Source organism: Chryseobacterium defluvii (genome assembly GCF_003634775.1).
Lineage (GTDB): Bacteria > Bacteroidota > Bacteroidia > Flavobacteriales > Weeksellaceae > Chryseobacterium > Chryseobacterium defluvii.
Map to the genome: position 1 here is coordinate 1 of NZ_RBXB01000001.1, position 57,671 is coordinate 57,671.

The 57,671-nt window shown below is 36.6% G+C and carries 50 protein-coding genes (1 of these 50 running past the window's edge); 16 read left to right on the forward strand and 34 right to left on the reverse strand.

Features of this window, described 5'->3' with window-relative positions; all coding sequences use genetic code 11:
* Positions 1-272 precede the first annotated feature (272 nt).
* From BCF58_RS00005 to BCF58_RS00055, 11 genes are all read right to left on the reverse strand, one after another.
* Positions 273-800: a hypothetical protein gene (locus tag BCF58_RS00005; RefSeq protein ID WP_185144814.1), complete on the reverse strand. Its 528-nt coding sequence runs from the start codon at positions 798-800 to the stop codon at positions 273-275.
* A gap of 9 nt (positions 801-809) precedes the next feature.
* The gene (locus BCF58_RS00010; protein WP_121459765.1) at positions 810-1,346 is read right to left on the reverse strand and encodes a hypothetical protein; all 537 of its coding nucleotides are present in this window, start codon (positions 1,344-1,346) and stop codon (positions 810-812) included.
* A gap of 1 nt (position 1,347) precedes the next feature.
* The gene (locus BCF58_RS00015; RefSeq protein ID WP_121459766.1) at positions 1,348-4,098 is read right to left on the reverse strand and encodes a COG1361 family protein; all 2,751 of its coding nucleotides are present in this window, start codon (positions 4,096-4,098) and stop codon (positions 1,348-1,350) included.
* Positions 4,091-4,888: a hypothetical protein gene (locus tag BCF58_RS00020; RefSeq protein ID WP_121460996.1), complete on the reverse strand. Its 798-nt coding sequence runs from the start codon at positions 4,886-4,888 to the stop codon at positions 4,091-4,093. The genes BCF58_RS00015 and BCF58_RS00020 overlap by 8 nt, the downstream gene beginning before the upstream one ends.
* Before the next feature lie 103 nt (positions 4,889-4,991).
* Positions 4,992-5,567, reverse strand: coding sequence for a hypothetical protein (locus tag BCF58_RS00025; RefSeq protein WP_121459767.1), 576 nt, complete (start codon positions 5,565-5,567; stop codon positions 4,992-4,994).
* A 260-nt stretch (positions 5,568-5,827) separates the two neighbouring features.
* Positions 5,828-7,420, reverse strand: a complete 1,593-nt coding sequence (locus BCF58_RS00030) for a BamA/TamA family outer membrane protein (RefSeq protein ID WP_228434694.1) — start codon at positions 7,418-7,420, stop codon at positions 5,828-5,830.
* 31 nt (positions 7,421-7,451) lie between these two features.
* Complete coding sequence (locus BCF58_RS00035; RefSeq protein ID WP_262696979.1) at positions 7,452-8,252, reverse strand: SDR family oxidoreductase; 801 nt, start codon at positions 8,250-8,252, stop codon at positions 7,452-7,454.
* Between the two features lie 2 nt (positions 8,253-8,254).
* Positions 8,255-9,481, reverse strand: coding sequence for a 3-phosphoshikimate 1-carboxyvinyltransferase (locus BCF58_RS00040; RefSeq protein WP_121459770.1), 1,227 nt, complete (start codon positions 9,479-9,481; stop codon positions 8,255-8,257).
* A 16-nt stretch (positions 9,482-9,497) separates the two neighbouring features.
* The gene (locus BCF58_RS00045; RefSeq protein WP_121459771.1) at positions 9,498-10,721 is read right to left on the reverse strand and encodes a WG repeat-containing protein; all 1,224 of its coding nucleotides are present in this window, start codon (positions 10,719-10,721) and stop codon (positions 9,498-9,500) included.
* Positions 10,721-11,047 (reverse strand): nucleotide pyrophosphohydrolase, encoded by a 327-nt coding sequence (locus tag BCF58_RS00050; protein WP_121459772.1) that lies wholly within the window; start codon positions 11,045-11,047, stop codon positions 10,721-10,723. The genes BCF58_RS00045 and BCF58_RS00050 overlap by 1 nt, the downstream gene beginning before the upstream one ends.
* Complete coding sequence (locus BCF58_RS00055) at positions 11,047-12,450, reverse strand: hypothetical protein (protein ID WP_121459773.1); 1,404 nt, start codon at positions 12,448-12,450, stop codon at positions 11,047-11,049. The genes BCF58_RS00050 and BCF58_RS00055 overlap by 1 nt, the downstream gene beginning before the upstream one ends.
* Before the next feature lie 186 nt (positions 12,451-12,636).
* Between BCF58_RS00055 and BCF58_RS00060 the strand changes: the two genes are divergently transcribed.
* The 7 genes from BCF58_RS00060 to guaB all read left to right on the forward strand — a co-directional run bounded on the left by BCF58_RS00060 (position 12,637) and on the right by guaB (position 18,987).
* Positions 12,637-12,888, forward strand: a complete 252-nt coding sequence (locus BCF58_RS00060) for a type B 50S ribosomal protein L31 (RefSeq protein WP_121459774.1) — start codon at positions 12,637-12,639, stop codon at positions 12,886-12,888.
* Positions 12,889-13,101: 213 nt separating this feature from the next.
* Positions 13,102-14,262, forward strand: coding sequence for a GlmU family protein (locus tag BCF58_RS00065; protein ID WP_121459775.1), 1,161 nt, complete (start codon positions 13,102-13,104; stop codon positions 14,260-14,262).
* 146 nt (positions 14,263-14,408) lie between these two features.
* Positions 14,409-14,870 (forward strand): RNA polymerase sigma factor, encoded by a 462-nt coding sequence (locus tag BCF58_RS00070; protein ID WP_228434747.1) that lies wholly within the window; start codon positions 14,409-14,411, stop codon positions 14,868-14,870.
* Positions 14,845-15,507, forward strand: coding sequence for a hypothetical protein (locus tag BCF58_RS00075; RefSeq protein WP_121459777.1), 663 nt, complete (start codon positions 14,845-14,847; stop codon positions 15,505-15,507). Before BCF58_RS00070 ends, BCF58_RS00075 begins: the two co-directional genes overlap by 26 nt.
* A gap of 57 nt (positions 15,508-15,564) precedes the next feature.
* Positions 15,565-16,845, forward strand: a complete 1,281-nt coding sequence (locus tag BCF58_RS00080) for a DUF4252 domain-containing protein (RefSeq protein WP_121459778.1) — start codon at positions 15,565-15,567, stop codon at positions 16,843-16,845.
* 12 nt (positions 16,846-16,857) lie between these two features.
* On the forward strand, positions 16,858-17,355 hold the full coding sequence (locus BCF58_RS00085; protein WP_121459779.1) for a DUF4252 domain-containing protein: 498 nt from the start codon (positions 16,858-16,860) through the stop codon (positions 17,353-17,355).
* 171 nt (positions 17,356-17,526) lie between these two features.
* A complete protein-coding gene (gene guaB / locus BCF58_RS00090) occupies positions 17,527-18,987 on the forward strand; it encodes an IMP dehydrogenase (protein ID WP_121459780.1) in 1,461 nt (486 codons plus the stop codon).
* A gap of 50 nt (positions 18,988-19,037) precedes the next feature.
* Here guaB and BCF58_RS00095 read toward each other — a convergent pair whose 3' ends face one another.
* The 4 genes from BCF58_RS00095 to BCF58_RS00110 all read right to left on the reverse strand — a co-directional run bounded on the left by BCF58_RS00095 (position 19,038) and on the right by BCF58_RS00110 (position 21,771).
* Complete coding sequence (locus BCF58_RS00095; protein ID WP_121459781.1) at positions 19,038-19,235, reverse strand: KTSC domain-containing protein; 198 nt, start codon at positions 19,233-19,235, stop codon at positions 19,038-19,040.
* A 77-nt stretch (positions 19,236-19,312) separates the two neighbouring features.
* The gene (locus BCF58_RS00100; protein WP_121459782.1) at positions 19,313-20,002 is read right to left on the reverse strand and encodes a T9SS type A sorting domain-containing protein; all 690 of its coding nucleotides are present in this window, start codon (positions 20,000-20,002) and stop codon (positions 19,313-19,315) included.
* Positions 20,003-20,008: 6 nt separating this feature from the next.
* On the reverse strand, positions 20,009-20,599 hold the full coding sequence (locus tag BCF58_RS00105; RefSeq protein ID WP_121459783.1) for a phage tail protein: 591 nt from the start codon (positions 20,597-20,599) through the stop codon (positions 20,009-20,011).
* Positions 20,600-20,700: 101 nt separating this feature from the next.
* Positions 20,701-21,771 (reverse strand): DUF4407 domain-containing protein, encoded by a 1,071-nt coding sequence (locus BCF58_RS00110; protein WP_121459784.1) that lies wholly within the window; start codon positions 21,769-21,771, stop codon positions 20,701-20,703.
* A gap of 228 nt (positions 21,772-21,999) precedes the next feature.
* Between BCF58_RS00110 and BCF58_RS00115 the strand changes: the two genes are divergently transcribed.
* Both BCF58_RS00115 and BCF58_RS00120 read left to right on the forward strand, forming a co-directional pair.
* Positions 22,000-23,889 (forward strand): zinc-dependent metalloprotease, encoded by a 1,890-nt coding sequence (locus BCF58_RS00115; protein WP_121459785.1) that lies wholly within the window; start codon positions 22,000-22,002, stop codon positions 23,887-23,889.
* Between the two features lie 140 nt (positions 23,890-24,029).
* Positions 24,030-24,440 (forward strand): hypothetical protein, encoded by a 411-nt coding sequence (locus BCF58_RS00120; RefSeq protein WP_121459786.1) that lies wholly within the window; start codon positions 24,030-24,032, stop codon positions 24,438-24,440.
* A gap of 22 nt (positions 24,441-24,462) precedes the next feature.
* Here BCF58_RS00120 and ruvC read toward each other — a convergent pair whose 3' ends face one another.
* On the reverse strand, positions 24,463-25,017 hold the full coding sequence (ruvC, locus tag BCF58_RS00125) for a crossover junction endodeoxyribonuclease RuvC (RefSeq protein ID WP_121459787.1): 555 nt from the start codon (positions 25,015-25,017) through the stop codon (positions 24,463-24,465).
* A gap of 101 nt (positions 25,018-25,118) precedes the next feature.
* Here ruvC and BCF58_RS00130 point away from each other — a divergent pair, with 101 nt between their 5' ends.
* Both BCF58_RS00130 and BCF58_RS00135 read left to right on the forward strand, forming a co-directional pair.
* Positions 25,119-25,607: a hypothetical protein gene (locus tag BCF58_RS00130; RefSeq protein ID WP_121459788.1), complete on the forward strand. Its 489-nt coding sequence runs from the start codon at positions 25,119-25,121 to the stop codon at positions 25,605-25,607.
* Between the two features lie 2 nt (positions 25,608-25,609).
* Positions 25,610-26,971: a T9SS type A sorting domain-containing protein gene (locus tag BCF58_RS00135; RefSeq protein WP_121459789.1), complete on the forward strand. Its 1,362-nt coding sequence runs from the start codon at positions 25,610-25,612 to the stop codon at positions 26,969-26,971.
* Between the two features lie 57 nt (positions 26,972-27,028).
* Here BCF58_RS00135 and BCF58_RS00140 read toward each other — a convergent pair whose 3' ends face one another.
* The 6 genes from BCF58_RS00140 to BCF58_RS00165 form a co-directional block, all read right to left on the reverse strand.
* Positions 27,029-27,556, reverse strand: coding sequence for a 2'-5' RNA ligase family protein (locus tag BCF58_RS00140; protein ID WP_121459790.1), 528 nt, complete (start codon positions 27,554-27,556; stop codon positions 27,029-27,031).
* A 9-nt stretch (positions 27,557-27,565) separates the two neighbouring features.
* Positions 27,566-28,717, reverse strand: coding sequence for a serine hydrolase domain-containing protein (locus BCF58_RS00145; RefSeq protein WP_228434695.1), 1,152 nt, complete (start codon positions 28,715-28,717; stop codon positions 27,566-27,568).
* Between the two features lie 162 nt (positions 28,718-28,879).
* Entirely contained in the window at positions 28,880-29,755 is an 876-nt protein-coding gene (locus BCF58_RS00150; RefSeq protein ID WP_121459791.1) for a C1 family peptidase, read from the reverse strand.
* A gap of 298 nt (positions 29,756-30,053) precedes the next feature.
* Positions 30,054-30,764: a Dph6-related ATP pyrophosphatase gene (locus tag BCF58_RS00155; protein ID WP_121459792.1), complete on the reverse strand. Its 711-nt coding sequence runs from the start codon at positions 30,762-30,764 to the stop codon at positions 30,054-30,056.
* A gap of 60 nt (positions 30,765-30,824) precedes the next feature.
* Entirely contained in the window at positions 30,825-31,691 is an 867-nt protein-coding gene (locus tag BCF58_RS00160) for a hypothetical protein (RefSeq protein WP_121459793.1), read from the reverse strand.
* A gap of 91 nt (positions 31,692-31,782) precedes the next feature.
* Positions 31,783-35,130 (reverse strand): methylmalonyl-CoA mutase family protein, encoded by a 3,348-nt coding sequence (locus tag BCF58_RS00165; RefSeq protein ID WP_121459794.1) that lies wholly within the window; start codon positions 35,128-35,130, stop codon positions 31,783-31,785.
* A gap of 184 nt (positions 35,131-35,314) precedes the next feature.
* Between BCF58_RS00165 and BCF58_RS00170 the strand changes: the two genes are divergently transcribed.
* Positions 35,315-35,647: a hypothetical protein gene (locus BCF58_RS00170; protein ID WP_121459795.1), complete on the forward strand. Its 333-nt coding sequence runs from the start codon at positions 35,315-35,317 to the stop codon at positions 35,645-35,647.
* On the opposite strand, the gene BCF58_RS00175 is transcribed toward BCF58_RS00170, so the two are convergent.
* Complete coding sequence (locus BCF58_RS00175; RefSeq protein ID WP_121459796.1) at positions 35,644-36,750, reverse strand: DUF3667 domain-containing protein; 1,107 nt, start codon at positions 36,748-36,750, stop codon at positions 35,644-35,646. The two genes, BCF58_RS00170 and BCF58_RS00175, sit on opposite strands and share 4 nt — an antisense overlap.
* Before the next feature lie 324 nt (positions 36,751-37,074).
* Here BCF58_RS00175 and rplM point away from each other — a divergent pair, with 324 nt between their 5' ends.
* The 3 genes from rplM to rpsB all read left to right on the forward strand — a co-directional run bounded on the left by rplM (position 37,075) and on the right by rpsB (position 38,887).
* Complete coding sequence (gene rplM / locus BCF58_RS00180) at positions 37,075-37,530, forward strand: 50S ribosomal protein L13 (protein WP_121459797.1); 456 nt, start codon at positions 37,075-37,077, stop codon at positions 37,528-37,530.
* Positions 37,531-37,535: 5 nt separating this feature from the next.
* Positions 37,536-37,922 (forward strand): 30S ribosomal protein S9, encoded by a 387-nt coding sequence (gene rpsI / locus BCF58_RS00185; RefSeq protein ID WP_121459798.1) that lies wholly within the window; start codon positions 37,536-37,538, stop codon positions 37,920-37,922.
* Positions 37,923-38,125: 203 nt separating this feature from the next.
* Positions 38,126-38,887, forward strand: coding sequence for a 30S ribosomal protein S2 (rpsB, locus tag BCF58_RS00190; RefSeq protein WP_121459799.1), 762 nt, complete (start codon positions 38,126-38,128; stop codon positions 38,885-38,887).
* 99 nt (positions 38,888-38,986) lie between these two features.
* On the opposite strand, the gene BCF58_RS00195 is transcribed toward rpsB, so the two are convergent.
* The 10 genes from BCF58_RS00195 to tsf all read right to left on the reverse strand — a co-directional run bounded on the left by BCF58_RS00195 (position 38,987) and on the right by tsf (position 56,757).
* Positions 38,987-39,445, reverse strand: a complete 459-nt coding sequence (locus tag BCF58_RS00195; protein WP_121460998.1) for a DUF6759 domain-containing protein — start codon at positions 39,443-39,445, stop codon at positions 38,987-38,989.
* A gap of 33 nt (positions 39,446-39,478) precedes the next feature.
* Positions 39,479-40,129 (reverse strand): DUF6759 domain-containing protein, encoded by a 651-nt coding sequence (locus BCF58_RS00200; protein ID WP_121459800.1) that lies wholly within the window; start codon positions 40,127-40,129, stop codon positions 39,479-39,481.
* Positions 40,130-40,306: 177 nt separating this feature from the next.
* The gene (gene trmB, locus BCF58_RS00205; RefSeq protein ID WP_121459801.1) at positions 40,307-40,984 is read right to left on the reverse strand and encodes a tRNA (guanosine(46)-N7)-methyltransferase TrmB; all 678 of its coding nucleotides are present in this window, start codon (positions 40,982-40,984) and stop codon (positions 40,307-40,309) included.
* A gap of 77 nt (positions 40,985-41,061) precedes the next feature.
* Positions 41,062-41,841, reverse strand: a complete 780-nt coding sequence (locus tag BCF58_RS00210; protein WP_121459802.1) for a DUF6759 domain-containing protein — start codon at positions 41,839-41,841, stop codon at positions 41,062-41,064.
* Between the two features lie 202 nt (positions 41,842-42,043).
* On the reverse strand, positions 42,044-42,835 hold the full coding sequence (locus BCF58_RS00215; protein ID WP_121459803.1) for a hypothetical protein: 792 nt from the start codon (positions 42,833-42,835) through the stop codon (positions 42,044-42,046).
* 133 nt (positions 42,836-42,968) lie between these two features.
* Positions 42,969-46,376 carry a T9SS type B sorting domain-containing protein gene (locus tag BCF58_RS00220; protein WP_121459804.1) on the reverse strand — a complete coding sequence of 1,136 codons (3,408 nt, stop codon included), beginning with the start codon at positions 46,374-46,376 and terminating at the stop codon, positions 42,969-42,971.
* Between the two features lie 113 nt (positions 46,377-46,489).
* A complete protein-coding gene (locus BCF58_RS00225; protein ID WP_121459805.1) occupies positions 46,490-49,303 on the reverse strand; it encodes a T9SS type B sorting domain-containing protein in 2,814 nt (937 codons plus the stop codon).
* Between the two features lie 131 nt (positions 49,304-49,434).
* The gene (locus tag BCF58_RS00230) at positions 49,435-52,269 is read right to left on the reverse strand and encodes a T9SS type B sorting domain-containing protein (protein ID WP_121459806.1); all 2,835 of its coding nucleotides are present in this window, start codon (positions 52,267-52,269) and stop codon (positions 49,435-49,437) included.
* Between the two features lie 78 nt (positions 52,270-52,347).
* Positions 52,348-55,695 carry a T9SS type B sorting domain-containing protein gene (locus tag BCF58_RS00235; protein ID WP_121459807.1) on the reverse strand — a complete coding sequence of 1,116 codons (3,348 nt, stop codon included), beginning with the start codon at positions 55,693-55,695 and terminating at the stop codon, positions 52,348-52,350.
* 234 nt (positions 55,696-55,929) lie between these two features.
* Positions 55,930-56,757 (reverse strand): translation elongation factor Ts, encoded by an 828-nt coding sequence (tsf, locus tag BCF58_RS00240; protein ID WP_121459808.1) that lies wholly within the window; start codon positions 56,755-56,757, stop codon positions 55,930-55,932.
* A gap of 145 nt (positions 56,758-56,902) precedes the next feature.
* Here tsf and BCF58_RS00245 point away from each other — a divergent pair, with 145 nt between their 5' ends.
* Positions 56,903-57,604 (forward strand): DUF6759 domain-containing protein, encoded by a 702-nt coding sequence (locus tag BCF58_RS00245; RefSeq protein ID WP_121459809.1) that lies wholly within the window; start codon positions 56,903-56,905, stop codon positions 57,602-57,604.
* 57 nt (positions 57,605-57,661) lie between these two features.
* Here BCF58_RS00245 and BCF58_RS00250 read toward each other — a convergent pair whose 3' ends face one another.
* A protein-coding gene (locus tag BCF58_RS00250) for an acetyl-CoA carboxylase carboxyltransferase subunit alpha (RefSeq protein WP_121459810.1) crosses the window boundary here: on the reverse strand, positions 57,662-57,671 show its 3' end. Its footprint extends 947 nt past the window's final position; only the last 10 of its 957 coding nucleotides appear in the window; its start codon lies beyond the right edge, outside the window; the stop codon is at positions 57,662-57,664.

The following is a 57,671-nucleotide window of genomic DNA, read 5'->3' on the forward strand; positions in this document are numbered from 1 at the left end:
ATGGTACTGCGAAAGCGGGAGAGTAGGTCGCCGCCAGTTTTTATTTTTAAACCTCATACAGTAATGTGTGAGGTTTTTTTGTTTTATATCCATATGACTATGACTATGACTATACGTATAGGCACATGTGGTATCAGTGTATATTATACATAATACATAATACATTATACATTATACATTATACATATAGTACACCCTATGTATCATCTGCCCTCTACCCACCCGTCGGAAAGAGGTGATTAATCAGATTACCTCCATAGCCCGACAACTACTCAAAGGGCACTGATGGTAAAGACCATTCTGCTTTGATAGCTACTGGCTGGAATCGTAACGGAAACACCGCTTAATTGTAACTGGATGGGAATATTACTATAGGAAGCAAGTGCTAAAACCGCCTGAATTCTGAATAATTCAATATCAGTTTGGGTAACTGTCTGATAAGTAGTTCCACCACTTATGCTGCAGAGAGCACAAAGAGTTGTTCCGTTTCCGGTTCTTCTTACAGACAGTATAAGTGAATTATGCCATGTAGGGTTCGCCTCATAATGTACTGATACCTTTCCACTTCCTAATAGCAAAGGGACACTTGCTGTAAGAAGTATTTGATTGGTTGAACTTTCATATGTCCCCCCATAGTTGCTTCCAGCTTCAGTAATGGAAGGTACACTTACTGACCAATTACTGCCACTTACAGTTAATGTTTGGCTATTTATAAGATGGGCAGCCGTCATTAACAAAGCAATGCATAGACATTTCCTCAGGAATATATTTTTTCTTTGAAAACAAGTATTCAATTTCATTTCTCAATTTTATTCTGTGATAGTATAGGTGATAGCAACAGATGAATTATTAACAGCGGATAAATTAGAATAGTTATTAGGTGCAATTGTTATGGTAAGTCTGTGACCATTATTGGTTCCGGTCCCCGTATAAGCCCCCCCAATTCCATTGATAATGGTTACCGGAGTTGTGGTAATTGTCAGCTGACCTGTAGGTGTCCCCAATGTACCGCCACCGGCCCCGGAAGCAGTGGCTGCTTGTATTTTGATGTCTACGCCCGGAATTGTTTGGTTAATGGATGCCGTTATTTGTCTGCTAAGCCCTCCGGGGGCAATGGCTGAAGTATAATTGATCCATTTGGATGTATTACCTGTCGGATTTACGATTGCTCTTCCTGCTTCGGTAGGGGCAGTAAAGTTCAGTGTGATAGTTCCAGCCGGCTCAACATCTAATAGCGTCACAACAGGTAGTGTCACAGAAACATTTCTATTTCCTGTAGTTTGAGAAAAGAGGGTGTTTGCGAAAAGTGAGCAGATAATAAATGATATATGGCAAATCGTTTTCATTTTAATTTTTTATTTCATTATAGCCTACTTTTATGGGTTCCTGTTGATATTTAATTTCTGTTTGCTGTTTTATTACATTAATGGTTATGTTTTTAGTTTCTGAAGGTTTTAAAATAACCTGAAAAGTATCTATGGGTATCTTATAGCGCTTGTCTAGTCCGTTTCTGTATATTTTTACCATCCAATTTCCCGGCCGCAGATAGGTGAAGTCAAAATTCTCTCCTATCATACATAGTTTCCGATAGGTTTGTTTTCCGTTAGAAACTTCTATAATAATATTGTCTTTTTTTCTTTTATCATTTTTTAAGGGAAATTGAGCAAAACGGGTCTGATTATCTATAAGCTCTTTAAGGCGGACACTTCCTTGAATATGAGCCGCCGTTGTTAAACCAAAATTAAAGATGTTCTCTTTCTTCATAAGACTTACCGCAGCTGGGAGTGGAATATCCGGAATGTCATTAATTTCTGTAGTTGATCTGTCTATTTCAAGAAAATATTCGCCGGGAGCAATATTTTTAAATATAAAATTACCATCCTTGTCGGTAACGGACAGATGATTACCAAGAATTAATCTGATACCATCGGTACGTTTAACACCAAGATTATTTATATTTCCTGATAATGTAGTATACTCCGCGATTTTTTTTACCGGAACATTGAAACGCAATGTATACCGTAAAGAGAATATAAAATCTTTATTACCAAGTTCACCACGTTGTAAGGTATAACGTCCGGATACATCAAATTCGTGACCAGGAAGAAGCTGTTGATGGAAAAGAACTTCAAAGAGATTACGATCATTAAAATACTCTTCTGGAAGATAATTGTTCTGATAAAACAGGCTGAAGTAAGTTTTTTCAGAAAATCTGCTTATCAACCGGGCTCCATAATAAATCTGCTTCTGGTTTTGCATCAGATAACGGGATGTGATGGCATAGCTCCCATATAGATTAAAAGAGGTTTTAAATTTTTCAAAGCTGATATTGGCTGTATGAAAACTTGATTTTCCTGTAAAACCGGTAAGATGGTTTTCCGTTGTGCCAAACTGGCTTTGAAGATTAAGCTGAAATATTCCTATTTGCTGATCAAGGCTTATTTTAAAAAATGATTCATCATAATCAAATTGTTTCGGCTCCAGGCGATCTTCATATTTTTGATACCCATTGTAAAACATAAGAACTCCCTTTGTCATATACCTGTAACTGATGCCGTATTGAAAGAACTTTCTATAGGGGGCTGCCAACAATAAAGCATCTCTTTGGAAATTCCTCGCATCTTCTATATAATGAGCCAGGATATTTATCTTTTTAGACAGTTTATACTGCAGATTCCCATTCAAAGTATTGGTATTCGTGAAATAGCCGGTAAACTGCGGACTTGCTCTCATATACATTATATTTCCGGTAAATTTTTTGTAATTTCCCTGAGCTTGTATCATAAAGGCATTTCCCTCAGTATGATTCGTTTTGCTATAGGCCAGCTCTCCTGAAATATCAAAGTTCTTATTCAATTGAAATTTTCCCGTCAAATAAGGAAGGTGTACCCGAGAATCCAATGCAATATTATTAAAACTAAAGTTGCTTCCATCCTGTCTGGGAATTTTATGTAAATATCCTGCTGTAATTTCAGATTCTTTACCCACTTTCAGCCGGGAATACACATTAAATTCATCTTTGATATCACGGAAAAATCTTGGATGATTGTAAAACCCACCTATGGTGATTCTTTTTAAATCAAAACGTATTTCCGCTCCCCGTCCATATCGTGCGAATTCAGTTAAGAACGATGAAGAATAGGTTTTGTCTCCCAAATGAATAAAAAAATTATTTCGTTTGTAATTGATAAAATATTCTTCATACTGTGTAAAAGAATTGAACTCAACAGGATTGGGTGTTACTGCCCGAAATTCAAGGAGGTCTTTGTTTTGTTCATTCAAACTTCCTTTACCATATAGCTCTCCCTGGAAACCATCATCATAGGCCCCCCTGTTTCGCATGCCGATAAATGACAAAGTTGCAGCAACCGGAAGACGATGAAATATATCCTCTTCAACAGGCTTTACCGGAATAATCTTGACGCTTGCATAGACTGTTTGAGGCTCTTTAAAAGTATCGGAGGAATAAGCCGTAAGATCAAGATTTTGAAATTCATTTTTTCCCAGATCGGGGTTGGTAGTTTTACGAATAGTAATAATTTTTGCCTCATCTGCAGAAAGACTGATTGTTGAACCTTCACTAATGGTGGCATTTTTACTTTCCAAAGTAATTTGTTGTGTACTATTTCCACTATTTTTTAGCAGAAAACTGGCCGTGATGGTTTCTCCTGCTTTTATGAATTCGGGGGAATCCAGGAGTGTGAATGAGAGTTTTTTACTTCCCAATACAGTTATTTCGGAAGACTGGGTAAAAATATTGTCACTGTTTTTTTCAGAAATATGTAATGTGATGATATATTTTCCTTGTGGTGCTTTTGCTGCAATACGCAGAGGAACTATATAAACACTGCTTTCACCGCCAGAAACTGTAAGTTCATTTTTAGATGATATCGGAATAATATGAAGATTTGAAGTTTCTACACGAATGTTATATATTTTTTGTTCCGCAGAAATGTTTTGTATTGTAAAAGAAATAGAAGTAGATGTTCCCGGCAGCAGACTATCTTTTTTGTTGACAAAATCATGAGTTTGTTTCTGAGCAAAAATAAGTGCCGGGAAAAGAAGAATAAGATATAATAAAACCCAATTTTTAATCATTTTTTACTTCTAATTCCACATTGAGGGCGAAAGCATTTTCGTCTTCATCTGTTGCAATGATGGCGGCATTGTATTTGTCCTGAGGCAGTTTGCTGATATCTATATAAAACAACTTGGATGTTGAAGGCAATAAACCCATGGCCTGGCTTAAAAAAACTCCGGCTTTTTGTCCATTTTTACGGTTATATACCTCAACGGTTGCTGTTGGCTTGCAATAGAGATCTCCTCTGTTTGAAATGGCAATTTTTAAGATATGCTTGCCATCCTCTTTATCAATTTTTACACTTTCAAATGCAAGGTCAGGTTTGGCTCTTTCCGAATCATAATCCGTAATGACCTGAATGGCATACCTGACAATCGAGGTAATATTGATTCCCTCTTTGTTATTCGGTTGAATATCTTCTACCGGTTCAATAATAATAACACTCCAGTAGCTGCCGGCCTGATCAATTTGATCCGGAACCGTAATTTCATAGTAGAGTTCAGCCTTTTCTTTAGCTTTTAAAGTAAGCAGATTGGTATTGAGCTTTATCCAATCAGCATTGGTCTTTTTGTTGGTATGTGGAGTCGTGTAGTTGATTGAACCATCCGCTTTATAACTGAAATCCTGCAAATAGACTTTTATATTCTGGGGTGTATTGTCAGTATTTTCCATACTGATCTTCCCTTTATAAGCCTTTCCGCCTTCTACTTTATAATGGTGTGTAAGACCATTAAGAATTACAATACTTGCATGTAAGAAACCAATTTGTGACAACAGAACAACAAAAAACAAAAAACGCTTTATCATCATTATAAAATTTACTATTAAAAATAAGGCAACAGAAAACTCGGAAGAAATTGATCATTCAGCTTCTTCCTGTGTTTAATATGAAAACTCTACTATTTTAAAGCTAGTTATCAGAAATTGTATACGTTACTGTAGCAACTGCAGTAGTAGTTGCTTCCAGGTCCGCATATGAAGCTACTGAACCGGAACCACTTCCCGGGGCTAGTGTATAAGTAAGATTATGCCCGTTATTAACACCATCTCCGGTATAAGCACTTCCAATGCCTGAAACTATGGTTTGATCTGCAGCACTTAAAATTAATTGAGCTGATGGGGTTCCCAATGTTCCTGCACCGGAGCCGGAAGCCGCCGCCGCAGTTACTTTGATATCTACACCCGGGATCAAGGCATTCAACTTTACAGAAACGGTACGGGTAGCATCTGCAACAGATTTTATCGAAGAATAGTTAAGCCAAAGAGTATTGTTAGTTCCGGTAAGTGTAATAGGCAAACCTGCTTCAGTAGGTGCGGTGAATCCCATAGTGATATTTTTACTTGCCGCAGGTTCTATATCTACCAATGCAACTTCAGGAATAGTTATTCCAATTGTATGATTATCTGTATTGGTGTCCTGAGCATTCATATGAATAGAGAAGGCTAAGGCAATTAGAGATAAAAAAGAAAGCTTGTGTTTTTTCATGGTATTTAAAGTTTAATAAAGTGAAAATAATAATAATTGCAGAATTATGAAATAAAAATCAATAGTTTTTTTATATTGTTTATTGATTTTCAATAGTTTATTATATATATTAAATAATTACTTATAAATTCATTTTGTTAAAAAATATTTAAAATAATATTATTTTGCTTTGTGGCAGGATAATGATTAAACCTTTTCTATAAAAAAATAAAAACCCTACATATTTTTATGTAAGGTTTTTTATGCTTTTTTAGGATAAATCAGAATCTACTTAAAATTCCCCAATGGATTTTAATATCATTAAATTTAAAAGGGTTTCCGAATTCATTACCATTTGAAAGCTGGAAGCTCATAAGCCCGAGGGGAATAAAGAAATTGAAGCCGAGGCCTACGCTATAAAGCTTGGGCTTTACATTCAGAGATTTATTGTTGAGCTGTCCATATTGCCCGAAAACGTCAAAGAAGGCCTGATTTCCGATCAGGTACCGGTATTCTAAGCTTCCGTAATAATAGAAATCTGCGGCCAGGGAGTTCTCATTGAAACCCCGCATAGAATTCCATCCCCCGAAACGGTATAATTCGTTGGCGGAAAATTCAATTTTAGAGTCCATCATGGCGCCTTCCGCTTTTATATTGAGAAAGTGGTTGCCATTGATGTTATAATTATGTTCTCCAAAAAAGTAAAACTGGTTTTGTGGGGCTTTAATATGATCTTTGCTATAAGTGGTCATAAGATAATCGTAGCCCCCATTGATTTTCGTTTTATAGAGGAAAAGGTCAATATCGCTGGGTTCTATCATTTCAAACCAGATCCCGATCCCTTGCTTATTATAGTCTTTACCCTGTACATATAAGGTATCGATAATGCTTGAACTTTCAAAAGTGCCCCGAAGGCCGATTTTATTTCGGGTATTGAGATGGTAATAAAGAGCAGGTAGCGCCTTCACATTCGCGAAAGTGGAATCCTGCCTGAAGATATTCACCTTCATATTCAATCCTACATTGGATTTAAAAAGATAAGGAATATCCGTTGCCAAATCAAAAGTCTGCCCTTTATCAGGGTTTCTCTGCCAATATAAATTAATGGTTTCAAACCCGTTGAACATATTCCTGAAATTGACGTTCAGGGTACCGTTTAAAGTAAACTTATCCGTTTTATCATTCCCAAAACCAATAACCCCGTCAAAAGTATTGGTCTTTTTTTTCTCCATGAAAAGATAGATCCGGGTAGAATCTTTTGTAAATAAGGTTTGCGGCGGACGTTCTAACGTAACGAAGGGATGGCTTTGGAAACTCTTATTGATGGCGATAAGATTCCTGTCATCATACGTTTTGCCTTTGAAATCCTTTTCAAGGTTTTTAACGAATCTTTTCGGAACCCTTTCATAGCCTTTTACTACGAAGCCGTCAATAGTCCTTTTATCATTTTTATTGATATCAAGCTCCACTACGGGATACCCGTTTTTCTGACCCTTATATTTGGATTTTATACGGCTGAAAGAATATCCCTCATCAATATATTTTTTATTGATGCTCTTTTTGGTGGAATCTAAATTTTTGGTGAAAAATTCTTTCTGGGCCTTTGTTTTTTGAACAATGGAATCGGACAGGTCTACATACGTTTCATTGAAATTTTTGCCTTTATCATAAATAATTTCCGTACTGTCTCCTTTTATTTTTATTTCCTTAAGCTCCGTGAAAAAATAATTGTTTTGGGCCAATGAATCCAGGAATTTTACGGCAGAGGCAGAATCCTTAACTTTTTTCTTGACGTTCGTTTGTGAATCTATAAGCCAATACTGTTTCTTCTGTGCCTGAATAAAAACACAGAACAATACAAAAAATATTTTCAAAAACAGCTTCAAACTCTTTTAAAAACTAAAACTAGTCCAGTTTATTATATTTCTTCATTAGATTTTCATAAGTTCCCTGAGGAAGGATCCATTTTAACGGAACTCCTATTTTCTGCCCGAATTTACCAAAATAATAATGAGCTTTCCATTTATTTTTACTCAAGAGGGATTCAATGTATCCGGCCACTTCCAAAGGTTCTGTTCCATCACCTACATGAGCATTCATTAAAGAATACACTTTTTCAAAGACACTTCGGTAAGGCTCAGACACTTTTGTTCTCACCCTGTTCTCTGCAATATTGGTTTTAATGTCACCTAAATGAAGAGAGCAAACATCAATATTCCAGGGATAAACTTCATATCTCATAGCTTCAGTTACTTTGTCCAAAGCTGATTTGGAAGCAGAATAGAATCCACGGAAAGGTAATCCCATTTCGCTTCCGATACTGGAAATATTAATGATCTTTCCGAACCGATTTTCACGCATTTTGGGTAAAACAGCGCTCATCATCTGAACGGCACCTACCAGATTCAGATTGAATAATTTCAGAATATCTTCTTTTGTAGAATCCTCCACGGCACCTACCATTCCCATTCCTGCATTATTAATCAATATATCAATTCGTGTTTCAGTTTTTAAAACTTCCGCAATAGCATTTTGTACCGCTGAATGATCCGTAATATCAGTAGGAATGGATTTGAAATATTGATTTTCCATCATTTTCCTGCTTAATCCATATACTTTATGGCCTTTCTTTCCGAAATATTCAGCTAAAACGAAGCCGATTCCGGAGGATGTTCCTGTGATAATAATAACCTGAGCGTTGTTCATAATTAGTTTTTTACTAAAATAGTTTGAAGATCTTCCCAAAACACCGGATAGGATTTTTCCACAACATATTCATCTTCAATATTGAGCTCTTTTATAAGACAGAACGGGGCAAAACTCATTGCCATTCTATGATCCTGATATGTTTTAATGGAAATATTTTCTTCGGCTTCTCCGAAACTTACAGATTGAATAGTTGACTCTGTAATTTCTGTTTCAGCACCTATTTTTTTCAATTCATTATATAAGGCGAGTAGCCTGTCAGTTTCCTTTACCCTTAATGTTCCCAATCCGGAAATTTCAAATGGAATCTGAAGTGCGGAAGCGGTTACGCAAAGAGTTTGTGCAATGTCCGGGCAATTATTCATATCCAGAACGATCTTTGCCGGAAATGAAAAATTCGGATCAGGCTGTAATGTTATTTTGTGATCATCTGCTGAGAAAATGGTTTTGATTCCAAAAAAATCTTCATAAATTCTTGCAATGGCAGAATCTCCCTGAGTAGATTCCTGATAAAAACTTTTCAGATGAATGGTTTGTCTTCCTAAGGCACAAAACGAATAAAAATAGGAAGCGGAACTCCAGTCACTTTCTACTTCATAACTCACATCCGCAGGTTCATCATGGGTTTCAAAAGGAGCTACTTTAATCGTATTTCCGTTAAAACTATTTTTAATGCCCAATCTGGTTAAAATATCCAGTGTCATTTCGATGTATGATCTTGAAGTGATTTCACCTACCAGATTAATTTCCAGGCCGTTTTCCAGTTTGCCTGCAATAAGCAACAAAGAAGTTATGAACTGACTTGAAATATTCGCAGGAACATTCACCTTACTTTTTGTGATTTTTTTTCCGGTAATTTTTAGGGGAGGAAACCCCTCGTTTTCCAGGTATTCTATATCCGCACCTAAATCCTTTAAAGCATTTACAAGATCCTTAACAGGTCTTTCCTTCATTCTTCCTGAACCGGTAAGAATGGTGGTTTTAGCATCAAAAATGGAAAAATAAGAGGTAAGGAAACGCATAGCCGTACCCGCATGGTGAATATCCACCGTTTCTGAACTTTCAGAAAGCGCCTTTCTTAATAATTGGGTATCCTGGGAATTGGACAGATTGCCCATTTTTATACTATTGAACAAACTTTCCAAAATCAACAAACGATTCGAAATACTTTTCGAACCGCTGATCTGTATGGTTTTGTTGTCTGCTAATTGTGATTTTTCTAGCTTCATTTTTATATTAACTTCATTATTTATAATACATTACTCCATCTTGGTTGGCATAGCAGAACAGGTTTCCGTCCTTATCATACAACTCTACAAGATGAAAGCCGTCTTTTCCGTAATTTCTTTTTACAAGAACAGGAATCATGGGATAATCCCCTTTAAATGGGGTAAGCTTATTATCCGGTCCTGTTTCCAGAATTTTATATATTCCTCCTTTTTTTACTACAAATACATCACAGTTTCCACAGGTAGAGTGAGAGGTCATGATCTCATCATATTCTGCCGGAATGATCCATTGTTTTTTTCGGGTATCCATATATCCTATCTTTCCGTTTTCCTTAATAAGAGCAAAATACTCTGTTAATAATTTTTTTGAATTTACTGAAAGGACGGGAATATTATAAGGCTGTGTGTATTTTTTTGAATTTGAAATATCTTTCATTTCTGCAATAACATGATCTGCAATCTTCACAGGGGGTTGTTTTATACCTTCCATATCATAGGTAGGCATTACGTCATAACTTCCTGATGAAGAACGAGATTGAGAAGAATAAGGGTCTAGGGACTGAATATTTTCCGTAGTCTGCTTAGCCAGCTTCCCGTTTTCAAAATTCAAAATCAACCTCTTTCCGCTGAGATCCGTCTCATAATAATCTATGGAAAAAACTGCCGGAAATTTTTCATAGTGGGTTTTAACTTCATCCGCCCCTTCAAAAAAAGTTTTAGAAACTTTTAATGTTTTAGTATTCAGTAAATACAATGAATTCTTTGCTTTCTGATCATTGGCCAGAACGAGAATTTCATTGGTAAGGGGCTTTTTTTCGTCTTCAATAAAATTAACGTATCTGAAAGACTGTTCAAAAACTTTTTGGCCACTCAAAGAATATACGTCTGTAGAGCTATAACTTGGAGATCCGTTAGACATATAATATTGCTGCAGATCTTTTATCCTGGTTGCAATGATAAACCCGCTGTCCATACCGAAATAATTGTAATCAGTGTCTTGTAATACGGGTTTGTTTTTAACTATATAAGTTGTTTTAAAAACGTTGCCACTCAATTGTTTTGTTGCCGTGAATTCACCGGGGTACATCAGCACATCAATGATATCATAATTTGCGGGAATGATTATCTTTCCGGATTCATCAGAGATCCCATACTTATTTCCTGTTCTGTAAGGAACAGTTATCTGGCAAAAATATAATATACAGGTAAAAAAGAATATAAATGTGAGCTGTTTTTTCATTATCTCAACTTCTCGTTGTTCTGGTGACGATCTTTGTCACGGTCAGTTTTCACTTTCATTTTTCTGTCAAATGCTTCCTGCAGATTTACTCCGGTCTGATTGGCTAAACATAAAGTAACAAATAATACATCTGCAAGTTCTTCTCCTAAATCTTTATTCTTGTCACTTTCTTTTTCACTTTGCTCTCCATATCTCCGTGCAATAATTCTGGCCACTTCGCCTACTTCCTCCGTAAGCATGGCCATATTGGTAAGCTCATTAAAATACCGGACTCCAATGGTTTTGATCCATTCGTCTACCTGCTGTTGCAAATTCGTAATTTCCATTATTGATAAGCTCCAAGGGTAGGATTAGACGTTCTGGATACGTTGACGATATCAAAAGGAACCGTTCCGGCAACGGTAACATTTCCTTTATTTCTAGCAGGTGAAGTTGCTTTTACTCTTAAATTCAGGTGGGCTGTAAAATAATTAACAAATTGCGGGTCTTCATTTTTAAAACTCTGAACCACATCTGTATGATCAAACTGGAATCCTGCATCAGAAGTATTTGAATATTTCAGCAAACAGTTTTGGATGAGAAAATTAAATAGCTGGTTAGGGGTTTGTTCAAAATTCACGGCATTATCCCTGTCGGAATAGAAAATACTGTTTCTCATATTAAGATGAAGGGCTCCCAATTCAGTTTGCCCCGATTCATTTTTCCATTCATTGGTGGCAAAAAGGCTCAGTCTGTTTAAAGAACTCATTATTTCAGAATAATTCGCAATCGTAGAGTGGGTATAGCTATGATTACCGCCTTTAAAAATACCTATACAGGATTCTCCGCAGTTATTCATCACAAGATTATTGGCATTCACGGTAGAGTTTACGGCATAAATACCAAATTCATAGAAAGTATGAATAAATGAGTTGGTAATAGTAGCGTTGGTTTGCTTCATTTCAAGCCCTCTCGTTCCTCCAAAAAGCCTTGCATAATTCATATTCAGTGTCGAGTTGGCTTCCATTGTAATAGAATTCCAGTTTTTAGGAATCGTATCATACTTAGGGTCGTTTCTGTCACCACGGATAACAACTTCATCATTCAGGGCTCCATTAATATTCAGGGTGGCTCCGGATGATACTTTCATTCCACTGTTTTTATGGAAATAAACTTTAGTACCCGGCTGTATATCTAAAGTGACATTAGGATTAATAGTCAGATTTCCGTAAATGATTTTGGCCTTATTATTGGTCCAGGTGGTATGATTGCTGATAACATTAGGATTAGTCGGAGTTTCTATGAAAAATTCAGCATCCTGTACCACAGAAAATAAAGTTACATGCTGTTGTCCGGCAGGGCTAGAGAATATGATTTTATCTTCTGCAATAGCTTCAGGTCCTGAAGCTTCCGGAGCGATTTCAACGAAAATATAAAGACTGTCTTTTTTTCTTAGCGGAACATTCTGGAAATCATACCCCGGTTTTCCGTCCACATTGATTCTGTAAAGAGATGTTGCTCCCTTTTCGAGACTGATTCTCGGGATTAAAATATCCTTATCTTCATTATTATATACTTTCACCGCATACGTTTCAGAACGGATCTGATGATACACCGTGTCGCAGAATACAGTATCCTTTGAAAAGCTTAATGACTGAGAAGGAGGGTCAAATGTAATATCATCCTTATTACATGATAGCGTTACAAGAAGCATCCAAAAGGAAAAAGCCAGTAATAATTTGAATTTCATCGAAATTAAAGTTTAAACAGATTTCAAATGTAACGAAAATACTTTAAATTTCTTATCAATTAAAAATTATTGACTTATCGATTTGGAAATTAGAAAAAATGTTGTATTTTTGCAGCCTAAAATTAGCAGAGAAATATCCATTACTATTTCGAAAGCAAAAACTTTAATTTTTTTAAAAATTGTATTATGAAAAACGGAATTCACCCAGAAAATTATAGACTTGTTGTTTTCAAAGATATGAGTAACGACGAGGTGTTTCTTTGCAAATCTACTGCAGAAACTAAAGATACTATCGTATACGAAGGACAAGAGTACCCTCTAATCAAAATGGAAATCTCTTCAACGTCTCACCCTTTCTATACTGGAAAAGTGAAGTTGGTAGACACTGCAGGTAGAGTAGATAAGTTCATGAACAAATACAAAAAATTCGCTAAGTAATTTTTTGCTACTACAACATATAAAGTCTTTCGGTTTCCGGAAGACTTTTTTTATTCTTTTAATGGAGAAATTATAAGGCAGGGTCAGAAATTAGTTTTACTATTTGTATTTTTGCTTAGATAGAAATTAGAAGCCAGAAGTTTGTATAAAAAATATAAAGACTTCCATCTTCTAGCTTCTGACCTCTAACCTCTAACTTCTTATACAATTACAATGCAGATCGTATTTTCAGATGCACAATATTGGGAAGATTTTCTTCCCCTTACTTTTACCCGTCCCGTTGCAGAAATGCGATGCGGAATCCTTACTTTTTCAGAAAGATGGCAGAAAATATTAGGTGAAACGGAAATTTCTTATTTCACCGAAAATTATCTGCAGGAAAAATTCAGAAGTCCTGAAGAAAAGGAAGGACTTTTTTTAGTGCCTAATTTTATCCCGACTGAAAATGTAATTCAGCAGATCAGGGAACTCAGACAAGGAGAGGCATTGGTCTACGAAGATGAGCTCATTGCCGCCCATATCAATATGAAAGGATTTTCCTTAAGCCAGATTGAAAAAATGACAGATATTAAGGAAGAGCTGGTATTTTTTAAAACTCCAAAAGATTTATTTACCTATAACCATAAGGCAATCGATTTTGACTTTGAGTTGCTTACCCGGGGAAGAATATCTCAGGAACTTTCCTCTACCAATGGATTTATTGGAGATAAAAAGGATTTGTTTATAGAAGAAGGAGCTTATGTAGAATTCTCCACACTCAATACAAAGACCGGAAAAATTTATATCGGTAAAAATGCAGAAGTGATGGAAGGCTGTCATCTCCGTGGCCCGATTACACTGGGAGAAAATTCCAAATTCAATTTAGGAGCTAAAATTTACGGAGCTACAACAATCGGTCCTCAATGTAAAGTCGGGGGTGAGGTCAACAATATTATTATTTTCGGCTATTCAAGCAAAGGACATGACGGGTTTATTGGAAACTCTGTGATTGGTGAATGGTGTAATTTCGGAGCAGACACCAATTCCTCGAACATGAAAAACAATTACGGAAACGTAAGATTCTGGAATTACAGAACGAAAGCATTTCAAGATACGGGATTGCAATTTGCAGGTTTAATTATGGGCGATCATTCTAAGACAGCTATTAATACCCAATTGAATACAGGAACTGTTGTGGGGGTAGCTTCTAATATTTTTAAAGAAGGCTTTCCTCCGAATCTTGTGGAGAATTTTTCTTGGGGCGGATTTAAAGATGATGAAAGGTTTAAGCTGGATAAAGCCTACGAAGTAGCAGAAAGAGCTATGGCAAGAAGAAATGTGGCTTTAACGGATGAAGATAAAGCGATCTTAAAACATATTTTTGATACGTATTAAGTATAATATAAATGAACTTCAAAATTTTTTGAAGTTTTTTTATTTCCGGATGTAATGGATTTCATTTTTTAATTGTCTTATTAATAGAAACAAAACTTATGACCCAAGAGACCTTTAAGAATACGGTGTTTATTCTCAAAAATGAGATGTATCGTTTTGCGAAAAGGTTCGTTATGAGCAGTGATGAAGCAGAAGATGTTGTGCAGGACCTTATGATTAAGTTTTGGCAGAAAAAAGATGAGCTGGAACAATTCGGGAATTTAAAATCCTATGCGTTGAAAGCCGTCCGGAACGAATGCCTGAACAGGCTGAAGCACCACGATGTAAAATTAGGCTTTGCAGATATGCAGCTACATCGGTCTGAGCTGTACAGCATGGAAGTCAATAATCTTAAAGAACAGATTATCGGTTTTATCAACCAGCTTCCTGAGAAACAAAGAATGGTCATCCATTTGAAAGATGTAGAAGAATATGAAGTGTCGGAAATTTCTGAACTTCTGGAAATGGAAGAAAACGCAGTAAGGGTAAACCTTATGCGGGCAAGACAAAAAGTAAAAGAACAAATTTCACAACTGATGAGCTATGAACAAAGATCAATTTCAAAATAAATACGATGAAATCTTCCAGACTTTAAAGGAAGATAAAATGGATTGGGATTTTGAAGATTTTCTTCAAAAAGCTGAAGGCAAAAATGAAAATGCAAAAATAATCCCTCTCGAAAAGAAACAACCGTCATTCCCGAAATGGTTCTGGATGGCTGCAGGTTTCATATTAATCTTTAGTGTAGGTTTCCTTTTTAACTATAATAATCAGGAGACAGATGGTAATGATCGGGCAAAACTGGTTCAGACTGAAGTTTTAAAACAAAAAAATGATTTCATCAACGAAAATCATACACTTCAGAACCAGGTAGCCGTCAATCATACAGATTCTATTTCCGGGGCCAGGAAAGATTCCATTTTCGAAGATAAGGCTATGGCGGAAAAAGATGTTTTAGATGAGATCCTTCCCAAAAGAGGAAGACTGAAAAAAGAAGCCAAACCAAGATTTGTGGATAATTCTTCCTATAAAAATAAAATTTCTACGGATTCTACAGGTTATAAAGACTCTTATGTTATTGTAAACGGAAAGAGGATCGATAACGTGGAAGAAGCTATTAATGTAACTAAATATTCATTCCAGATATTGGCCAACAACGTTAGTGAAACACTGGCACAACCTAAAGTAATGAATGACGATTATTAAAATAAAGATGCTCCTGATCAGGCACTAATAATCAAACTAAACAATTAAAATTGACTCATGAAAAAAACACTGATAATATTCGCACTTGCCTTCTCACATTTTTTTAATATGTATGGGCAGGAAGACAAATTTGATAAGCTTTTTGACAAGTATCAGGAAGTAGAAGGAGTAACCTCTATTAAAATTGCAAAACCGATGTTCGGAATGCTGAGCAGCCTGAATATTGATGATTCCCAGCTTGATCAGATCAAACCGTTTTTATCAAAAATTAATGGATTGAAGGTTTTGATCACGGAAAGCCCGGAAGATGCCAACAGTGCAGATGCTCTGAAAGTCCAGAGTAACCTTTCGCAACTAAGTAAAGATATTTCTTCGTATCTGAAAAATCTTAATTACAGCGAAATTATGACGGTAAATAATTCCGGTGCTAAAATAAAATTTCTTTCCTCAAAGGCAATTGACGGAATGGTTGATGATCTCCTGTTAAGTATAAATGCAGGCGGAGGAGAAAATATTCTGGTAAAACTGGACGGGAAACTTTCAATGGATGATGTCAATAAGATCATCAATTCCAGTGAAACCAAAAATAATCCGACAAGTAATACAAGAAGTAATCTGACATCTGAAAATACATCTTCCTATTTGAGCGGTGAATCCAGAAATGTAGGTGAGTTCTCAGGAATTCAGGTGAGCACAGGCGTGAGCGTGGTTTTTAAACAGGAAAGTCCTACGAATGTAAAAGTAATTGCTGATGCGGACAAGCTGCAATATGTAATTACCAAAGTGGAAAGCGGAGTTTTGAAAGTATATGTGGATAACAAAGGAACAAAAAACTTAAAATTCAAGAATTTAAGTGTAAATGTTTCTTCTCCAAAAATGAATAATATCAAAATTTCATCCGGATCAAGCTTTACGACTGTGAATTCTGTGAATGAGAACGATCTGGTTCTGGATGCTTCATCGGGAGGAATAATTAAAGGGAAATTTAATATCTCTCGGAATACCCGGGTTGAAGCTACATCAGGGGCTGTTGTCAAAGCGAATATGAATGTTAAAGATATTGTTGTGAAAGGCTCAAGCGGATCCAATACAACTATTGAAGGTCAAGCCGGTACGGCAGTATTCGATATCAACAGCGGCGCACTTTGTAAAGCGGATCAATTAAAAGTAAATAATGCTGAAGCGGAATCTACTTCCGGGGGAAATCTTTCAGTGAACGTAGTAGATAAGTTTAAAGCGAAAGCTTCATCGGGAGGAGTGATAAAATATAAAGGAAATCCTGAAATTGATTCTGATATCAGTAAAGTTTCAGGGGGAAGCTTAAAACCCATCAACTAAAAATTAATAGCCATGAAAATTTTGAATAATGTCTTTCTGTTGATTTGTACCATGTTTCTGCTACAGTCATGCGTTTCTCACAGACCGAATATGGCCTTCTTTACAGATTCTGAATATGATTTTAAAGGAGCAAAATTTGTAAGTATGAATGTTCCGCTATTTTTAGCAAAACCATACATCAAAAAAGCATTAAGAGAAGACGGCGAAGATGAAGAAGTAATAAGACTGGTCAGAAAGGTTTCAAAGATAAAAATACTGACGGTTGAGAACGGAAATAAAGACATGTTAAAAGAATATGCCCGCTATTTAAATGATAATAATTATGAAGATTGGGCAACGATAAAACATGATGGAGATGACGTAAACGTAAGAGTGAAACAAAAGGGGAATGCCGTTAAAAATATGCTTATCACGGTAAATTCAGATAAAGATCTTGTTTTTGTAGATGTAAAAGGGAATTTTACGGCAGATGATATATCAAAAATGATCAGTTCCGTTTCGGATAAATAGCACAAGCTATTAAAGGCAAGTAACTTCATATACTAAATTATTTTGTAGATCACCGCTCTCATTCAGGAGCGGTTTTTCGATTTAAGTTATTGATTATTAAATTTTATGTAAACTATCAAAAAGAATTTTCATATCTCACCAAAATAGCCTAATTTTGCAAAGAAAGTAAAGATGTCTATTCATAACAAAATTGTAGAGACAGCCATCACTTTCGATGACGTTCTTCTAGTCCCTTCTTACTCAGAAGTTTTACCTAACCAGGTTTCATTAAAATCAAGACTTACCGACAAAATTACGCTGAATGTTCCGATAGTTTCTGCTGCAATGGACACAGTTACTGAAGGCGATCTGGCAATTGCTCTTGCAAGAGTCGGAGGCTTAGGCTTCATTCACAAAAATATGCCGATCGCGGAACAGGCTGCACAGGTAAACCGTGTAAAACGTTCGGAAAATGGCATGATTTCCGATCCTGTTACCCTTTCAAAAGATCATACGTTAGGACAGGCTAAAGAGATGATGGCCAAATATAAAATTTCAGGTCTGCCTGTGGTAGATCCGGATAACATTTTAATCGGAATCATCACCAACAGAGATGTAAAGTATCAGGAAAACCTTGATATGAAAGTGGAGGAGATCATGACGAAAGAAAAGCTTATTACCTCCGATAAAGATACCAACCTTGAAAAAGCAAAAGAAATCCTTCTTAAAAACAGAGTTGAAAAACTTCCTATCGTTGATAAAGACAATAAGTTGGTTGGATTAATTACTATTAAAGATATTGATAATCAACTAGAATATCCCAATGCCAATAAAGATAAAAACGGTCGCCTTATCGTGGGAGCTGGAGTTGGAGTTGGAGAAGATACTTTAGATAGAATCGCTGCACTAGTTCAGGCAGGGGTGGATATTATCGGTATCGATTCCGCACACGGACATTCTAAAGGAGTATTGGATAAAATTGCAGAGATCAGAAAAACTTATCCTGATTTGGATATCGTTGGAGGAAATATCGTAACGGCAGAAGCTGCAAAAGACCTGATCAAAGCAGGCGCCAATGTTCTTAAAGTAGGGGTTGGCCCGGGGTCTATCTGTACCACCAGGGTGGTTGCCGGAGTTGGGGTTCCTCAGTTGTCAGCCATTTATAACGTATATGAATATGCTAAATCTAAAAATGTAACGGTAATTGCAGACGGAGGAATCAAGCTTTCAGGAGATATCGTGAAAGCTATTGCCAGTGGGGCAGGAGCTGTAATGTTGGGTTCTCTATTAGCAGGAACAGATGAAGCACCGGGAGAAGAAATTATCTTCCAGGGAAGAAAATTCAAATCGTATCAGGGAATGGGAAGCCTTTCTGCAATGAAAAGAGGAGGAAAAGAAAGATACTTCCAGAGTGAAGCCAAAAAATTCGTTCCGGAAGGAATTGAAGGAAGAGTGCCGCACAAAGGAAAATTAGAAGATGTGATCTTCCAGTTGACGGGTGGTTTAAGAGCCGGAATGGGATACTGTGGTGCAAAAGACATTGAAGCTCTACAGAAAGACACGAAAATGGTGAGAATTACGGGAAGCGGATTGAAAGAATCTCATCCGCATGATGTCATCATCACTCAAGAGGCCCCGAATTATTCTTTATAAAAGAAAATACATATATAGTATGGTAAGCTCACGGGATTCTGTGAGCTTTTTTATTCAACCCTGCGGAACTTGAATCCCGGCTTGATGACTTTGTTTAAGAATTTGCCTTTAGACTGTGCTGCACGGAAATTATCCAGAATTTTTTGAGGGACATTCAAATAATCATACACGGCCCCCGACTGATATATAATACGCAATATTTCAGTTTCAGGAAAATATAAATAATGATGTATCACTGAAGAAGGCATATAAGATGATATGCAAAAAATATTCCTTACAAATTAAAAAGCTTTCGGATTCCGAAAGCTTTTTACTGTAGAGTATTTTATTTTTTTACAAACTTGAATTCATAGGTCTCAGAATCTTTCATAATGATTTTTAAAACATACATTCCTGAAGAAAGTTGAGAAACATTCACTTTTTGTTCGAAAACTTCAGATAAGGCCAATTGTCCGGAAATATTGTAAATCTGGATAAGCCTACCATTATCAATACCTGAAATGGTAATAAAATCAGAAACAGGGTTAGGGAAAATTTGAATCTTTCTTTTTACCGCTTCGGATATGGCAAGAGTGGTCGTATGTACATCACCTGTCATAGTAGAATTGGCGGCAGTCAGATTTCCACCGCATCCTCCCGCCTGTTGAGTGAAGGTGGTATTTTCCACCCAGGTTCCAACAGTATTGCTTGGCGGATTAAGTGCAGCATTGTTTCCTGTGGAATTATAATAAACCAATGAAGGCGAAGTAAAGGTTCCATATCCCTCATCTGCAAGGAACTCCCATCTTGTGAGGGTATTGTTCCATTGAAGTTTAAACTCACAGCTTCCAAGTCCGCTGCACGACTGTCCGTCTATAGGGGTGGTCATGTAAATGTTCTTCCCATGGGGATCTACTCCGGTTTTCGTAAAGGTATAGGTCTGGTTGTCGAATATATTATAACATCCTTTAAATGTTATGGTTTGTGCGGAAATAACACTTCCGAAAGCCAAACACAATAAGTATAAAGATTTCATAACTTATTAATTAAAAGATGGATAAATACCTTGTAAAGCAATAATGCATCTTAATGTAACAAACGGTGGTCTGTTTTCGTGTGGCTGACTTCCTCCTGTAGGAGAAATCATGGTTCCTTTCAAGGTTGTATTTGCTGCTGCGTCAGAATATTCCTTGTCCAATCCTTTCGTATCGGCGGGAAGATTATTTGTAGGAGAGTTTTGGTTTCCTTCAGCACTTACTGCATTCACAGTATGAGTATGGGCAGGCATTTGTTGGGTGGTTAAAGTAACCGTTTCCGCACCGCCTATTTCTCCAATTATATAAGGGCTTAATCCAGGTCCTTGTCCTTGAGAGATAAGAACTCTTCCCCTCATATCGGGTAACGCAAAAGTAGTGGTTCCATTTCCTCCGTAAGTAGTCCCTAATAAAGAAAAAAGAGCTTGATTTTGTGCAATGGATAACAATTGCCCGTTACAATCGGCCCAGCCATTAGGAGCTTTGTTATAAGGAACGAATGCGATTTGTCCAAGAAATGGTTCAGCAGCTTGTGCTTGTAGAGCTGATGCACATACACTGCAGATCAGCAGGGTACATGCTAAGAATGTTTTTTTCATGATAGTTAGTTTAGGATTACTAAGTTAAGTAATATTTCAACGATAAAACAAAAAAACCTTTCAGGATTTACTGAAAGGTTAATTATGTTGAAATACGAGATTTAATTCCGGAGATTATTTTTGAAATCCTCAATCCGGTAATCCGTTAGGGCGTTGCCTTTTTCGATTTTCTCTTTTGAATACAAACGGAAGTCATTTTCTGTTTTTTCCAAAAGATAGTCATAAGGTCCTATTGAAGAAATAAGCTTTACCAACACCGGTGAAATTTCAAGACAGATAAACAGTCCCATAATAAAGGCAGCGGCTAAGCCTATAATGGCCGAGTTTTTCCCCAACTCATCCAAAGCCTGTAATCTGGCTGCAAAACCGTTAAATTTATCTTCAAAAGTTTCTGTAGACTTTCTTTCTGTTTCCAGGTTGGTATACACTTTTGAAATTTCTTTATCCAGATATTCCAATCTTGGTGCAGACTGTTTTTGGAAGCTCTCCAGATCCTGTCGCCTTTGTTCCTTAAGCTCCTGCTTACGCTTCGCATTTGGTCCAAAGCCTTCTTTTCCGCTCGTTAATCCGGATTGTTTTCCCAAAATTTCTTTTTCCAGTTCTACGGATGCGGAGTCATAAGATTTCTGATATTGAGCTATTTTATCTGAAATTTGTTTTTTCTCCGTTTCAAACGGACCGCTTTGCTGTAGTATCCGTCCGCTCATTTCTGCCTGAAGTTGCTTTTTATTTCTCTGGATAATGGTATTAAGTTGTTTGTTCACCTCTTTCTCGAAAATTTTAAGCTCAAGAGGTTTAGAAATGATAATTCCTAAAAAAGTAGCCAAAACCAACCTCGGAATAGCCATTAAAACCTGATTTCCCCAACTTCCGGTTTTCTTTATTGAAGACACAATATACCGGTCAAGATTAAAGATCATTAATCCCCATAAAATTCCAAAGCCAACCGATGCCCAGATATTATCAAATACAGTGTACATGGCATAGCCTGCGGAAAGTGTAGCAAAAACAGCTGTAAAAAGAACAATTCCCCCGATTCCGGCAAACTTGTTCCATTCACTAGGTGTCTTCCTTAAAATATGGATGTTTCCTCCGGAGCATACCAGCAGAAACTTCTGAAACCAATTCATAGAATGATTTACCTGATTTATAGTTTGTTGAGTATTTTTCATGCAATGAAAATTTATACAAAAGTAATACTAAAAATCGTACCATTGTTAAAGATAGTATTATGTTTTGCCAAGTATGTATTTTGCTTTGTGTAAATCATTGAAAATCAATTATTTTAATTTTTAATTGAAACTTAGTTTACTTTTTTTTAATATTTTATGACTTCTAATTTTAGTTTTCTTTAAAAAAGTGATAGGTTTGCACGAAATTTTTTAAAAAAAAGTAAATAAATGAAAAGAATCAGTACAATTTTTCTATTAATGTTTTTTATTAATGCATTTTCTCAGGATTCGCATGGTAAAGAATGTGGATTTGATATTCTGATGAGAAAAATGGATGACAGAAATCCTGATTTTAAAAAGAGAAGATTAGAAGCGGATACCCACATCAGTAATTTGGATAAGCAATCTTATCTTAATAAGGTTGGAGCAACTTCTTCATGGAATGGGCTGTATACAGGGCAAACCTATGAAATTCCTGTTGTAGTCCACGTTATTGAATCTACGGCAGCAGCAAACAGTAACCTGACTGTAACAGATCAGGAAATCAAAGACTGGATTGCAAGAGCCAACAGCATGTATGCAACAACTTACGGGAATGGTTTTTATCCTGAAGGATCAGGGCCAACGGGTGGGGCCGTAATGCCATTTAAACTTGTTTTGGCTAAAAGATCTCCCAACTGTTTACCAACAACCGGGATTATCAGATATAACGGAAGTACGATGCCATTATACGATACAAGAGGGGTGAAAATGTCCAGCTCAAGTGGTGTAAATGATTATGATATTAAAAATCAGCTTGCCCCGCACTGGCCGGAGAATTCATACTTTAATATTTATGTCGTTATCGGGTTTGACGGACAGCAGCAGCTATCTTACGGTTTAATGGGATATGCGATGTTTCCTACTGCATATGACTACGATTATGAAAGCTTTATGAAAGTAGCAACCATTAAAAATCAAAATGATACTACACTTACTCACGAATTAGGCCATGCTTTTGGATTATACCATACCTTCCAGGGAGTAGCTTATACGAACCAGACAAGTTGTCCGGTAAATAATAACTGTGCTACAGATGGAGATTTGGTTTGTGATACATCACCTTCAAGAAGTATGTATGGCGTTAGCGTACCTAGTAATTCTAGCATTGATCCATGTACGGGGCAAAACTTCGATGGTACACAATATAACATTATGAATTACACAAGCGTGGAACGTAAGTTTACGGAAGGACAAAGGGACAGGGCTGTCTTAATGATGATGGATTACAGAAAAAATCTTCTTAATTCTTTAGGGGCTAAAGATCCTGCTGCCATAATCCCGTCTCCGGTTACTGTAATTCCTGCTCAATGTAATCCGGCCGGAATCGTGAATGATATCAATAATAATTATGCAATAGGACCATACAGAGTTGTTTTCGGAACAATAAACAGTATGAGCAACGGATATGATTCTGATGAGGCTTCCCCTATTTATTATGCTGATTATGCTAATGCAACCTGTATTAGACCTGCTTATTACACAGATATTTCAGCTACATCTACGACACCGTTGAAAATTTCATTCATGAACGGATTTCCGCAAGCGGATAAATTCAGAATAAAAGTTTGGATTGACTATAATAACAATGGAGCTTTTGAAGCTGGTGAGTTAGTTACCAATACCGTATCTTCGAATTTAAATGCAGGATCTGCAGTAACACTTACAAGTAATATAACTCCTCCGTCTTCAGCAGTGAAAAACACTTATTTAAGAATGAGGGTGGCAGTGGATGCGGCAACTTTCAACGCTGTTATGCTTCCTGACTTCGATGCTTGTTCTCAGTTACAGTACGGGCAAATGGAAGATTATGCTGTAAAAGTACTAGACGTATTGTCGACTTCTGAAGTAAAAGGAAAATCCGACACTAAAATCGTTTATGTGAAGGGAGAAAATAAACTTAAACTGGTTGGAAACGGAAATGAGACTTTTGGAGATTACCAAATCTTCGATATGAGTGGAAAACTGATCCAAAAAGGTGAATCCAGATCAAATGAAGTTCAGATCACCAATGAATTGCCGAGAGGCACTTATATCATCAATTATTCTAAAGGCTCAAAGAAGTTCTTAAATAACTAATCTTTTATAGATTTCTAAAACAATATCAAAAAGCCGTAAAATTTCACTTTTACGGCTTTTTATTTTATTGGTAAACAGGGAGTTATTTCATTTATTAAAATAGTCTTATCTTTAATATCCAATTATAAAATATTTGAGTTATGAAACATGTAATAAGATTTTCAGTAGTGACTATCCTGTTATTTTTCTTTTCATGTAAAAAAGAAAAAACAGTAGATATGGAACTTAAGGAAGCTGCTGCCAGTATGAATAAGCTTACTCCGCAGACTCTTAACGATATGATCCGCTTAGACAGTGTTTCTTCAGAGCCTGATAAAATTTTTAAATACAATTATACTTTATTGGGAGATGTGAAAGAAAATGTTTCCGAAGAACAAATCAATGATTTTAAAAAAGAAGCTAAACAGGAAGCGATAAATGCCATAAAAACATCTGAAGATCTGAAGGAATTCAGAGACAATGATGTAACATTGAAATATATTTATTATGATAAGAACGGCAAACGTACAGCCGATTTTACCGTTACGCCTTCTGAATATAAAAGTAAATAATGAAAAGAAGTCCGGATCCGTGTTATTTTATCCGATCCGGATTTTGTTTCAGAAAGCTGTCCCAGCCTGAATATGATTTTGATTCTGCAATCATTCCTGAATTGAAATGGTGACAAACTGCTACTGCCAGTCCATCTGATGCGTCCAGGTATTTAGTAGGGAACTCCTTTAGGTTTAAAAGATTTTGCAACATTCCCGCAACCTGTTCCTTACTCGCATTTCCGTTGCCGGTAATTGCCATTTTTATTTTTTTGGGAGAATACTCTGTAATGGGAATATTTCTGTGTAAGCTGGCAGCCATTGCTACTCCCTGAGCTCGACCCAGTTTCAGCATACTTTGTACATTTTTTCCATAAAATGGGGCTTCCAATGCCACTTCATCAGGGTGAAATTCATCAATCAGAGCCAGTGTCTTATCAAAAATATATTTAAGTTTGGTTTCATGGTTCGGATATTTTTTTAACATAAGCTCATGAATGGAAACCATTTCCATTTTCCCTTTTTTAATGGAAATAATACCAAAACCCATTATAGTAGTTCCGGGATCAATTCCTAATATAATCTTCTCTGAAATCATTGGTCCAAAGATATAACTTTCCTCATTCACTTACCGGAAGAAAAAATAATAAAACGAATCTGTTTTTCAGAAAAACTTCTTAACTTCAAGAAAAAATTAACATGAAAAATCTATTATGCTTTTTTATTCTTCCCGTTTTTGTGTTAGGTAATTCGTTGCCAGTTAATTATTTAGGGAAAAAACAAGGAGTTGAAGCCGAAAGCTACTTTGAAAAAGACAGTCAGATTGTATATCTTTTCTTTAAAGTGGAAAAAAGCAATTCCGGTCAGGAAAAAATAACCTTACAAGGTAAAAAAATGTCACCCGGGAAACTCAAGCTTGAGCCTGCTTTTGACAGAGGTTCAGCCAATGTCGGAGATTATATTATTTCTTTGCATGATTCAAGCGGAAAAGAAGTTGGAAAACAGTTGATAAAAGACCCGTTGCATCCCGAAATGGAAGTTTATGAAGACGGAATCAGCAGAAATAAAATGACTCTTCAAAATGCTGAATTCAGTATAAGATATTCTCATTCAGGAAGTATTGCCATGGTAAAAATTGAGAAAATCACTAAAGGAGGAACCCAATTACTATTCACACAAAAACTTTAATCATGAAAAAAACTATATTTTGTTTACTGCTCAGTAGCTTTTGTTTCTCTCAGACTTTTGAAACGGTAGCTCTTTTACAAAACGGAAGCAATGACAAGAGAATTAATATTGCGGTTTTAGGAGACGGTTTTACAGCTGCACAATTACCCAATTTTGTCACTTCTGCACAGAATACGGTCAATTACCTTTTTACAAAAAGCCCTTATACAGAATATAAAAATTACTTTAATGCATATGCTATCAAGGTGATTTCTAATGAAACAGGAGTAAAGCACCCGGGAACGGCAACAGATGTCGCAGAGCCTGTAATTCCGGTTACCAATCCTAATAATTATTTAGGATCAAGTTTTGATTTCGGTGTTCACCGTTGCATCTACAGTAATACAACTAATACTGTGGCACAAGTGCTTGCCGCCAACCTTCCCGATTATGACATTACTTATATACTTGGAAATTCTACGGAGTACGGCGGTTGTGGGGGAACTTATGCCTTTGCCTCTTTAAATGCTTCGGCCAATGAGATTGTAGTCCATGAATTGGGGCATTCTTTTGGAAAGCTTGCTGATGAATACTGGTTTTCGGGGTCAGGAGAATCAGCTAATAAAACCCAGAATTCAAATCCGGCTACTATTAAATGGAAAAACTGGGTGGGCACAAATAATGTTGGTATTTATCCTCATGCAGAAAGCCCTGCCTGGTTCCGCCCGCATCAGAGTTGTGAGATGAGGTATCTTAACCAGCAATTCTGCTCTGTATGCAAAGAAGCTATTATTGAGAAGATACATACATTAGTATCGCCTGTAGATTCTTTCACTCCTGCCAATAGCAGCACGGTAAATGCCAATGCCGATGTTACTTTTACAGTTAATGAAATACTGCCAATCCCAAATACATTAGTCAATAGCTGGACATTGAACGGAACAACGCTTGCCGGAACAGGAAATTCAATTACCATTACGCCAAGTCAGTTGAATACGGGAAATAATACCTTACTCTTTTCTGTAACCGATAACAATCCTTTATTATTAGTTACTAATCACAGTACCGTTCACTTTACCAATGTTACCTGGACTCTGAATAAATCTACTCTTGGAACTTCTGAGATCAAAGCTGAAGAAAGAAGATTCAGTATTTATCCGAATCCAACCAACGGGGAATTGTATATAAAAGGGAAAAAAGATTTTTCAAAGAATGTGAAAGTTTCTCTGTATGATGGGTCCGGAAAAATGATTCCGGTAAGGTTTGAGATGAAAGATTCATCAACATTATTTGTAGATATAAATAATCTGACTCCCGGAGCCTACACATTGGGAGTAACCGAAAATAAAGAACTTATTATTTCTCATAAAATAGTTAAAGAATAAGTAAAAGTGATTAAATAAGGAAAATCGGCTTCGGGCCGATTTTTTTATGGGTAATAATTAGTTTCCGGTTAATTTTTTCTCAGCAATCTGAATCCAATTTCCTTCATGGCGAAGAAGTGAAATTTTATCAACTAAAAATTTAGTTTTGTATTCCTTGTCCTTATAGTTCTCCATTGCCTTTAAGTAATTATCAAATGTCAGATTCCGGTATCCAATTGTCATATGAGGATTAAAAGAGTACTTCCCGAATTTGAATTGCTGCTTCACTCTATGAAAAAGATCCTTCAACGGGTCACTAATTTCAGGTTTTATATACAGAACAGGATTCTCTTTATTGGGAAACCCATCGAAACCGTTAAGGATAATTTCAAAAGGAGGAATATTGGTGTCGATTTTTTCAAAAGCTGCAAGAATATCATTTTCCAGTTCGAGTTCACGTGAAAAGGGCGGAAATAAAGTTATATGCGCTTCATTTTTTAATGCCTTGGAATTATTATAATGCAAAGCGAGATCTGCTTTAAAAACCCTTACCTCATCAATGATAGATTGAGGTGGATAAATAGCGATGAAATATAACTTTGTCATAAGATAAAGTTACGAAGATTGCTCTTTACCGGCAGGCTTGTTTTTGTCTTTTTTCATACCCGCTACGGCGTTTTCAAGGGCATCTGTAATTTTCTTTATTTCAACATACGGTTTGAAGGCATTTCCTTTTTCTTCATCTGCAATATTGGATAAAATAATCACTGAAGTTTTATCTTCAGGATAATAAATATTGAGAGAAGGGGAGCCTTTTATGTATCCGCTGTGAAAATAAACGGTAGGCTCTCCGATATTCGTCATGATTCCGTAGCCATATCCCATTTTACCAAAAACCGGATGATGTCTTTCAGCACTTTTAGAAATAAACTTTTGAAAAGTGTCAGGTTTTAATATTTTCCCTCCATAAAGGGCCTGATTCCAGATATGCAAATCCTGAATTCCCGAAAGAATGCCTCCTGCCGGAATTCCGATTTCTTTATTGCCTAATCTTTTCGGCATGTTCTGTATTTTTTCAAATTTCTTTGCACTTCCGATATAGGCGCCGGCAAAATCAGTCCCTTCAAATAGAGTTCCCGTAGAAGAATGATTCATGCCAGTTTTTTTGAAAAGGTCCATTACATTTTCATCATAGCTTTTCCCGGAAGTTTTTTCTATTATTCTACCTAATGTATTAAACCCGTCATTAGAGTAGTAAAAATCTGTTCCGCTTTTAAACATGAGCTTTCCCCCAATAGTATTAAGCCCCGAAGTGTGATTCAAAAGCTGGTGGATGGTAATATCTTTATATTCTTTAGTTTGAAATTCCTTTATATAGTTTGAAACTTTATCATTTAGGTTCAGCTTTCCCTGTTCCATCTGAAGCAGTAGTAAAACGGCTGTAAATTGTTTACTTACCGAACCGATCGCAAAAATGGTATTGTTGTCAATCTGCGTTTTATTTTTAAAATCGGAATATCCGTTTACTTTTCGGTATAATTCAACAGAGTCTTTGAAAACAGCGACACTTCCGTTAAAATTATATTTTTTGAACACGGAATCGATTTGCTGTTCCAGAAGCTTTTTTTCAAAAGCGGTAACGGTAGAATCCACGACAGCATTTCTGTCGATAACTTTTTGAGGAGCGGATGTGTATGGGTTTTTACACGCAGTTATACCTGTGATAATAAATAATAAAGTCAGGGTTTGAATAATATTTTTCTGCATTTGTAGATAGATTATGCTAAAAATAGTGAAAAAGGATAAAATTTGAAAGGGAGATTAATTAAAATTCTCTAAAGACATTTCTTGGGTAAAAAATTGAATGGTTAAAAAAACTGAAGCCATCTGATCAGATGGCTTCAGTTTTTCCGCTTGTAAGAGGTCAATTTATTGAACGTAAGCTACGTAAGATTCATTAATAGCTCCTTTCTGGGTTTTTGCAAAGAAGGAATAATCTATCCAGAAATATCCATTTTGCCCCCAGGAAGTTCCCCAAGAGTTTTGCACCTTAAATGCCTGCTTAGCATCATCGTATCCTATCACACAAATGGCATGTCCTCCGTAAGTTCTGCCGGAATGAGCTTTCCATATCCATCCCGTTGACGCCATATTATAGAAACTGGTGTCTACTGTTACTGCAATAATAACCGGAAGATTCATGCTAAGAAGAGTTTTTACACCGGTAATATCAGATTTGTTTACCGTTGCCCAGTTAGTAAATTTATGAGTACTGGCAGCACTTTTTTGAGTAGTATTGGGTTGGGTGGAACATTCTACATCAGTATAAGGCATTTCGTTCCAACTGCATACACCCTGGCTTTTAATCAGGTTAAGCGCGTCTTTAACATAGGAACCATCGGAACAAGCCCCCACTTTTATCTGATTATAAACATATTCCGGGCTTCTGGACTCTGTAACTCCTTTATAATTAAGTTCAAGAGCACTGGTGGCAGCATAGGCAGTAGCCCAGGCTACGCATGAACCTTCATTTCCCTGGTCTCCAACGGATGATCCTGTGATAGTATAGCTTCCCGGAAGACTGGTTTTTGCTTCTGAAAGACTTTTTCCCTTTAATTGAAGGGTTAAGGCCTCAATATCCACTTTTTGAAATGAGTTGTAAGTATTTTCATCCACTAGCTTGGCTCCTAAAGAATAATGTTTTTGAGGTTCCTGCTCCTGATTTTCAGGTGTTGTGATGTTTTCATCAGAACAGGAAAAAAGAAGTAATACTCCTAAAGATAATACTGATAATTTTGTTTTCATAATAAGTATTTTATTTGTTATAAGTAAGACAAATATAAAGATATAAATCAAAAAATGAATAAAAATTTTTTTATGTTAAATGATTGATTTTTAATGTATTAATACTTACTTGTGCGGTACTATTTTTTTCCTAAATAGGGAAATATTTGAACTTCCGGGATGGGATGTTTTTATTGAAATTAAATTATAAATTTCAATAAAAAATGAAATTTATAATTCTTATTTTGATATAAGGTTTAAAAATCAAAAATAGTATTTCCTGATGTCTGGTTTATAACCAGGGAAAATTTTTCAGTTATTATTTTGAAATCAGATCACAAAACCAGAAGACATAATCTTCCTCTTGTTCATCATTATCTGATTTGGGTCTCGGATACATTTTCTTTACGGTTTCCCCTATTGCAAACCGGACAGGTTTTTTAAAAATTGGGCCATCAAAAGTAAACGTATGAAATTCCCCGTTTTCCCCACAAGGATCGACATTTTCAGGTAAATCAGCAATGAAATCTTTGTCAATGATTCTTCCTGCAAAACTTTTATCAAGATAAGCTTCATTAACGCAGGTAACAATAGTTTTAAAACCAAGGTCTAAAAATTCATGAATGAGGTTTATTGTATTTTGTTTCCAAAGCGGGAAAACAGCTTCCATCCTTATTTTCCTTAACTGTTCTTCACGATAAGCACGCAAATCTTCCAGAAAAATATCTCCAAAAATAGAGTGAGTAACACCCTCAGATTGTATAGAGTACATTGTTTTACTCATGATCTCACGATATTCATCCATGGAAGGTTCTTTGGGAAGCTCCATTTTAATTAAAGGGATTCCCAGACTTGAAGCCTGCTTTTCCAACAACGAAACATGAACACCGTGCATAGAAATTCTTTGAAATTCCTTATTAATGCTTGTCAGCAAAGATGTAACTTCAAATTTTTCCTCTTGTAAAGTTTTGTATAATGCAAGTGCAGAATCTTTTCCGCTGCTCCAGTTGAAGATGGCTTTTGGTTTCATTGAGGTAATTGTTCTGCGAAAATAAGTAAATCTCTCATTGCTATTAAGAGATTTGCTTATTTAATCGGTGTATGATAAAATAACACCATCATCTAGATTGTATTCTTCACCTAATATTTCCCGGGCATACAATTCGGACAGAAAATAAGATTTTATGTGAGAATTGTTTTTTCGTTTTTCATATTCCTCTTGTGAAATTTCTTCACCATTTAAAAAATATAAAGGCCTTTTATCCTTGGATCTAAATTCCGTTTTTCTTGCTTTGTCTAGGTTGATCTCTAAAGTATTGTCTTCCGTTATCTTATTTTTGTTAATAATAAAGAAGAATTGATTGTTATTGTACCCGGTTTGATCTTTTGGGGTTTCAAGAACAAAAATATTTTTTAATCCTAAATAATCTTCGGGCACATCAATATAATTACCTGAATAATCCGAACTGTATTTTTTTGAAAGTGTAAGCATACTCATAAAATAATATTGTCCCAGTATATCATTACTTCCTGAATATCTAAATTGTATTTGTTTCTTTTTGGATCGGTAATAGTCCGTATCTTCACGAGGGGTCGGGATAACGGCAACAATTCCCATGATCTCTTGGGAACGCATTGTATCTTTTTTCTGTTGAGCGTTCAGATTTGAAGTAAACATAGCCGCTAAAAAAATTCCACTGGCCATTTTCCTGAATGGAAATTGGGAAAAGTTATAATTGGGCTTTAATTTTTCCTGATGAGTGTATAATCTCGTTGACTGTATTTTTCCACAAATTGCTTCATTGGATTCTAATATGGATTGAATTTCTTCATCTGTTTTATCAGTAAGATCATAAACCTTCTTGGAGCATAGATCACAGAACCTGCCCCCGGAGACACTTTGCATGGCATTCCATGATTCTTCGCAAGGACTTTGGATCTGAATTTCTTTTTTCATGGTTATGATGAATTTTCATTGAAAATAAAAATACGAAAAAACCTCAAAAGAAAATTCCTTGAGGTTTAATTTATATATGTTCTACTATAGATTACATATTTCTTCTGTACTTACCACCCACTTCAAATAAAGCATTGGTAATTTGTCCCAAAGAGCAGTATTTCACGGCATCCATCATCACCTCAAATAAGTTCTGCTGGTTGATGGCTGCATGCTGAAGTTTTCTAAGCGCCTGTTCAGATTTACCTTCATTAGCTTTTTGGAAGTTGTGAAGCGTATCAATCTGAGCTTGTTTTTCTTCTTCCGTAGAACGGATCACTTCTCCAGGCAATACCGTTGGTGAACCGTCTTTTCCTAAGAATGTATTCACCCCGATAATAGGATATTCTCCGGTATGCTTCAACCATTCGTAATGCATAGATTCTTCCTGGATTTTGGAACGCTGATACATGGTTTCCATCGCTCCAAGAACACCGCCTCTTTCCGTAATTCTGTCGAATTCTGCATAAACCGCTTCTTCCACCAAATCCGTTAACTCTTCAATGATGAATGACCCCTGAAGCGGATTTTCATTTTTAGCCAATCCTAATTCTTTATTGATGATCAACTGGATCGCCATTGCTCTTCTTACAGATTCTTCCGTAGGTGTTGTAATCGCTTCATCGTATGCATTGGTATGAAGAGAGTTACAGTTATCATAAATCGCATATAATGCCTGAAGTGTAGTTCTGATGTCGTTGAAATCAATTTCCTGAGCGTGAAGGGAACGTCCGGAAGTCTGGATGTGGTATTTCAACATCTGGCTTCTTTCATCGGCACCGTATTTAAGCTTCATAGCTTTTGCCCAGATTCTCCTTGCGACACGTCCGATTACTGAATATTCAGGATCGATACCGTTGGAGAAGAAGAAAGACAAGTTAGGTGCGAAATCATTGATGTCCATTCCGCGGCTTAGGTAATATTCCACATATGTGAAACCATTCGCCAATGTAAATGCCAGCTGAGAAACAGGGTTTGCTCCTGCTTCAGCAATATGGTATCCTGAAATGGAAACAGAGTAGAAGTTTCTTACTTTTTCTTTAATGAAATATTCCTGAACATCACCCATTAAACGAAGTGCAAATTCAGTAGAGAAAATACAGGTATTCTGTGCCTGATCTTCTTTTAAAATATCTGCCTGAACCGTACCACGAACCGTGGCGATGGTTTTGGCTTTAATTTCAGCATAAGCATCTGCCGGAATGATTTCATCTCCGGTGATTCCTAATAATTTCAGCCCTAAACCATTATTGGATGGCGGAAGTTCTCCGTTATATTTTGGTCTTTCCAACCCTTTGTCATCAAACTTTGCCTTTAAAACAGCTTCAACTTTATCCTCAAGCTTGTTTTCAATAATATATTTTTCAACATTCTGATCGATGGCTGCATTCATGAAGAAAGCTAATAACATTGGTGCAGGTCCGTTGATTGTCATCGAAACAGAAGTCAATGCATTCACCAGGTCAAATCCTGAATAGAGTTTTTTAGCATCATCCAACGTAGCGATAGAAACCCCTGCATTTCCGATTTTACCATAAATATCCGGTGGTAAGGCAGGATCCTGTCCATACAATGTTACAGAGTCGAAAGCTGTGGATAAACGTTTTGCAGGCATTTCTGCAGAAACATAGTGGAATCTTCTGTTGGTTCTTTCAGGGCCTCCTTCTCCGGCAAACATCCTTGTCGGATCTTCACCTGTTCTTTTGAAAGGATAAATTCCTGCCGTATAAGGGAAGCTTCCAGGTAGGTTTTCCTGTCCTTTCCATTTGATCAGGTCTCCCCAATCGTTATATTTAGGTAGAGCAATCTTTGGAATTCTTAAGTGAGATAAAGATTCCGTTGAGGTTTCAACTTTAATTTCCTTTCCGCGAACGAAATAGGAATAAAACTCGGAATGGAATGCTTTTTTAGTGTCTTCCCAGTTTCTAAGGAAATCGATGTTTTCCTGCTGAAGCTCTTTCTCCGCTTTTTGATATTCGGCTTCCAGAATTTCTCCTGAAATGAAATTCTTTACTCCTTCAATATGGTACATTTTTCTGGCCAGTTCAGCCTGCTTTTCTACGGTTGCATCATATTGTCTGTTGTTTTCAACAATTTCAGACAGGTAACGGACTCTTTTTGGAGGAATGATCGTTACTTCCTCATTGATTTCCTGTTCAACAAAATTTTGCAGGTCTAATCCCGGGAACTTTTCATTCACTTTTGAAACTAATCTGTTGTAAAGCTCAGTAGTTCCGTGGTCATTGAATTGAGAAGCTTTTGTGGCATATACCGGCATATCTTCCAATTGATTTTCCCACAAAAGATGGTTTCTCTGGAACTGCTTTCTTACGGCTTGTAGCGCATCTAAAGCTCCCCGTTTATCAGACTTGTTTAAAGCTACCAGGTCTGCATAATCCAACATGTCAATTTTTTCCAACTGTGTGGAAGCTCCATATTCAGGAGTCATTACATACATGGAAACATCTGCAAAATCTGAAACTTCCGAACCGGATTGTCCAATACCTGAAGTTTCAAGAATGATTACATCCGGATGAGCCAGTTTCAACACATTCAAAGCTGAATGAATGAAAGGGGAAACGGACACGTTGTTCTCTCTGGTCGCCATAGAGCGCATATACACTCTTGGGTCATTGATTGCGTTCATACGGATTCTGTCTCCCAAAAGTGCACCTCCTGTTTTCTTTTTAGAAGGGTCAATAGAAATGATGGCAATTTTTTTATCTGTATTGGAGCGTAAGAAACGTCTTACCAATTCGTCTGTTAATGAAGATTTTCCTGCACCACCTGTACCTGTGATACCGATAATCGGGATTGTTAAATCTTTTGATTTTTCGTCAATAGCTTTTACCAGTTCAGGTTTTTCGTCTGAAAAGTTTTCTACTGCTGAAATGATTTGAGCGATACTTGTCGGGTTTTCAAATTGGATTGAATCCAGGTCTTTTGCAGTAACATCTTGGCCTGTAGCAAAATCTGATCTTTTAACCAAATCATCAATCATTCCCTGAAGCCCTAATTCTCTTCCGTCATCCGGAGAATAAATTCTGTCGATACCATAAGACATCAAATCTTTGATTTCTTCAGGCAGGATAACACCGCCTCCGCCGCCAAAGATTTTAATCTGTGGAGAGTTTTTCTCTCTCAGAAGATCATAAATATATTTGAAATATTCGTTATGCCCGCCCTGATACGAGGTTAGGGCTATCGCATTAGCATCTTCCTGAATTGCTGTATTTACAACTTCCTCTGCTGATTTATCGTGTCCAAGATGGATCACTTCGCATCCTGTTCCCTGGATCACACGACGCATAATATTGATGGCTGCATCATGACCGTCAAATAACGATGCTGCTGTTACAATCCTTACTTTGTTTTTAGGAGTATATTTTTGGGTTTCCATAAAAAATCTAGAAAATTTCTGAATTCCCAAATATAACAATAAAATAGCAACCTTTAGTTTTAGTATAAAATATTGATTCTTATGTGTTTATATTAAATTAATTCATGGGCTGTTTATCCAATGAACCAACATTCATTTAGAATGATAACTAAATTCTTTATTTTTGCCTCATATTATATAGGGTATGAAAAAAGCGCTGTTATATTTTGCATTAGGGACGGTTTTAAGTTTTTTGATTAATTATTTCTTTTACAGTTCAGAAAATATAGGGCTTGATCTATATTATGCCATCGCTTTCGGTTTTGCCTGGGGAGTTGCTTACTATCTGGATACGCCCAACTTCACGCTGCCACAAAAATTAGGTTTGTCTTTTGTAGCCATGGGAATTTTAGTTCTGATCGGGGCCTTATTATTTAATCTTGAATTGGCAATTCCTTCCGTGCTGAAATTTTCCACGGTTTTTGTAGCCTATTATTTAATTGCAAGCTTTAGAGCAAATAAGACACTGCGGGATTAATGCATCATCATGAAGCTTATATATACCAGAATAAGAAGCATGATTAATAATCCAATAAAATTGATTACAAATAAAAATAATCCTTTGAAAATGCTTGCACTTCTTGAGCTTTCGTATACTCTGTGATGGGCTACAAAGAAATAGAAGGACATATAAAGAAGGGATGCTAAATAAATTAATATAATTAAGAGGTTCAAGACAGAAAAATCAGGTAAAAAATCCGTTATCCAATCAAAACATATTAAAATAAGAGTTCCTAATAACAAAAAGGAGAAATAATGGAGCGTGAAAATTCCATGGTCAAAAAACCACCATTTCTTTTTATTATGAAAAATCCAAAGAAAGAAGGCGAAAATCGGAAGATAAACAAACAAGGCTTTTGGAAGGGTATGTACAAGTGTTTCCTGGAATTTATCGAAAATCTGATCTTTATTCATGCCCTGTTCCTGCATATGAAATACCTTTTTGGCAAAGGGTCTCATGAAATCAAAAACACGTTGATCGTTAATACTCTTAGCATACAGTGAATCAAATTGTTTCATATTTGTTGCTCCGAGGACACCTATCTTTCCGTCTTTAGTTTCGCCGAATGTATCAATTTCAATATCATTTCCATTGATCTCGGTGACTTTTAAATCTTTATCAGCTTTCTTATCTTTTTTTAACTGTTCTTTAGAAAGTTCCTGTTTCAAACTATCTGTGAATTGAGCAACCTGTGCTTTCTTTTTTTCTTTTTCAATTTCTTTAGAAGCATGTGTTTTGTCTTGCTCTTTAGTTTCTTCTTCAGAGCTCACAAGTAGGGAAGGGAGGAAAAAAGTAATAAAACTTACAAAAATATACAGTTTCACGGGAGCAACATAAGCTTGTCTTTTTCCGGCAAGATATTCTCTGGTAAGCTTTCCGGGGCGGAACAATAAATATTTGATGGTTTTCCAGAACTGACCGTCGTAATGTGTAAAATCTTCAATGAAGTGAGTAAACAGGTAATAAAAAGGTTGTTTAGGCTGAATATTTTCCTGCCCGCAGTGAGGGCAGAATCTTTCCTCTACATGATGTCCGCAGTTAAGACATGTCTTATCTTCCCGTATTTTTCCGTGGCTCATAGTTTTATAAGGATTTGTAGCAAATATAATTATTTCATGAAAAAAATGAGATTTTTGAAATTAAATTAATTTAATTTCTGTCATAATATTATGATATAAATAAGTTGTTCAAAAAGGAATTCTCACTTGTTTGTTACGTTTAGACCTTTGAAATATTTATAAATCTTAGTATCAGGGAATTATTATAGATAAAGACTATTAGAATGCCATCATTTAGCCTGTCTTCAAGAGATTAAATAAAATATGTTTTCCTATTCCAAAAATTATTTATACCTTTGCACACCCTTTTAGGGGAAAATTATGTTTAATCTTTAACTAAAACGTGTGAATACATTAAGTTACAAAACTGTTTCAGCGAACAAAGCTACTGCTAATAAAGAATGGGTTGTGGTAGACGCTGAAGGACAACCGTTAGGAAGACTGGCTTCTACGGTTGCAAAGATTTTGAGAGGTAAGCACAAGACGAACTTTACACCCCATGTAGATTGTGGTGATAACGTAATCGTTTTGAACGCTGGGAAAGTTACCCTTTCCGGAAATAAGTGGGCTGACAAGACTTACATCTGGCATACAGGATATCCTGGAGGTCAAAAGTCTATGACTGCTGCTGAACTTCAAAAGAAAGATTCTTTAAAAGTATTGGAAAAATCCGTAAAAGGAATGCTTCCAAAAAACAGATTAGGATCTGCATTGCTTAAAAACCTTTATCTATATGAAGGAACTGAGCATAAGCATGAAGCTCAACAGCCTAAAACAATTAATGTTAACGAATTTAAATAATTAATATGTCTATAGTTCACAAAATCGGAAGAAGAAAAACCTCTGTAGCAAGAGTTTATGTAAAGCCAGGAACTGGTAACATTACAGTAAACGGTAAAGATGCTAAAGAATATTTCTCTACAGACGTGATGGTTTACAAATTGAACCAACCGTTCATCCTTTCTGAAACTGTTGGTCAGTATGACGTTACCGTAAATGTTTTCGGTGGTGGAAATACAGGTCAGGCAGAAGCTATCAGATTAGGTGTTTCAAGAGCTTTATGCGAAATCAATGCTGAGTTCAGATTAGCATTGAAGCCTGCTGGTTTACTTACAAGAGATGCAAGAATGGTTGAAAGAAAGAAACCGGGTCAGAAGAAAGCAAGAAAGAGATTCCAGTTCTCTAAACGTTAAAATGCGTTTGGCTATTGGCATTATGCTATTAGCTTACATGAAAAATTTAAATTTTATTTTAACAAAACGCTGGAAAGCTTATTGTTAACTACAAAAGCCGACAGCAACTTTGCCCGTTACGTTTAGCATCCAAACACTTCTCCCATCTAAAGAAGTTGTTGATTGCCTAAAAAGCGGAAAGTAAACTAACAAAAACAGAAAACATGGCAAAAGCAAATGTAAAAGACCTTTTAGAGGCTGGTGTACACTTCGGTCACATGACGAGAAAGTGGAACCCAAATATGGCTCCATACATTTTTATGGAGAAAAATGGTATTCACATTGTAGACTTACATAAAACAGCGGTTAAATTGGATGAAGCTTGTAGCGCTTTGGAAAAATTAACTTCTGCAGGTAAAAAAGTTCTTTTCGTAGCTACTAAGAAGCAGGCGAAAGAAGTAGTTGCAAAACACGCTTCTGAACTTAATATGCCTTATATTACAGAAAGATGGCCGGGAGGTATGTTAACGAATTTCGTTACGATCAGAAAGGCTGTAAAGAAAATGAACTCTATCGACAAAATGAAAAAAGACGGTACGTTCGAAACTTTATCTAAAAAAGAAAGACTTCAGGTAGACAGACAAAGAGCTAACCTAGAGAAGAACTTAGGTTCTATTGCGGACATGGTTCGTCTTCCTTCTGCAGTATTCGTAGTAGATATCTTAAGAGAGCATATCGCTGTAACAGAAGCTAAGAAACTTGGTATTCCTGTTTTTGGTATTGTTGATACGAATTCTGATCCTAGAAAAGTAGATTTCGTTATCCCAGGAAACGATGATGCTTCCAAGTCTATTGATATGATTTTAAGCGTTGTTGCTGAATCTATCAAAGAAGGACAGTCTCAAAGAAAAGCAGACAAAGAAAAATCTAAAGAAGAAGGAGAGAAGGTATCTGCTGATACAGATGCTGACTTCGATGCTGAATAATTGAAGATTTTATCTTAACAATAAGAAAACCGCTAAACTTGTTTAGCGGTTTTTTATTTTAATATGGTAAGGACACTTTAAAAATATAATTGTCTTTACTTAATTCGAAAGCTTTATACTATAGTGAGAGGTAATAAATTTTGTTTTTTGATAGACCGAATTGCAAATCATTCCGGAGAGATTATAATTTTGATTTTTTAAAACCATTGCACTTCCTATTTTGTTAGCTCCAATCGGGATTTTTTTGAAATAATTATTACCGCTTATCGTCAAAACCATATTACAGCGGGAATTATTTTCCACTGTAATGGATGTTTTCGGGCTGTCTGAAGAGTCGTTCAACAAATCGGTTAAAACCTCTGCCGTTTCCGGCTTATACGTTTTTATTAAAGTCTGATATTCTCTTTCTACCTGAGCTGCAGGAGTAGTGCTGCTTCCTGTATTGAATGACGGGGAAGATGGTTTTCTTTCCGGATATTTTGTATTGTAGTTTACGCTTCCACAGCTATCCAATAGTAAGGTAATAAGAGCTAAGGAAAAAGGAAATAGCTTTTTCATATTCATACTTTGTTAAACGTAAAAGTAGTCTTTTTATTTTTTTCCTAAGATTGTTTTGTTCCCCGGTATGGGGTTGTTAATGGTTAAAACAATACTCTTTTTAATATCTTTTTTAGAAGAGTATAAAACATCACAAACGTTACTCGTTAAAGTATATGCTCCTTTGTTGATTACCACAAAATTTTCACCTTTGGCCGGAACTGCCATATGATAGAAATCTTTTCCCTGAATTCTTACGACTAAATTACAATCCGACTGGTTTTTAAATAAAAGAATAACTTCTTTACTGGTGATGTCTTCGTTAAACATAGCATTCAGAAGTTTTACTGTTTTATCCTTATGTTCTTTTGATGTTGAGGCAATAAGCCGCTTAAATTCTTCCGCTTCTGCCGGATTGGTATTTCTTTTTGCGTTGATTGGAATCTCAGAAATAACAGGCCTCGCTTCCATCGGTTTGGCATTTTTCTTACCTTTTGTCCATTCCAGATTTTTTAAAGCGATCAGTTTAGGCTTTAAAACACTTCTTCTCGGATCATCGGGAGGTGAGGTCTCCAGGAATTTTTCGATTTCCTGAATGTTTTTACTTTCCAGGATATTGTCAGAGTTTTTGGTGATATTATTCGTATTCGTTTTACATGAAATCAACATGAGTACTAATGAAATGATCAGAGAACTTTTTTTCATAAATAATCGTTTTATATAAAATCCTTATTTTTTATTTGTGTTTTATAGGAATATACAGAAAAGGGGTTGTAAAATTACAACCCGTATCTTTTTAGTGAAGTTTCACCTAGTCTGTAAGTTTTGTACTGAAATTTTTTTTAGAAGTTGAAAATAATTTTATCATCATTGTTGTGTTTATTATTTAATTCGAAATTTTATATAGGTTATTGTTTTTCCTTTAGCAGAGAACAGCTCTTCATAGTACGTTTTAATGTCTCTGAGATGCGGAGTGTCCGGATCATATTCCGGGGCACCATAAATGTCGTGATGTGCAGTGATAATTTCGTAACCAGCCCCCTGCAGATAGCCCAGCGTATAACCATGTAGGAACTCAGAATCTGTCTTTAAGTGAATAATTCCCCCTGGTTTAAGGAATTTTTTATAGCGGTTTAAAAAATCGGGATGGGTCAGCCTGTGTTTTGTGCGCTTGTATTTTATTTGCGGATCAGGAAAGGTAATCCAGATTTCATCTACCTCATTTTCATCAAAAAAGCAGTCTACCAATTCTATTTGTGTTCTTAAGAATGCCACATTAGTCATGTTGTTTTCTACTGCTTCTTTGGCTCCAAACCAAAATCTGGCCCCTTTAATATCGATCCCGATAAAATTCTTTTCAGGAAATGTTTTGGCAAGTCCTACAGAATATTCTCCTTTTCCACATCCTAATTCAAGAACGATAGGATTGTTATTTTTAAAGAAATCAGATCTCCACTTTCCCTTAAGTTCAAAGCCCTTTAGTGCCTCTTCTCTTGTAGGTTGAATAACGTTTGGAAGTAATTTATTTTCTGCGAATCTTGCTAATTTATTTTTACCCATGAATAAGTTATAAAATGCTGCAAAAATAGGAAAAAATAACCTATATGCCTCATTTTTAATTCAGAGTAGGAAGGGTATTATTTTCCTGAAGATCCCAAAGCTACCATAAGAGGCTTTTGAATGGTCTTCTGGGAAGCATACTGAGCACCACAAACAAGACTCGTGAAAAGATAATCTCCTTTCTGTACCACAATAGAGTTATCATTATGGGCAGGAACAGCCAGTCTGTATTTCGTATTTCCTACACCTTCCATTCTTACAATGATATTGCAATCGGATTTGTTTTCAATGAGGACGATACATTCTTTGCTGTACGGATCGTTATCAAATAAGGAGTTGAGGATTTTCACTGTCTTATTCTTGTGCTCCACAGGAGAAACACTCATCAGCATATTGAATTCTTCGGCTTCAGCATCCGGAATGGCTGCCGTACTGGAAGTAGAGGCAGTATTAGCTACAAAAACATTCTGTGCATTGCTTGGTGTATATTGCACGGTAGACTGTTTTGCTGCTAATTCTGCTTTATATTTAGCGATCTGCTTTTGTTTGATAATGGCATTCATTTCATCAAAAGTGATCTTTGTGGAAGGTCTTCTTTTTAATAAAGCAAGCATTTCCTGCATCTGTTTTACTTTTTGATCGGCAGGATGGGCTGTTTTGATGTACTCTTTCATCATATCCATCACTTTTGGCTTGAGCACAGACCTGCGTGGGTCATCCGGATGGGCATCCCTTAAAAAAGCATTGATCTCATAAATGTTCTTGCTTTTTAAAATGTTACTGTAATCTTTATCCTTTTTCTGGGCAGAAAGATTAAAGAATAAAATGGTACTAAAGAGTAAAACTAGTTTTTTCATTCACTAATATCTAAGTTAAAAATAGAGCCTTTTTTCTCTAATTGGTGTTTTGGTTATTAGTGTTTACCTCTAAACGAGATTATTTTATTTTTATTTTAAACACTTATAGATGAGATAGGAAATATATATGTTTTTTTACTTTTTTTGAAGAAAATATACTGTAATAAATCGTTATTTTTCTCCTTCAGACAACATATGCATATTATTGATTTATAACCTCTTGAAGATGGGAGTTTCTGAGCCGTTTCTGATAAATAGGTAAATATTTTTCAATAGGGATTTTTATGGCCTCAAAATTACCTGCAACAATATAAGGTTGTATGTTTTCCGATGTATAAACAAATTGAAGGAAATTGTCAATCAGGTTTTCAGGGATTTTAAATTTCAAGAAATACTCCTTCCCCAGATAGTTTTTAATCTGAATGATGGAGCTGCTCATTTTTTCATAAGCAACATATCGCTGTTTTTTCTTGCGCTCACCCGATAAAATATCATAAATACTTTCGATACTTATAGTCAATCCTCCATCTCTCAATCCGGCAACAGGAAGTTCCGGCGGCGTACCGTCACCTTTTGGCTCCGGAAGACCGATTACTTTTTTAATAGCCAGCCCTTTGTCTTCTTTTTTCAGTGAATTTACATCATATCTTAAGTTACCGGTAGGCTTAAATCTACTGATTACGACTTCCTGAATTTCCTGATAGGCAACTTTTAACTCAATAAAATTCCGGACTCCGAACATGGGTGCAGAAAGTTTAATGTCTTTCCTTTCAGTAACAATGGAAGTAAAACGGATAATGTCGCCCGGACCGGCCTGAATAGTAAAGCTCCCGTTATAGTCCGTTAAAACTGTTTTCTGAGTATTAAGATTGGTAACATATACCTGGTTAAGATATAAAGTGGAGTTATCCCTTAGAAATACTTCACCGGAGTATATTTGTGCATTGATCTTTGCTATAAAAACCAATAGAAAAAGAGTTATAAGTTTCTTCATATATTAGGGCAAAATTACACAGAATACCCCAATTTATGCATATTCACGTTATTTGTAAGTGGTTAAAATTATATTAAACTTTTTCCGGAATTGTTAAGGAATGTTATAATTTCATTCATCGGCTACCCGAACTCTAATTATTTCTGTTTTTTACTAATAGCCAGCTGGTATATTTTATGGAAGTATTAGTCCCGAATTCAGTCCAGCTTATAAAATACCAGTAGGTTGCAGTATATACATGCCTTCCGCCAACTCTTCCGTCCCACGTATATCTATTGGATGGCGTTCCTCTGAAAATTTCCGCTCCATATCTGTCAAATATTCTAAACTCAAGATTATTGTTATCCATGAGAGCCGAATAATCGATATCGTCATTATGCCCGTCATCATTAGGGGTAATCGTGTTGATCAGGTTAATAAGGACGAATGGTTTTTCAATGACGGCGCAATTTTTAGAGTCTCTTACATACGCGATGTAGCTTCCTCTCGGTACATTATAAAATACAGCTGAGCTTTGCCATGTTACTCCGTCTATAGAATATTCATATGGAGGATTCCCACCGCTTGCTCCGATGGTAACGGTAGAACCATTGATTTCAATAGAGGTGATCGCCGGGAGTGGGGATTCGGAAACACTTACATGTTGTCTGTATACACAACCGTTGAAGGTAAGGTCTACCCAATAATTTCCAATACCTACATTCGTGATGGAAGGAGTGGTTGCTCCTGTACTCCATAAATAGCTTTGGAAACCCGGTCCTGCATCTAAAGTAGTGGTCATCTTGGCACAGATAACTTTGTCCGTAAGAATATCCGATTTTTTAGGTGTTTTGATATTGATACGAAGTGTGCCTACTTCCGGGCAGACTCCTGGTTTTTCAAATCTTACATAAATCGTTTGGGCTGTATTGATACTTAAAGGGCTCGTTAAAGGATTTATATCATTCTGGGCATCGGCTAAACTGGCATGGAAACTAAATGTTACGTTAGGATCTGCTGTAAACAGATTCATGAACTGAAGTAAATCCACCAGCAAAATCCCGTCAAGATCATTATCACAAATACTTTGTACCACAGAACTTGTAATCAGGGGAATTTTGGCGCCAATGCTGAAGTTTAAAGGCTTAATTACTGTAGCACATCCGTCAGGAGAATCCACTCTAATGTAAATAGTAGTAGGAGCGGTATAACTCCAGTTATTAGGAAGTGTATTTGCATTTCCTGCATTTGCATCCGTCAAACTTGCATAATACCTTACATTGGTAAAATAAGTTGGATTATTAAGAACGATAGGAGTGATGTTTGATAAAATAATATTAACTACACCATCCAGGTTATCATCACAGAAAACACCATTATAATTATCTACTACAATTGCCAGATTGTATAGATTGAGAGTAATCTGGGCAATACTTTTACAACCGAGAGCATTTTTTACTACTGCATAAACAATGGTGCCATTCGGAGCTGTATATGTTGTAGGAGTAGTGATTAATGCACCGGGATTTTCAGTTTGGGCGTCTGCCAGAGTAGGATAGTAGGTAATCGTAACAGGTGAACTGGTAGTAACATTTGCTGTGGTAAGATTAAACGTTCCCTGTCCATTTATATTACAGGCGTTGAGTGTGACATTTTGAACCGGAATGGACTGAATGTTAATGGTTACTGTTACTATTTCACAGTCAGGAAAATCGGGATTATTTCCACAGAATGAATAAACAAAGGTATCTGTTCCGGAAGTTCCCGGATTGGTAACGGTATAGGTGATTACTCCGGTAGCCGGATTTACAACAGCTGTTCCTAAGGTAGGTTGTGTTGTCACGGCAACGGTTGAGGCAACAGGGGTCTGTGTGGAACTGCTAAAGACGGGAGTAATTGTCTGTGAGGTACATACGTTGTAAGAAGCCGTACTTTGTTTTGTGCAATTTAAAACTTTAAACTGTTCTGTTAGTAAAGGGGCACAGCTTCCCATGGTTACTGAACATGTATAATAACCGGATTGGGTAGGAGTATAAGATGCTCCGGTAGCTCCAGGAATTAGGTTCCCATTTACGTACCATTGATATGTATCATAAATGATAGGGTCTACTGTGAGTATAATTCCCGGAATACAGTCTCCTCCTGATTTCAGGATAACTGGCTGTGTGGGAAATCCTGCGAAGAATCCTCCGTATCCCACGGCATCACTTCCTGCGTTGATTCCCGCCATAATGGCTTTACTTGAAACTACGGTAATTGTTCCTGATACGTTCGGAATTCCATAGGTTACCCAGTTATTGGTTCCTGTCATATTAAAAGGTCCGGTAGTAGCCGGAGGTACTCCTCCGTTTACTGTAACAATAGCTCCCTTTTCAGTAATAAGGTTTAATTTTGTCGGAATATTCAGGATTCCCGAAGGGTTGTTGTTGGAGTGGACAAAGTTTTCATCAATAAAACCGAGCTCATTGATTTGTTTGGGCAAATAACAGTTCAGAGCAGGTATAAAATTGAAGCCACCTGTTGCTACCTCATTTCCGGTGGTTGCAGCCCCTGCAAGTATTTGGTAAACATACGCATTTTTAGAGGTTTTCATATACAGGTTATAATGTCCTGTGGTTCCCTGTAAAAGAAATTTAGTATCGGGAACTACAAAATATTGTCCTGTATTTAAAGTGGCGATGGGAGGAATTTCATTATTTACAAAAACCTGTGTATTATCTTCTGTGGCAATAATCAATGCTCCTTCCATATTGGATCCGATATTACCATTTCCTTTTACTAAGGCGAATTCAGTTCCTAATCTTTCAACAGGAACAGCCTGGTCCATCAGAATATCTGAACTTGTAACAAAGTTTCCTGCATATTGACCATTAAAATTTCCATTGGTGATATTGACTGCTTTGTTCGCCGTGATTTTTGCTCCAATAAAACCATCAAAATTACCTGTGATGTTTCCAACTCCTTCGATGATGTATGACTGGCCTTTATTTAAAGTAAAAGTTATTGTTGGATTGGTTGCTCCTGTTGTTCCGTTGGAAAACTGAACAGTCGGTTTATAGCCTGAGACGGTTACTGTTGTATTGTCTTCTGTAGCTAAAATACTCGTCATGAAATTGAGTATGCCATTGTTGGCTGTAATGGGAGCATGGGCTGCATAAAAGTTTTTTCCTGTAGAAGGAATACCTTTCGAGGTAATAATTTCTGCGTGATTAAATACCGAGAACCTTAAGTTAGCATAAAAAGGAAATTCTGCTTTCAGGTAGAGTCCTTTAGTGGTAGGAGTAAATAAATCTGTTTGTTGGGTAGTGATGATATAGTTCCTTAATACATCAAATTTCTGAGGATTATTCTTACTGATGATTACGGTACCAATCAGGATATTGTTATTATAAATGTTTACGGGAAAGGGAGTTGTTCTGTTAGTAGATAAATAAAGATTCTGATATGGATTTGGATTATTAGTTCTGTCCATCATCGGGGCAAACCAGTGCTCACGGTCCAGCTGTGCAAAAGTGGAGGTGAAGATGTAAAATATAAATAAAAAAGATAGAATTTTCTTCATTTAGGGCTGGCTTTTATCACAAATTTAATAATAAAAAGTATTAATTGCTTGAAAAAATAATAAAAAAACCACGATTTTAAAATCGTGGTTTTCTTTAAATATGATAAAGCGTATTATTCTCTGTTTTTCACCAAAATCCAGCCGGTATATTTTATTGGCGTTTGTTTGCTGTTCGGCTCATTCCATCCGATTTCAAACCAATAGTTTCCGGTAGATAATCTCTTGGTTCCATTGCTGGTACCATTCCACTTATAGCCATTAGATTTATCAGCCTGATAGATTTTACTTCCATATCTGTCGAAGATGTTGAAGACTAAATTATTTTTAGTTGCTAATGCAGAATAATCAACAAAATCATTAATACCATCTTCGTTTGGAGTAATTACGTTAATCAGGTTAGGAATTGTAATGGCAATATCAATGGGTTCACAATCGTAAGCGTCTTTTACATATACCGTAACATCACCTCTTGCAACATCTGTGAATACATTAGAGTCCTGCCAGTTAATATTATCAATTGAATATTTATAAGGAGCAGTTCCTCCAACTACTGTTACAGTTACAGTTGTATTCGAGATATCAATATTTGAAATTACAGGTTGTTCAGCCGGGTAAACTTTTACCGTCTGGGTAGTGAAACATTCTCCTGTTTTTAATTTAACCCAGTAGGTCCCGACTCCCACATTGTTGATAGATTGTGTAGTTGCTCCGGTACTCCATAGGTAAGATACAAATCCGGGACCTGCATCTAAAGTTGTTTTATCTTCAATACAGATAATTTTATCTTCTAACACAGTAGATTTTACCGGAGGTAAAACTGTAAGCGTTATTTCTGCGATTTTATAACATCCGTTTGCGTTGATCACTTTTACATAAGCAACACCGGTAGGAGCAATATAGTTGTTCGGGTTTGTAATCTGGTTTGTTCCGTTTACAGCATCTGTAGGAGACGGATAGTATTCTTTGGTAACCCCTGTTTCTGAAGTTACTGTAGCTACCGTAAGATTAAATAATGCCGTTGCAGGATTAGATTCAATGAAACAAGATCTTATATTGGCGTTATTGACAACCGGGCTTTTGGAAACCGTTAAATTTAATGTAATCTGTTCACAATCCACAAATTCTGGCGCGTTACCACAAAACTTATAGACAATAGAGTCAGGCCCGAAATATCCAAAGTTCGGAGTATAGTTGATTGCACCCGTAACCGGATCCAATGTTGCCGTGCCATTAGTTGGAGGCGTTACAATTGTTACAGTTCCCGGTACATATGTCTGGGTAGAATTACTGAACTCAGGAACAATTGTCTGATAACCTTCACATACCGTAAGTGTACTTGTACTTTCAAATAAACACGTGAATACCTTATATACAGGCGTTATTGCAGGAGGGCAGCTTCCTACTGTAATTCTTGCGGTATAATTACCCGCCTGTGTAGGGGTGTAAGAGTTGCTTGTTGCTCCCGGAATAGGATTCCCATTTAAAAACCACTGATAAGTATCATAACTATCATCAACTTCTAGTACAATTCCAGGGATACAATCTCCTGTTTGCTTCGAAATTAACGGAATAGAAGAGAATCCGGCAAAGTACCCCCCATATCCGGCTGTACTATATCCTCCGTTAATACCTGCTGTTACAGCCTTAGTGGAAGTAACTGCAACGTTTCCGGTGATTCCCTGAATTGCATAGGTAACCCATTGGTTATTTCCGGTAAGCGGGAAAGGTCCCTGTGCAGCTGTAGGAGTTACACCATTCACGGTTACAGCAGCACCAGCTTCCGTTAAGATGTTAAGTTTTAACGTGATAGCTGATGTAATAGTTGGCATCTCATTGATCTTGCCAATCTCGTCGATTTTTCTAGGTAAGAAACAGTTCAACGGCGGTATATAGTTATAACCTCCCGTATTATTGGCAGATCCGGAACCAATTAATTGATATAGGTATACATTTTTAGTAGTACGGATATACATGTTGGAATGTCCACCTGCCTGTGTCGCATAGGCATTTGCTAAAATTCGATAATAATCTCCTTCATTAATGGTGGCCACCGGAGTTGTACCGTTGTTAATATAAATTTCAGTATTGTTGTCAGTGGCAACAATAATTCCACCTTCCATATTACCCGTACTGGTGGAAATACTTTTTACCATGGCAAATTCATTTCCAAGACGGTCGGTTGGAACAGATTGGTCCATAATAAGGTCGGAACCGTCGTTACTACCCGTCGCATAGAATCCATTGGCATTACCATTGGTAACGGAAATAGGCTTGTTAGATTCGATTTTAGCTCCTATAAAACCTGTTTGGTTGGCAACAATGTTTGCTAAACCCGCCAAAATATAGGATTGTCCTTTATTTAAGGTCACTGTAAGAGTTAATGGAGTGGGAGTAGATACATTAATGAACTGTACATTCGGATCATACCCTGAAACAGTAACAGTGGTATTGTCTTCCGTTGCCATGATTCCGGTAGTGAAATTATTGGCAGTTGAGCTATACATCAAAGGAGTGGCAGCCGCATAGAACTTTGTTCCGATACCTGCTTTTCCTTTACTTGTTACAATTTCACCGTGTGCACTTTGTGCGATCCTCAAGCTACAGAAATAAGGTTTATCCCCTTTAGTGTAAACTCCGATATTGGCAGGAATGGCAGCACTTGAAGCGGCAGTAGTCTGAATAAAGGCTCCTCCCAGCGTGAAAGATTGTGGAGCTCCTTTACTAATGGTTACAGCTCCAATTTGAGTATTATTGCTGTAAATTTTCACCTCAAAAGGTGTGGTAGAATCTGTTGAAAAATACAATGCATGATTATAGCCTGAGGTAGATGCATAATAGGGTGCAAACCAATGATCTGTATCTCTTTGGGCAAATAATGTACTGCATGTTACTAAAATTAATACAAAAGAGAGTAGAAATTTTTTCATATACAAAGAATTAGGATTTATGCAAAAATACTAGAATATTTAATATAATTTTCAAAAAAACACTATAAAGTATTAATAAAACAAAAAACCACGATTTTTATTATCGTGGTTTGTAATATTTTTTTAAAAAATTATTCTCTGTTCTTTACCAAGATCCAACCTGTATATTTGATTGGGGTCTTTTCCTTATTAGGTTCAGTCCAATTAATATGGTACCAATAAGTTCCGGTTTGAACTTTTTTGTTGGAATGTCTTCCATCCCACTTATAGTTATTAAACTTATCACCTACGAATATCAGGTTTCCATATCTGTCATAGATCATAAAGCTAAGATCAACTTTGTAAGATAGCTCACTGTAATCGATATAATCATTTACATTATCTCCATTCGGAGTGATTGCATTAAGAAGGTTTGGCACCGTGATTTCAACCGAAATAGGAGTACAGTCATAAGCATCTTTCACATAGAATGTATGCTGACCTCTTGAAAGGTTAGTAAACACATTGGAATCCTGCCAGTTCGCTGTTCCGTCTACAGCATATTTGTAAGGTGCTTTACCTCCGCTTACAATTACAGTTGCCGTATTGTTGGAAATCTGGATTTCTGTGATTACAGGATCTTGAGATTTTCTTACATGTACAAATTGCTTGATAGAACATCCGTTGTTTTCAAGAATAACCCAGTATTCTCCAACTCCAACTCCCTGTATGGAAGATGTTGTAGCACCTGTATTCCATTCGTATGAGTTATAGCCAGGTCCTGCATTCAGAGTTGTTCTGTCATCAATACAGATGTACTGGTCAACAAGAAGAGGCGACTTTTTGATAGGAAGCGCGATCAATTCAATTTTTGCAATGGCAGAACATCCTTCACTTGTTGTTACTCTTACATATACGAAGCCACCTGCTGAAGCATAGTGCGCCGGATCCATAATCTGATTGCTTCCTGCGTTCAGGTCAATCATACTAGGGTAGTACTTTTTAATAAATGTTACACCCGGTACCGGATCAACAATATTGGCTGTTGTAAGGTCAAATAAAGCTGCAGGATCATTATCGTACTGACATGCCTTTAATACTGCATCTTTTACCACAAAAGGAACCACAGTCAGATTTAAAGTAACCTGCTCGCAATCAATAAACTCAGCGGCATTACCACAGAATTGATAAACAATCTGGTCAGAACCTAAATAATTGGTATTAGGAACATAGGTAATAGTACCTGTAACAGGATTAAGAGTTGCAGTACCGTGTGTTGGTGCTGTAATTATCGTTACTGTACTTGCTACTGGAGTTTGCGTAGAAGATGAGAATGCAGGGGTGATAACTTTAGTAGAACAAATGTTTAATGCAGTTGTTGTCTTCTTCAAACAAGTGTATACTTTATAAATAGGAGTTACTGCTGCCTGACATGTTCCCATTGTTACCTTCACGGTATAGTTACCTGCCTGTGTAGGAGTATATGTAGGAGAAGTGGCGCCAGGGATAGCCGCTCCGTTTAATTGCCATTGATATGTTTCATAACCATCATCTACTTCCAATGTGATTCCGGGAACACATTCTCCGGTTTTTTTCGCAATTACAGGGATCGAAGAGAAACCTGCAAAGTACCCTCCATATCCTGCTGTACTATATCCACCGTTAATACCGGCTGTTACAGCTTTTGTAGAAGTAATGGTTAGGTTTGCTATTGGTGCAGAGGGTATTGGAATTTCATAAGTTTGCCATTGGGTATTACCTGTTAGTGAATAAGGCCCCTGTGCGGCAGTTGGAGCTATACCATTTACTAAAACGGTAGCTCCTGTCTCGGTAACGATGTTTAATTTTAAATTAATAGCACCGGTAGAACCAGGCATTTCATTGATCTTACCGATTTCATCAATTTTTCTAGGTAGGAAACAGTTCAATGGTGGAATATAATTGAATCCCCCTGTGTTATTTTCCGTACCTACTCCAACAAGTTGGTATAAGTATACATTCTTCGAAGTAGAAATAAACATGTTGAAATGGCCGCTTCCCGCTATCTGTTCAACATAGTTGGTTTCATTGATTCTGTACCATTGTCCGGCATTAATTGTAGCTAAAGGTGTTGTAGAACCATTCACAAAGATCTGAGTATTGTCTTCGGTAGCGACAATAAGACCTCCTTCCATGTTCTCGCTTGGATCGGTTGATTTTGTTTTTACTATGGCGAAAGTATTTCCAAGCCTGTCAACAGGTACCGCCTGATCCAGAATGGCATCCGATCCTGATGAACCTCCAGCTCCAAAGTTACCGTTGACGCTTCCATTCGTAAGAGTTATAGGTTTATCAGAAACTACTTTGGCTCCGATAAATCCTGTGGCATTAGCTGCTGTGGCTGTAGTTCCCGTAAAAAGAAACGATTTACCTTTATTTAATACAAAGGTATGAGTGTTTCCTGTCGGGGTTCCTCCAACGAATACTAATCCCGGAGTTGTCCACGATACTGTTACGGTGGTGTTATCTTCTGTTGCCAGAAGCCCTGCGGTAAAATTATAACCGGTACCTGCAGAGTTAGGGCTTGATGCAACATGAAATGTTTTACCAATACCAGCTTTTCCTTTACTGGTAACAACTTCGCCATGAGAACCGTTAGCCATTCTTAAGCTACAGTAAAAAGGCTTGTCTGCTTTAAGGTATAAACCCTTGCCGATTACCTGAAATGCATCTGCTGTAGTAGTCCCTGCAATATCAGTAGGAACAACGGTATAGGTTTGTGGGTTTCCCTTACTGATGATAATCGGTGCAGGGGTTATAATCTGAGTGTTATTGGTATAAATCTTTACCTCAAACGGGACAGTAGAATCTGTAGACAGATAGATGGTATTCGTATACGAACCAGCAGACGTATAGTACGGTGCAATCCAGTGTTCTGTATCCCTCTGAGCAAAGAGCGTATTAATTGTCAAAAAAACTAATACTAAACTAAGTAGAAATCTTTTCATAAATATGGAGTTAGGATTTCTACAAAATTAAAATAAAATTTGAAATATTCTTAATAAAATCTAAAGAAAATTAAAAAATCATTCTCTATTCTTAATTAAAAGCCAACCGGAATATGAAACTGTTAATTTTGTGTCGGGCTCCGTCCACTTCAAGAGATACCAGTAAGTTCCTGTAGGTAGATTTCTGCCTCCTGATTTTCCATCCCATGTATAGATTTTATCAGATGACCTGTAAACCGGAGCACCGTATCGGTCAACAACTTCTATACTCACATTCTGTTTAATCCTTAAATCGGAGTAATTGAGAACATCGTTAATGCCGTCACCATTAGGCGTAATAGCATTGATAAGGTTTAAAATCAGGAATTCTTTGGTAACGGGCATACAGCCGTCCGCTCCTAATACATATATTTTATGGATTCCTCTTGGTAGTCCTATAAATACGTTAGAAGATTGATAGTCAATTCCGTTTAAAGAATATTTATAAGGAGGTGTGCCTCCTGAAACATGAACGGTAATATTGGAACCAGAGGTTTCGATACTTGTGATGGTAGGACTTTGAGCTACAGTTACATTTACGTATTGGCGATATACACAGCCGTTGAATCCTAAGTCTATATAATAATTTCCTGCTCCCACTGATATGGTTGGTGTTGTTGCTCCCGTACTCCACAAATAGGAAGTAAATCCTGCACCAGGATCAAGAGTCACGTTTTCTCCGGGACAAATTACCTGATCATGCAGAACATCAGATTTTTTTGGAGATTTTAAGGTTAAAGTTAAAACTCCGGTATTGGGACACTCTGTAGGACTCACAAATCTCACATAATAAGTATTTGTTGTTTGTAAAAGTTGGGTGGCAGGAATTGCATTGGTTGCTGTCTGTGCATTGGCCAATGTCGTGTAAAAAGTCAATGTTACATTAGGGTCAGTTGTGAAAAGCCCTTTGTAATCATTAAGATTAATACTTTCAGAACCGCTAATATCATTATCACATACATTTACGCTTACATTAGTGCTCAGTAAAGTAATCTTGTTCCCAATTTTAAAGTTGATCTGTCCGAAAACGGTAGGGCATTCATTGGGAACAGCCGGATCTACTCTTACATAAACCGTTGTATTTGCGGTATAGGTCCAGTTCGCAGGAAGTGTATTATTATTTCCGGTATTGGCATCTGCCAGAACGAGGTAGTATCTTACATTGAAATTTGCAGAATTATTTACAATTTGAGGGGTAATCGCAGCAAAGTTAACATTAATGATCCCATCAAAATTATCGTCACAAAGATTGGCGTTAAAGTTATTGATATTGATGTTAGGAGCAGGGTTAGTCGTCAATGTTATCTGAGCTGTTTTAGAACACCCGAAAGCTGAAGTTACATTGGCATATACTGTTCCTGCCGGACCATTATAAGCGGCCGGGTTAGCAATCTGTCCGGATAAATTAGAGTTGGTAAAATACGTAACAGTAGTTCCTGTGTCCGGAGTCATATTTGCACTTGTCAGGTTAAAAGTTCCATTACCATTGGCATCTGTACAAGATGTTAGAGAAGCATTACTTACTTGTAAAACATCAATGTTGATAATGATTTTAAAATATTCAAAATCAGCGGGATTACCATTTCCTTCAATATAATATACAAATGAATCTGTAGTATCTGTAGTAAGGCCCGGATTAGGAGTGTAGGTGATTTGTCCCGTCGTTGGATTTACTGTTGCAGTCCCTGATGCAGGCGGTGCAATGATACTCGTATTAGAAGGAATAATTGATTGTGTTGATGCCGTAAAAACCGGTGAAATTACTTTCGTATTACAAGAACCGATATTAAATGTCGTTGTTGTAATAGGCGGACATACTGTATAGTTATAAGGATTGGTAAGCTTTGATTCACAATTGTTTTTGGTGATTAAGCAGGTATAAGCTCCTGCACCATATAATTCCGGATTGATAGAATATGAGGTCGCTCCCGGAATAGGATTGCCATTCAAATACCATTGATAAGCATCATAGGTGTTATCCACCTGAAGCAAAACCCCGGTGTAGCAATCTCCTGTTTTGGAAATAGCGGGAACGGAAGAAAATCCGGCAAAATAGCCTCCGTAACCCACCGCACCGCTTCCTGCCGCAATTCCTGCTGTAACAGATTTGGTAGAGTTTACCGTAATGTTTCCGGAAACGTTCGCAACAGAGTAGCTTACCCAGTTCGGATTTCCCGTTACAGGATAAGGTCCGTCGGATGCCGAAATAGGAGTTCCGTTTAATGTGACTATTGCTCCGGTTTGGGTAATGATATTCAATTTTGTATTGAATGTCTGAGATCCAACCGTATTAATAAATCCGATTTCATCTATTTTATTAGGCATGAAACAACTCAGAGGCGGAATAAAATTAAAGCCACCTGCCGGATATTCATTTCCACCGGAAACTCCGGCTAATAATTGATATACATAGATGTTTTTGGTCGAGGAAATACTCATATTGTAATGTCCGTTTCCCTGGTCGATATAGCTGGAACTCGGCACCATATAATATTTTCCTGCATTGAGAGTAGTTCCTGTAGCTACCCCATTAATGGTAACAGGAGTGTTGTCTTCCGTAGCAATAATGAGCGCTCTTTCCATTTCGGAGGAAACAGATCCTTTTCCTTTCACCACTACAAAATCTTTTCCTAATCTTTCTACAGGAACAGCCTGATCCATCAGGATATCGTTATTGGTAAGGTTCAGATTGGTATAAATTCCATTGAAATTTCCGTTGGTTACAGAAATAGGTTTTGTAGCTACGATTTTAGCTCCTACTAATCCGTCCAGATTATTAAAGCTATCTGTACTTACCGCATCTATGATGTAGGATTGCCCTTTATTCAGAGTAAATGTTTTGGCAGGAGAGGAGGTTCCGTCCGAGAAAATAACATTCGGATTATAATCTGAAACAACAACTGTGGTATTATCTTCCGTAGCCGTAATTCCTATCATTGAATTCACATAATATGCCGTTCCTGTAATGGGAGCCATTGCCGCATAAAAAGTAGTTCCAAGTCCGGCTAATCCTTTGGATGTGATGATTTCAGCATGGTTGGTGACTGAAAATCTGTAATTGGCAAAAAACTTTTTCGGACCTTTCACATATATTCCCATAGTGTTAGGCGTAAACAGATCAGACTGAAGAGTTGCCAACATGAAATTACTGGGAATACTTACCTGCGCTGGACTTCCTTTAGCGACCTGTACCGTAGTGAATAAAGTGTTGTTGTTATAAATCTGCACCGAAAAGGGTGTCGTTTCATTAGTAGATAGATACAGGTTGCTTTCAAGTCCGTTAATTCCGGATCTTGCAGCCATAGGCGCAAACCAGTGGTCTGTATCTAACTGAGCATTGACAAATAAACAAAAAACTGTAAAAACAATCGATAGAATTTTTTTCATGCGTTCTTATAAAGGGGAGCAAATTTAAGCATTAATAATCAAACTTTTATATTAAAAATTATAAGATAATTATGGAATGCTTACATTGTGACATTCCTAAAATATATTCACATACAATTCATATTCAGAAATCCTGATATGTACGGAGTCAGATGCAGAGATGAATGATTTTTTCCACGCAAAAAAATCCCGGTGAAATTTTTCACCGGGATTATATATTTGAAAATTATTTGATTAAGCTAAGCTTACTCTGATAAATCCTGTAACTTTAAGATCTCCGTTTACAGATTTTACATAGTCAGCAACAGATTGGTTTCCGTCTTTAATGAAAGCCTGGTGTACCAAAGTGTTCTCTTTGTAGAATTTCTGCATTTTACCTTTCAAGATGTTCTCGATGATGTTGGCAGGTTTTCCTTCTTTAGTCAAAAGTTCTCTTTCGATCTCTAATTCTTTGTCAATCGTTTCCTGAGAAACAGCAGTTTCGTCAAGAGCAATTGGGTTCATTGCAGCAACCTGCATAGAAACAGCTTTAGCAGCTTCATCAGCACCGTCTACTTTTCCGGAAAGAGCAGTGATTGCAGCAATTTTGTTTCCAGCGTGGATGTAAGCTCCTAAGAATGGTCCTTCGATTCTTTCGAAAGCACCGATCTCGATTTTCTCACCGATAACTCCTGTTTGCTCAACTAATTTCTCAGCAACAGTAATTCCGTGGAAATCAGTAGCTAAAAGCTCTTCTTTTGAAGCAGCAAAGATAGCCATTTCAGCTAATTCGTAAGCCAACTCGATGAAAGCTTCATTTTTAGCAACGAAGTCAGTCTCACAATTTAAAGAGATAATAGCTCCCAATGTGTTATCTTCGTTTACTCTAGCGATAACTGCACCTTCAGTAGATTCTCTGTCGGCTCTGTTCGCAGCAACTTTTTGTCCTTTTTTTCTAAGGATCTCGATTGCTTTTTCGAAATCTCCTTCAGCTTCAACCAAAGCTTTTTTGCAGTCCATCATACCTGCACCTGTTGTGTTTCTTAATTTTGCTACGTCTGCAGCCACTGGTGTATAAGACATAATATTTATTATTTTTTTTATTTAAAACTTAGTATTGATTTTTAGTTTATTTTTGAGCAGTGCAAAGATAATGATTTTAATGATAAACTAAAAAATGACTTTTTACGTTATTTAGTTGTTTAATAAATTTTTTAATGTTTAGTTAATGAAAAAAATATTTCTTCTTATATTTTTATGCATCTTTAGCCTTGGTTTTTCTCAAAAAAAGAAAAAAGCCAAGTCTAAAGCCGTTGTAGAAAAAGAAACGATGATCATCTACACGGAAACGGATGCGGAAAGTAGTAAGGAAGCAAGAGTGATTGCAGGATTTTTGAAACAAAATCCGAATCACCCTAAAACCGACTATTTTAAGAGAAGACTCATGGAAATCATCATGGCGGATAATTCTCCGGAAGCAAAACCGACCATTACACCAATGAGCAAGAAAGAAGTGGAAAGAATGGTTAATAATAATGAATTGAATAATTCTAAAACGTTAGCTTCCAATACAAAAAGTACGACTCCTGAAAGAACGGTAAATTATGCAAGTGTAGGGACTGCAAGCAAAAAATCAGAGCCAAGCGAGAAAAATAAAAAAACGGCTGCCATGCTGACGCACATCTTTAATAATGACCCGATGGATAAAGAAGCTTATATTAACATCAAAAACAGATCAAAATGTAACCTGATTGTTAAAATAAGCGGTAAAAAATATTACAACCTGGATGTTCCGGCCAAAGGGCAGAACTTTATTCTGATAGATAAAGGAGAGTATATTTTGACGACAATGGTTTGCGATGCCAAATATTCTTCACTCAAGAAAATCAATAAGGATATTGAAATTGAACTGAATGTAAGTGAAGATTAAATACAAAATAAGAGCAATAAAAAAACGGTAAAGAATTTTCTTAACCGTTTTTTTATTTTATCCTTTA

Coding starts and splice junctions, on each gene's coding strand:
- BCF58_RS00075 (WP_121459777.1), top strand. CDS start 14,845: ATGAACAAAGATCAATTTCAAAATAAATACGATGAAATCTTCCAGACT.
- BCF58_RS00035 (WP_262696979.1), bottom strand. CDS start 8,252: ATGAACAACGCTCAGGTTATTATTATCACAGGAACATCCTCCGGAATC.
- guaB (WP_121459780.1), top strand. CDS start 17,527: ATGTCTATTCATAACAAAATTGTAGAGACAGCCATCACTTTCGATGAC.
- BCF58_RS00040 (WP_121459770.1), bottom strand. CDS start 9,481: ATGAAGCTAGAAAAATCACAATTAGCAGACAACAAAACCATACAGATC.
- BCF58_RS00060 (WP_121459774.1), top strand. CDS start 12,637: ATGAAAAACGGAATTCACCCAGAAAATTATAGACTTGTTGTTTTCAAA.
- BCF58_RS00070 (WP_228434747.1), top strand. CDS start 14,409: ATGTATCGTTTTGCGAAAAGGTTCGTTATGAGCAGTGATGAAGCAGAA.
- BCF58_RS00165 (WP_121459794.1), bottom strand. CDS start 35,130: ATGGAAACCCAAAAATATACTCCTAAAAACAAAGTAAGGATTGTAACA.
- rpsB (WP_121459799.1), top strand. CDS start 38,126: ATGGCAAAAGCAAATGTAAAAGACCTTTTAGAGGCTGGTGTACACTTC.
- BCF58_RS00010 (WP_121459765.1), bottom strand. CDS start 1,346: ATGAAAACGATTTGCCATATATCATTTATTATCTGCTCACTTTTCGCA.
- BCF58_RS00120 (WP_121459786.1), top strand. CDS start 24,030: ATGAAACATGTAATAAGATTTTCAGTAGTGACTATCCTGTTATTTTTC.
- BCF58_RS00155 (WP_121459792.1), bottom strand. CDS start 30,764: ATGAAACCAAAAGCCATCTTCAACTGGAGCAGCGGAAAAGATTCTGCA.
- BCF58_RS00025 (WP_121459767.1), bottom strand. CDS start 5,567: ATGAAAAAACACAAGCTTTCTTTTTTATCTCTAATTGCCTTAGCCTTC.
- BCF58_RS00050 (WP_121459772.1), bottom strand. CDS start 11,047: ATGGAAATTACGAATTTGCAACAGCAGGTAGACGAATGGATCAAAACC.
- BCF58_RS00105 (WP_121459783.1), bottom strand. CDS start 20,599: ATGAAAAAAACATTCTTAGCATGTACCCTGCTGATCTGCAGTGTATGT.
- BCF58_RS00020 (WP_121460996.1), bottom strand. CDS start 4,888: ATGATAAAGCGTTTTTTGTTTTTTGTTGTTCTGTTGTCACAAATTGGT.
- trmB (WP_121459801.1), bottom strand. CDS start 40,984: ATGGGTAAAAATAAATTAGCAAGATTCGCAGAAAATAAATTACTTCCA.
- BCF58_RS00005 (WP_185144814.1), bottom strand. CDS start 800: ATGAAATTGAATACTTGTTTTCAAAGAAAAAATATATTCCTGAGGAAA.
- BCF58_RS00135 (WP_121459789.1), top strand. CDS start 25,610: ATGAAAAAAACTATATTTTGTTTACTGCTCAGTAGCTTTTGTTTCTCT.
- BCF58_RS00245 (WP_121459809.1), top strand. CDS start 56,903: ATGAAAAAAATATTTCTTCTTATATTTTTATGCATCTTTAGCCTTGGT.
- BCF58_RS00080 (WP_121459778.1), top strand. CDS start 15,565: ATGAAAAAAACACTGATAATATTCGCACTTGCCTTCTCACATTTTTTT.
- BCF58_RS00235 (WP_121459807.1), bottom strand. CDS start 55,695: ATGAAAAAAATTCTATCGATTGTTTTTACAGTTTTTTGTTTATTTGTC.
- BCF58_RS00110 (WP_121459784.1), bottom strand. CDS start 21,771: ATGAAAAATACTCAACAAACTATAAATCAGGTAAATCATTCTATGAAT.
- ruvC (WP_121459787.1), bottom strand. CDS start 25,017: ATGATTTCAGAGAAGATTATATTAGGAATTGATCCCGGAACTACTATA.
- BCF58_RS00220 (WP_121459804.1), bottom strand. CDS start 46,376: ATGAAGAAAATTCTATCTTTTTTATTTATATTTTACATCTTCACCTCC.
- BCF58_RS00170 (WP_121459795.1), top strand. CDS start 35,315: ATGAAAAAAGCGCTGTTATATTTTGCATTAGGGACGGTTTTAAGTTTT.
- BCF58_RS00130 (WP_121459788.1), top strand. CDS start 25,119: ATGAAAAATCTATTATGCTTTTTTATTCTTCCCGTTTTTGTGTTAGGT.
- BCF58_RS00100 (WP_121459782.1), bottom strand. CDS start 20,002: ATGAAATCTTTATACTTATTGTGTTTGGCTTTCGGAAGTGTTATTTCC.
- BCF58_RS00230 (WP_121459806.1), bottom strand. CDS start 52,269: ATGAAAAGATTTCTACTTAGTTTAGTATTAGTTTTTTTGACAATTAAT.
- BCF58_RS00045 (WP_121459771.1), bottom strand. CDS start 10,721: ATGAAAAAACAGCTCACATTTATATTCTTTTTTACCTGTATATTATAT.
- BCF58_RS00210 (WP_121459802.1), bottom strand. CDS start 41,841: ATGAAAAAACTAGTTTTACTCTTTAGTACCATTTTATTCTTTAATCTT.
- BCF58_RS00175 (WP_121459796.1), bottom strand. CDS start 36,750: ATGAGCCACGGAAAAATACGGGAAGATAAGACATGTCTTAACTGCGGA.
- BCF58_RS00065 (WP_121459775.1), top strand. CDS start 13,102: ATGCAGATCGTATTTTCAGATGCACAATATTGGGAAGATTTTCTTCCC.
- rpsI (WP_121459798.1), top strand. CDS start 37,536: ATGTCTATAGTTCACAAAATCGGAAGAAGAAAAACCTCTGTAGCAAGA.
- BCF58_RS00200 (WP_121459800.1), bottom strand. CDS start 40,129: ATGAAAAAAAGTTCTCTGATCATTTCATTAGTACTCATGTTGATTTCA.
- BCF58_RS00095 (WP_121459781.1), bottom strand. CDS start 19,235: ATGCCTTCTTCAGTGATACATCATTATTTATATTTTCCTGAAACTGAA.
- BCF58_RS00140 (WP_121459790.1), bottom strand. CDS start 27,556: ATGACAAAGTTATATTTCATCGCTATTTATCCACCTCAATCTATCATT.
- BCF58_RS00150 (WP_121459791.1), bottom strand. CDS start 29,755: ATGAAAACAAAATTATCAGTATTATCTTTAGGAGTATTACTTCTTTTT.
- BCF58_RS00115 (WP_121459785.1), top strand. CDS start 22,000: ATGAAAAGAATCAGTACAATTTTTCTATTAATGTTTTTTATTAATGCA.
- BCF58_RS00225 (WP_121459805.1), bottom strand. CDS start 49,303: ATGAAAAAATTTCTACTCTCTTTTGTATTAATTTTAGTAACATGCAGT.
- tsf (WP_121459808.1), bottom strand. CDS start 56,757: ATGTCTTATACACCAGTGGCTGCAGACGTAGCAAAATTAAGAAACACA.
- BCF58_RS00145 (WP_228434695.1), bottom strand. CDS start 28,717: ATGCAGAAAAATATTATTCAAACCCTGACTTTATTATTTATTATCACA.
- BCF58_RS00085 (WP_121459779.1), top strand. CDS start 16,858: ATGAAAATTTTGAATAATGTCTTTCTGTTGATTTGTACCATGTTTCTG.
- BCF58_RS00015 (WP_121459766.1), bottom strand. CDS start 4,098: ATGATTAAAAATTGGGTTTTATTATATCTTATTCTTCTTTTCCCGGCA.
- BCF58_RS00055 (WP_121459773.1), bottom strand. CDS start 12,450: ATGAAATTCAAATTATTACTGGCTTTTTCCTTTTGGATGCTTCTTGTA.
- BCF58_RS00195 (WP_121460998.1), bottom strand. CDS start 39,445: ATGAAAAAGCTATTTCCTTTTTCCTTAGCTCTTATTACCTTACTATTG.
- BCF58_RS00160 (WP_121459793.1), bottom strand. CDS start 31,691: ATGAAAAAAGAAATTCAGATCCAAAGTCCTTGCGAAGAATCATGGAAT.
- BCF58_RS00215 (WP_121459803.1), bottom strand. CDS start 42,835: ATGAAGAAACTTATAACTCTTTTTCTATTGGTTTTTATAGCAAAGATC.